The following is a 56,226-nucleotide window of genomic DNA, read 5'->3' as shown; positions in this document are numbered from 1 at the left end:
GTGACTTGCGACGCTTCGGTGCCCGGCGGGCAGGACGTCACCGACCCCCCGCAGCAGCTGCACAGAAAACCGTCGATCGAGCAGTAGCGCCAGTAGTCGCAACTGTTCGGATCACCCGGGTCACCGGCCTTCGGGTTGTCCGCGGCCAGGGCTTTGCTGGTGCGGTCCAGCGGCAACAGCAGGGGCAGCGCGGCGCCCGCGACCATCAGGGAACCCATGCGCGCCAGCAGTTTGCGACGCGAGGTGGTGTCGGCCACTCGACGGGTCGAGCGCTCGAATAACAGATCCAGCAGTTTCATAAAAGTCTCCCTGCCTTAATCAGTGGCTATGGCCGTGGCTGTGATCGTGAGCGTGCGGCTGGCTGTTCAGGTATTCCTGCAGCGTGGCGCTTTTCAGGTGTTCGACTTCGAACAGGCTGTCCAGGTGCTCGCGGGAGTTGACCAGGCCTTTGGCGCGCAAGGTGCCGGTCTTGTCGATCAGGGCGGCGTACGGCAGCTTGCCGATCTGATAGGTCATGCCGACTTCCGGCCCGACCACATAAGTGGCGTCTTCCAGTTTGTGTTCGCGGATCAGCGCTTGCTGGGCGTCCATGTCACCGTCGCTGATGAACACCACGTCGAGGCGATTCGCCTGTTCCCTGGCAATCGACTTGATCGCCGGCAGCAGGGATTTGCAGATCGGGCAGGTCGGCGAAAGGAAAAACAGCAGTTGGGATTTTTCACCGGCATAGCCGAAGTTGACCGGGCGACCGTGACGGTCGGAAGCCGTGACTTGCGGCGCGGCTTCGTTGACCGCCACGCCTTTGTCGACCATCAGCGCACCGGCCGGGGCCAGACGCCCGTGCAGCACACCAATCTGCCGGACCAGGCCCATGACGACAAACGCCACGGCCACCAGCAGTACCCAGAGCAGAACGTTGGAAACGATTAAGCCTTCCATTGATCACCTACCAATCAGTTTGAGCAGAAGAGGGGAGTTCGCCAGCAAGCCGTCGGCTGCGGCGTAAATCAGCAGCGCGACGGCGCTGGCGGCGACAGTGACGAAGCCGTCGAAAAAACCAAGGTCACGGGCGACCGGCGACACGCTGGCCAGCAGCGCCAGGACCACCAGCGCGCTGTTGCGCAACAGCAGAACCGGACGCAATGGCTGCGCCTGGTCCGGGCCGGCACAACCGCAGTCGATGTCGCCGCGACCGCGCCACAGGTTGATGCCGATGGCCGCGGCGTAGAGCGCGATCAGGCTGGCAGCACTGAGCGCCGCCCACGAACGGCAGGCCGGCACCAGCAGCGCAAAGGCAATCGCCAGTTCAATCACTGGAATGACTCGGGCGACAGGGCGCACGATCGCGTCAGGCAGCAGTTGGTAGTCGCCCAGTTGCCTGGCAAAACGTGCCGGTGCACGTAACTTGTGCGTCGCGGCACTGGCCAGCAACACCGCAATCGCGAGCGCGCTGGCAATGATGAAGATCGGATCGATATACATGGCCGAACCTCGTTTAGTAGCTCATGACCTGAGTCGCGGTTTTGGCGACTTTCGGCATGCTGCCAGTGAGCGTGTTGGTCTTGAGGTCGAAAATCTGCAAACCGCCTTCAACGTCCGTGCCGAGCAGCAGCGGCTTGTCGTCGCCGGTGGCCTGCATGCTCCAGACCGGTACCGGTGCTTCCAGCGTCGCCACCTTCTTGTGGGTTTTCAGATCAAACGCCCAGATCAGCGGGCTCGGGTCTTCCCACTTCATCGGTTCGTGAGCGTCGTGCATCAGCACGTACAAACGGTTCAGCTTTGGCGCGACGGCCATCAGCTGCCAGCCACCGGGCGCCCATCCGGCTTTCTTTTCCTCGTCGCTGGTCAGTGACCACGCCGGCAGGATTTTCGGTGCATCGGCAGAGAAATCCACCGGGCGCACCGTGCCCGTCGTGGTGGTGAAGTAATAGGTGTCGCCGATGTTCACCGCGCGCTCATTGAGCTTCTCAGCATTGGGGTCGAAGAACGGCGTGCGGCTGCGCGCGGTTTCCTGGCCCTGATCGTTGAGCGTGATCACCTGCAGGCTGCCATCGCCGCACAGCGAGGCGAAGCGGCGGTTGCCGATCGGGTAGTTGAGTACGCAACCCGGAATCGCCAGTTCAGCGGCGACGGACTTGGCCTGGGTGTCGACCACGGTCACTGAAGTCGACGGCGTGAAGTTGTAGACGTAGACGAAGCGGTCATCGCCGCTGGTCTTCAAGCCGTAGCGCTGGGTCAGCGACTCGGCGCGCTTGGTCGGAATCAACAGCTCCCAGGCCGGCGACAGGGTCGAGCTGTCCCATGCGGTCAACACATCCGTGCGTGTGCCACGGGTGCCGCGTGAGTAAAAGATGTCGGCGCTGTAGAGGGTTTTCTGATCGTGGCTGAGCGTCGAAGGCGCTGCAAAACCGGTGGGTACCATGCCGAGGACGCGTTTTTTGTCGGGGTCGACCACGGTGACGCGGCCGGCCACGAAGCTTTCGAATTCGACGTCGACGATGAACGCGCGATGGACTTCCGGTGGAAATGCCAGAACGGTCTGGCCGATCGTGTCAGCGGGCAGATCCGCGCTGGCATTGTTCAAACCCAGTACCAGCAGGCTGAGACTCAGCGCTGACTGTACGGTGATCCTGGTGGCTCGCATTAGGGGGAACTCCCTGAATTATTGTTCACGCAAATCGCGGATGCATTGGCAGATTTTTGCAGTTCGATTCTGCCTCGCCGGCCGAGGGGGTGAATTGCTGTGGCTGCCAAGTGTTTGTGTGTCTGTGCCAGTCTCAAGAAGCACATTTCGAAATCGCAGAAACTGCCGATCAACTGGGCGCGGGAGTCGGGTGAAAAACCTGTGGCAAGGGGGGTAAACCCCTCGCCACAGGTTTTCTGCTTGTCTCAGGTTTTGGTCGTAGCGAGTCTTCGAGTGTCAGGCGGGAGTGGCGAGGGGAAGGGAGAAGGTGAACACGGCGCCGCAGGGCTCAAGGTTTTGCGCCCAGATATCGCCACGGTGGCGGCCGATGATGTTTTTGCACAGCGCCAGGCCGATGCCGTTGCCGCTGACCTTGGAGGAGAAGAAGCCGTCGAAGAGCTTCTCTTGCGCCTGGGCCTGAATGCCGCGACCGCAGTCTTCGATGCGCACCAGCGCCAGGTGGTTCTCGGCGCTGGCCTGAATCCGCAACACCCGTCGTTCGACCGGCAAGTCGTTCATCTCTTCAATCGCGTTGAACGCCAGATTGAGAATGACCTGACCGATCAGCACTTTTTCGCAGCTCACCATCAGCGGCGTCGGGCTGGCGACAATGTCGACGCGGACCTGACTCGGGTCGGCGCGCAGGCTGATGAAGTAACGGGTTTCGCGCAGCAACGCATTGAGGTCGATCAGCTCTTCGCTTTGCTCCAGCTTGACCACGTAATCGCGCACGCTCTTGATGATCAGCGACGCATGCTCGATTTGCCGCACGGCGTTTTGCAAGCCCCAGGCGACGCCCTGATCGGTGGCTTGCTCTTTGTTCAGGCGAATCATCGCGCCTTCGATGAAGTTGCGGGTGGCGGCCAGCGGCTGGCTCAGCTCATGGGCAATCGCCACGGCCATTTCGCCCATGGCGTTGTAGCGGGCCAGGTACTCGAGTTTTTGCTCGCTGACGCGCCGCGCTTCTTCGGCGCGCACTTGCTCGGTGACGTCGCGAAACAACAGCAGATGGCCAACCAGATCGTCTTCGATTTCGATAAAACGACAGGTCGCCTCATGCCAGCGCCACTCACCGTCGCGGCGCTGCACGTGGTAATGCACGCTGAACGGTGCGTGTTCCGGTGTTTCGCTGGCCAACTGTTGCAACAGGCGCTGGCGTGACTCCTCGTCGCACCAGGACAGGAAATTTTCGCCGATCAGCGCGTGCTCTTCGCTGTTGAGCAAATGGGCGCCGGAGTCGCTGATAAAACGGATATCTCCCTCAGGACCAAGCACCGCAACACCTTCGGCCAGGTCCTGCATGAACGCCTTGAGCCGACTCTCGAAACGCTTGAGGTCGCGCTTGACCTTGTCTTCCCTGGAAATGTCGCGGAACTGCACCATCAACACATCGCGCCCTTCCAGATGCACCAGTGTGGCGACCGCCTCGGACAGAATTTCAACCCCCTGCTTGGAGCGATAACACCACTCGATGGCGCGCTGGCCCGTGCGCGCGGCGCCTTCGAGCCAGCGCAAACCCACCGAGCGCCGGTACTTTGGCGCATCGCGGGTCATGTCCGGGGCTTTGAGCGGCGTCAGTTCTTCCAGGGTGAAACCGAGCGCGCTCAGGGCGGCGGCGTTGGCCCAGAGAATCTCCTTGCTCTGTGCGTCGTGAAGAATGATGCACAACGGCATGGCTTCGATGAGGGTGAAAAAGTCGTGCGGTTTTGGCAGGTACATCGCGCAGCCCAGAGGAACCGGTGAAAGGGAAGTATGGCGTTTTATACCGTCTTGCGCGTGGGGATGCGCTCAGAAGTAACCGGGGGCGGGCTAGGGGATTTCTTTAGCCAAGTGGCTACACGCACCAATAGTGGCGACCCGATGCGGTTTTTACACTGAGCCCATCAACGGTCGCCACGCCGCCAGGCAGGCTCCGACCAATAACAATTAAACGGAGAGAAGCCCATGCTGCGTTCAGCTGTCGCGGAGAAAGACCCTCTGCCAGGCGTCGACGAGAACACCGTCCACAGCCAGGCCTTTGAGCAGGTGCTGGAGGAAGTGCGCCAGCGTCGTGAGGAATTCGACACCGGCTCCCACGTGCCGAGGGACATGATCGAACGCTTCAAACAGGTGGGCATCTACCGTGCCGCCACGCCGAAATGCTTTGGCGGTGACGCCCTGGCGCCGGCGCTGTTCCTGCGAATGATCGAACGCATTTCCGAAGCCGACGGCTCGGCCGGCTGGGTGGCCAGCTTCGGCAGTGCGGGTGTTTATCTCGCCGCATTGCCGCCAGAAACCCTCGCTGAAATTTACTCGAAAAGTCCTGACCTGGTGTTCGCTGGCGGCTTGTTTCCGCTGCAACCCGCCGAAACCGTCGAGGGCGGCTGGCAGGTCAGCGGCACCTGGAAATTCGCCAGCGGCTGCAAGGGCGCCGATCTGCTCGGCGTGGGTATTGGCGCTGCCGGCGGCAAACCACGCACCGCGGTCTTGCGCGCCGATCAAGTCGACATCGTCGAAAACTGGGACGTGGTCGGCCTCAAAGGCACTGGCAGCCACGATTTGCGCGTCACCGACCAACGCGTTGATGAACGCTGGACCTTCATCCGTGGCGGCGCTTCGACCATCGACGAGCCGCTGTTCCGCTACCCCTCGATTGCCTACGCCGCGCAAGTGCTGGCCGTGGTCAACCTCGGTCTGGCCCGCGCCGCGCTCGATGAAGTCAGCCGCATGGCGGCCGGCAGCGGCATCACCGGCGCGCCGAAAATGGCCGACCGTGCCTACGTGCGCATCGAGATCGCCAAGGCCGAAGCGCGTTTGGCCGCCGCGCGCGGTTTCTTCTACGGCGCCACCGAGCAGGTGTGGCATTCGATCCTTGCCGGCAACCCGGTTACCGCCGAACAAACCAGCCTGTTGCGCCTCAGTGCGATCCACGTTTCCCAGGCCGGAGCGGCCGTGGTGCAGAGCGCTTACAGCCTCGCCGGCACCACCGCGATTTACCTGCGCCATCCGCTGCAGCGCTACCTGCGCGATTCGATGGTGGTCACCCAGCACGCGTTCCTCAGCGAAGGCCTGTACGACGGCGCCGGCTCGGTGTTCCTCGGCGTGCCGCCATTCCCTGGCTACATCTGAACCCATTATTCAAAGGATCAACCCCCATGTCCCAGACCACCCAAGAACCTCTGCGCGTCGTCTTTTGCATCGGTATCACCCAGAATTTTTTTGACCTGCCCACCGGCGAAGGCCTGAGCGTGTGGAAGGGTTTCAGCCAGATGATGGGCTCCCTCGGCGCCATGCCCGGGATTACCGTTCTCGGCGCGATGGACGATGACCGGCTGATGGTCGGCCCGTCCACCACCTCACCGTGGACCGTCTACATCATGGCCGACGTCGACTGCCACCAGTCGGTGATCGACGCCTGCAACCTGTTTCGCACCACACCGGTGAACGAATACAGCCTGTGGCGTTACGCCAAGGTAGAAGCGCGCATCGGTCGCCCGCTGACCATTCCAGATGCGGCCAGGGTGTAAGCCATGAACGAGGCCTTGCTGCAGCGTCTCGCGACGCTCGAAGGGGAGAGTCAGGTGCGTCGCTTGATGGCGCGTTATATGGACTTGTGCGATGTGCCGAGGGCGGTGACTCAAGTCAGCGAGTTGGCGGCGTTGTTCTGCATCGATGCGATCTGGGAAGGCATCGGCAGCGTCACCGCGCAGACCTTCGGCCAGCACCGTGGGCGTGATGCGGTGGCGGCGTTCGTCGGCAGTTACTTGCCGCCTTCGGAGCACTTTCGCCTGAACCTGCATTACCTCACCAGCGAGTCGATCACGGTCGACGGCAACACGGCCCGAGGGCAGTGGATCATGCAGCAGATATCCACTTACACCGATGGCCGCAGTGAGCTGTTCGGCACACGGTTGAATATCGATTTCCGCTGTGTCGACGGCTCCTGGCTGATCGCGCATTTGCGTACGCAACGCTTGTTCAACACGGACCTCTTCACCTCGGAGCCGGGCGCATGAGTACGTTTATCAGCGAATTTCGACTCGGTGGTGGCGGCAAACGGGTCGCGATCAAAGACTCGATCGACATTGCCGGCCATCCGACGCGTTCGGGCAGTCGTGCATTTGCCGATGCCAAACCGGCGGTGCGCAACGCCGACGTGGTGGACGCGATCCTCGATGCAGGCTGGCAAATCGTCGGCAAAACCAACCTGCACGAGTTGGCCTTCGGCGTCACCGGCATCAACGACTGGACCGGCACCCCGATCAATCCGCAGGCGCCGGACCGGGTGCCGGGCGGTTCCTCCAGCGGTTCGGCCGCAGCCGTCGCCGCCGGTCTGGCGGACATCGCCATTGGCACCGACACGGGCGGTTCGGTTCGCGTACCGGCGGCGTGTTGCGGCATTGCCGGGTTGAAGCCGACATACGGGCGGGTCAGCCGGGTCGGCGCCCATCCGGCGGTTTCCAGTCTTGATTGCGTCGGGCCGTTTGCTGCCGACATGGCGGATTTGATTGCTGCGATGCAGGTGATTTGCCCTGGCTTTCAGGTTCAGGGTTTGCCAACGAGTAGCGCGTCAGTCGGTTTCCTTGAAGTCGATTGCGACCCGCTATTGCAAGCCTGCCTCGACACCGCCGTCGACCGTGCCGGCTGGCGTCGCAGCCTCCTGCGCCTGAGCGAATTCGAGGCCGCGTTTGCCGCCGGCCTGACCGTCATCAACGTCGAAAACTGGGCCGCGTTCGGTCACCTCACCGGTAAAGGCCTGATCGGCGCGGATGTCGAGCAACGTCTGTTGGCCGCCAGCCGTACCAACGCCGCCGAGCTGGCGCAGGCTGAAAAAGTTCGCGCACGTTTCACTCAGCAAGTGGACGCCGCCCTGGAGGAGTTTGCGGTGCTGTTGTTACCGACGATGCCAAGCCTGCCACCGACGCTGATTGAAGCGCGCAGCGCGAGCAAAGCCGTGGCCGGCATGACGCCACTGGTTCGGCCTTTCAACCTCAGCGGCCATCCGGCACTGACGGTGCCGGTGGAACTGGAGTGCGGCGGGCTGAAAGTCGGCCTGCAGATTGTGGGCCGTAAAGGCCAGGACGAGCTTGTCTGCGCCTTCGGTGCGCAGCTGCAACAGAGCATGGCCCTTGAGCGGCCAACCCCTGAAAATAAGTCATAAGAAAAGCCATGAGGAGAACCGCATGAGCACTCATGAATACCGGCTGATCGCATCATCGAAAAGCCCGGACGAACTGGTCAGCCACGACCGGGTCGACGTTTCGCTGTACAACGACCCGGCACTGTTCGAAGCCGAGCTGGAAAAGATTTTCTACCGCACCTGGGTCTGGGTTGCCCACGAAAGCGAAGTGCGCAACAGCGGCGACTTCAAGACCGCGACCATCGGCCGTCGCCCGGTGATTGTGGTACGCGACAAGAAGGGCCAGATCAACGTCCTGGAAAACCGCTGCCGGCACCGTGGCGCCACGGTGTGTGAAAAGCACAAGGGCAACGCCACCGGTTTCACCTGTCCGTATCACAGCTGGTCGTATGGCCTCGACGGCAAACTGCGTGCGCTGCCTTATCCGGATGGCTACGAAGGCATTCTGGAAAAGTCCGAACTGCCGCTCACCCGCCTGCGCGTGGAGAGTTATGCCGGCATGGTCTTCGCCAGTTACAACGACGAGATCGAGCCGTTGGTGGATTTCCTTGGCGGTGCAAAACACTGGATGGACCTGTTCATGAAGCAGGGCGCCGGTTACCCGATCAAGACTCAGGGCGAACACAGGTTCAGCTTCAAGGGCAACTGGAAGATCCAGCTGGAAAACACCACGGACGGCTATCACTTCCCGATCGTACACAAGTCGTTCATGTCGTCGGTGGACGAAGAAACCTCGGAAATGCTCTCGTTCATGACCGACGAGCAAGCCGTCACCCATTCGCTGGGCAATGGCCACAGCGTGATGGTGATGGTCCCGGAGCACGTCGATCTGGATCACGACGACGGCACCGAACAATTGCAGGAACGCTTCGCTCACGTCACCGAAGAACTGTCGAAAACCATGGAGCCTGCGCAAGTACGCCGCATCGTCCGTTCGCTGCACGGCGCCGGTTTCAACCTGAACCTGTTCCCGAACGTCGCGATGTCGATGTCGTTCTTCCGCGTGCTGCGTCCGGTCTCGGTGACTGAGACGGAGATCCGTCACGTCGCGCTTGGCATGGATGGCGGTCCGGAAATCGCCAACCGCGAACGCTTGCGTATTCACGAGCATTTCCAGGGTCCGTTCGGTTTCGGCAGTCCGGACGATGCCGAGGCCTGGGACCGAGTGCAGCGCGGTTCGTACGCCGGCGTCAATGCGCCGATTCTGGTCAACCGCGGCCTCAATCGCGAAATCATTGCTGAAAACGGTGACAAGGTTAGCCACGCCACCGATGAGGGCGGCATGCGCGGTGCCTATGACATGTGGAAAAGGATGATGAGCCAATGAGCAATCACGACACCCTGAACGGTTTTTCCGGCCCGTTGGCCCAGGCCATCGAGTTCATCTGGCGCGAAGCCGAACTGCTCGATCACAAGCGCTACGCCGAATGGGCAACATTGTGGAGCGACAACGGCCGCTACATCGTGCCGATCGACCCGGACACCGAAGACTTCGAGGCCAGCCTCAACTACGCCTATGACGATGCACGCATGCGTGACTTGCGCATCGAACGCTTGACTGCCGGCTACTCGCCGTCGGCGGTGGACGCGGCGAAAACCGTGCGCAGCGTTTCGCGCTTTCGTCTGGTGGAAGCGGCGGGGGACGTGGTTGACGTGAATTCCGCGCAGTTGCTGTACGCCTACAAACGCGGCGTGCACACGCCGTTCGTGGCTGACCTGAACCATCGCATTCGCTTCACCGACGGTGTCGCGAAGCTGGAGCGCAAGGTCGTGCGCCTGATCAATTCCACGGACAGCCTGAGCGCGCTCGGTTTCCTGCTGTGAGGGTCAACACCATGAACCGAGTAGCCTTGGTCACCGGCGCGTCGCGCGGTCTTGGCGAATGCATCGCCCGTCGTTTGCACGCGGCGGGGTATCGCGTGGGTCTGGCGGATGTGCGCCTCGACGGCGTGCAACGTCTGGCGGCGCAGCTGGATGGCAGCGGCGCGAGTGCCGTCGCCATCGAACTGGACGTGCGCAATAAAGCCGATTTTGTCCGTGCCCGCGACGTGCTCGCCGAGCGGTGGGGCGGCACCGACATTCTGGTGAACAACGCCGGTGTGTCGAAAGTGGCGGCACTGATGGACATCACGCCGGAAGAGTTCGATGAGTCGCTGGCGATCAACCTGCGCGGCACGTTTGTCGCGTGCCAGGTGTTCGGCGCGCACTTTGCCGAGCGCGGGTTCGGCCGCATCGTCAACATCGCCTCGCTTGCCGGGCAAAACGGCGGCACCGCCACGGGCGCACATTACGCGGCGGCCAAGGGGGGGGTGGCGACGCTGACCAAAGTCTTCGCCCGTGAACTGGCGCCGCAAGGGGTGACGGTCAACAGTCTCTCGCCGGGGCCGCTGGACTTGCCGGTGGTGCGTGAAACGGTGGCGCCGGAGCGTCTGGAACAGATCCTGAAAATGATCCCGACGGGCACCCTCGGCGATCCCGGGTTCATCGCCGACACGGTCCTGCTGCTGATCGCCGATCATGCGGCCTCGGTAACCGGCGCGTGTTGGGACATTAACGGCGGGTTGTTCATGCGCTGATTTTTCGGTGCGACGCGGCCCGTTGTGGCGAGGGAGCTTGCTCCCGCTCGACTGCGCAGCAGTCGCAAAAACTGCGAGATTCGGGGCCACTTCGCAGCCCAGCGGGAGCAAGCTCCCTCGCCACAGAGGCTCCCAGACCACAGGTCCGTGTTCGACTTGAAGGCTCCTTAATAAAAACAACCGTATTTCAGGTGACGCAATGATGAAGGTGAAGATCGAAAGGATCGTCGACGAAGCGCTGGATATCCGCTCCTTTCGCCTCGTGCGCAGTGACGGTCAGCCGCTCGACGCCTATGAACCCGGTGCCCATGTCGACCTGACCGGGCCGACCGGGGTCACTCGCCAGTATTCGCTGTGCAGTCCGCCCCAGGACCGTCGTGCGTATCTGGTCGCGGTGAAGAAAGAAGCGCAGTCCCGGGGCGGCTCGGCGGCGCTGCACGAGGTGGAAGAGGGCATGGAGCTGGAAATGGGCGCGCCGCGCAACCTGTTCCGCCTCGACCCGACGGCCACCGAGCACGTGTTGTGCGCAGCCGGTATCGGCGTCACGCCGCTGCTGAGCATGGCCTATCGGCTGGCGGAAACGGGCCAGCCGTGGCGCTTGCATTATTTTGCTCGTTCGCCGCAGTACGCGGCGTTTGCCGAGCTGTTGGCGAGCACGTTCGCCGGGCATGTGCAGTTCCACTACGGACTCGAGCCGGGTGATATGGATGCCGCGTTGAGTGAATGCCTGAACCAGGCGGGCAGTGCCGCACATGTCTACACCTGCGGCCCTGCGCCGTTCATGAACACAGTGGTGGACGTCGCGGCGCGCAGTCGGTCTGACGACGCTATCCACCTCGAACACTTCCAGGCCGACCCGTCGGCCAATGCCGGTCCGAGCGGCGGATTCGAAGTGGAGCTCGCCAGTTCCGGCGTGGTGCTCCAGGTCCCGGCCAACGCCAGTCTGATCGATGTGTTGCAGGCCCATGGTTGCGACATCGACACCGAATGCCGCGAAGGCATCTGCGGCACGTGCATCGTCGAGGTACTGGACGGCGTACCGGAACACCGTGACAACTGTCTCTCGAACAAGGAGAAGGCGTCCAACAAGCAGATTTGCGCCTGCGTTTCCCGGGCCGTTTCCGCTCGTCTGGTATTGGACATCTAACGCAAGGGAAGGCTGGCAAGCCAGCGCCGGAGCCTGTTGAATAGCGCTCTGGCGGCCGTCAACGGAGGAGACTGCCAGGTACGTAATATTTGCCGAACCGCTCGACGAAGCGGTCGAAAAATAACAATAAAACAGGCGTGAGGCTTTGCAGTGATGATGACTTCTTCGGCGGTTCGCAATGAGGCGTTCGAAAACTGGTTGAGCCAGGTCAACCAGGCCTGTGGGCGTTTCGATGCCAGGGCCCTGGATACGGATTTCTACGGTGAGCTCGCGGAATACCGCAGCGGTGCCATCAACCTCAGTGTGGTCGACATGGCGCACGTGCACCTGTATCGCACCAGCAAAGACGTCAGCGTCAGCCGCGACGGCCACTATTACGCGGTGTTCCAGATGCGCGGCAGTTCACAGCTGGAGCAGGGTGAAAATCGCGCTCGACTGGGGGCGGGCGACATCGCCCTGATCGATGCCTGCCGCCCAAGTGACATGACCTATAACGAGGACTCCCGACAGCTGTCGCTGATCCTGCCGCGTCAGGTGGTCGAGCGCGGTTCGCATTTCAATGCGGTCAACTGCGCCACCCGAATCGCGGCCAGCACGCCACTGGCAGCGATGGCCAACAAACTGGTCATGGACACCCGGCAGCAGGAAGGCCTGGACATGCAAGAGAGCGAAGCGGTGCTCGATGCCCTGGTCAGCCTGCTGTTGCCGGGGATCAGCACCCGCGACAGCGGCGGCGATGCCCACGAGCGGCAGTTTCGCAAGATCATCGCCTACATCGACGAACACATCAGCGCCGAAGAGCTATGCCCCGAGCTGATCGCCCGGGAGGTGGGGATTTCAGTGCGGGGGTTGTACCGGATGTTCTCCAAGCGCGGCCTGGTGGTGGCGCAATACATCAAGCACCGGCGCCTGGATTTCTGCGCAGAGAACCTGCGCCGCTCCAACGTTGAACAGAAGCTTTCGGCGCTGTGTTATGCCTGGGGATTCTCTGATTCCAGTTACTTCTCGTCAGCGTTCAAGTCGCGTTTTGGCGTGTCGCCGGGGGTGTACCGCAAGCGTTATAGCCAGAACTGATTGCGTGATGGCGCTCTGACAGTCCCCGAAGCGCCTCAATGCCGCGCCGGCTCTTCCGCTGGCAAATGCAGCACTTCACGCACCAGCATGGCAATGCTGGTCACGCCCATTTTTTCCTTGATCTTGGTCCGGTGCACATCAACGGTTTTCACGCTGATGTTCAGCTCCCGGGCGATGACCTTGCTCGCCTTGCCATCGATCACCAGCATCAACACTTCTCGCTCACGACTGGTCAGCAAGGCCAGTTTGCTTTGCAGGTGCTGGCGTTGCTCCTGATCGGCCTGGGCATGCACGGCTGCCTTCAGCGCCGCCTGAATGCGGTCAATCATTTGCTGCGGGTTGTAGGGCTTCTCAACGAAATCCAGCGCACCGTTCTTCATCGCCGTCACCGACATCGGAATGTCGCCATGCGCGGAGACGAAGATGGTCGGCAGGGTGCTGCCGCGCTGGTTGAGGATTTCCTGCAGCTGAAAGCCACTGGTTTCCGGCATGCGCACATCCAGCACCAGGCACGCCGGTTGCCTGGGGTCGTACTGACTCAGGAACTCTTCAGCGCCGGCAAAGCACTGCGCCTGCACGCTGACCGACTCCAGCAACCAGGCCAGCGACGTGCGCAAATCCTTGTCGTCATCAACGATATAAACAATCGGTTTGCGGGTTTCCATCAGGGACTGCCACGAGAATTTCTAATTATTGTTTTCGCACGCGTGCACGCTGCGGCGGACATCGGCGCCTGTGTTGACGCCCATCAGCAGAATACCCATTGCGGCAGGCCCTGACGATAAAGAAACCACCTAGTCGACTAGCGGAAAGCCCACCTCGCCATGGGATTCGTCAGAATGGTTGCGCGCCGCGCCGGGCTTTAGTCTTGTTCCATCACCTACGGGCCGCGAACGCGCGGTCCTCAAGAAGGAAGGGGCATCGACATGGCCGACCTGAGCCAGCAGCAAATCGACTTTCGCAACGCCATGGCGCAGTTGCCGGCGGCGGTGAACATCATCACCACCAACGGCCCCGGAGGGCGCTGCGGCATCACCGCCAGCGCCGTGTGCTCGGTGACGGACTCGCCGCCGACCGTACTGGTGTGCGTCAACCGCAACAGCGCCACCCACGATGTGTTTCGCACCAACGGCCGGCTGTGCGTGAACGTGCTGTGCGGCGAACAGGAAGAGCTGGCCCGGCACTTCGCCGGGATGACCAAGGTGTCGATGGAAGAGCGTTTCGCCTGGGATCTGTGGGACGGCGGCGACACGGGCGTGCCGGTGCTGCGGGATGCGCTGGTGCAGCTGGAAGGGCGCATCAGCGAGTGCAAGGAGGTGGGGTCGCATTCGGTGATGTTTGTGGAGTTGTCGAAGGTCGGGGTGCGTGGAGAGGGGGATAGCCTGGTGTATTTCAACCGGCTGTTCCATCGGCTGGAGCATGCCGGAGCGCATTGCTGAGAGACCGCGTTATCGTTCATCGCGGGCAAGCCAGGCTCCCACAGGGCTTGCCCGCGATGGCGGAAGATCAGGCAACGCTCATTTCAGATCCGAAAACTCCCCACCAACTGATTCAACCGCCCAACCTCCCGCTCCAGTTCGGTACAGGCCTGCAACGTCGATTGCAGGTTCTCTACCCCTTGTTGGTTCAGTGTGTTGATCTCGGTGATGTCCACGTTCAACGCCTCGACCACCGACGTCTGTTCCTCAGTCGCCGCAGCGACCGACTGGTTCACATTGTCGATCTCGCCAATACGCTGGGTCACGCTGCCCAGCCGCTTGCCGGCGAGGTTGGCGATGTTGACGCTTTCCTCGCTGTGTTGCTGGCTCTCGGTCATGGTCGTCACCGATTCACGCGCACCGATTTGCAGCGCTTCGATCATCTGTTGAATCTCCGCTGCCGAGGTCTGCGTGCGCCCGGCCAGGCTGCGCACTTCATCGGCAACCACCGCAAAGCCACGGCCTGCTTCACCGGCCCGCGCCGCTTCGATCGCTGCGTTGAGCGCCAGCAGGTTGGTCTGCTGAGAGATGCCCTTGATCACTTCGAGGATCTGCCCGATGTTCACAGTTTTACTGTTCAGCACTTCGATGTTGACGCACGACGCACTGATTTTTCCGGACAGTTCGTTCATCACCTGAATCGTGCGCTCGACCACCTGACGCCCGTCTTCGGCTTGTTGGCGCGCGGCGGAGGCTTGCTGTGAGGCGTCGGAGGCGTTGGTCGCAATTTCCTGGGCGGCGGCGCCCAGTTCGTTGATGGCCGCCGCCACGCTGTTGGTTCGGATCGATTGTTCGTCGAAGTTGCTCATCGATGAATGGGTTGCCAGCAGCACGCGTTTGGCACCTTCATTGACGCCGGTCGCCGCTGAAGACACTTCGCGGATCGAGTGATGAATGCGCTCGACAAACCGGTTGAACGCGGTTGCCAGTTGGCCGATTTCATCCCGTGATTGCACCGCCAGCCGTCGGGTCAGATCGCCTTCGCCCAAGGAAATGTCCTCCATGACCCGCGTCAGTAATTGCAGTGGCCGGGTGATGCGATAGGCCGCGTACCAGATCAACACCAGCCCGAGCAGGGCCGAACCGCCGCCCAGCAACAACTCCAGCGCCGTGCTTTGCACGCCTTGCGCGTCCAGTGCCTTTTGCAGCGTGGTGACAGGCGCAAGCAGCACATCCTGAGGCACGCCGACCAGGACGCCCCAAGGCACTGCACCGGCAATTGGCGCCAGCGGTTCGAGGACGTTGATCTGTTGCCGGTCGACGAACACCTTCGGCTGGCCCTGACGCAAGGTGTCCATGACCTCGGCATTCTCCAGCGGCTGGCCGAGGCGACTGACGTCCTGGCTGTTGGCGGAGATCACGCCACGGGGGCTGACGATGCTGATCTGCCCGTTACCATCGAACAGTTGGAGCGCACTGGCTTCGCTGTTCTGTTGCAGGGCGGCGAGGTTGATGTCGAGGCCGACCACGGCGATGACTTTGCCATTGTCGATCAGCGGAAACGCAATGCTGGTCACCAGTTTGCGGCTGCCGGACGCCTCGTCGAAATACGGCTCCAGTACGCAGGCTTTGCGGCTGTCGCGGGCGCAGGTGTAGAAGGCGTTGTACGGCGCGCCGCTGGGACCGGGCGAGGTGTTGGCGAGCAGCGCTTCGTCACCGATCACCGCTTGCAGTTCGCCGGGTTTGCTTTGCACCCAGTACAGGGAAAAGCGCCCGGTTTCGTTGCTGCCCATGACGGCCTGATCGACAAAGCTGGCGTCGGCACCGTCCAGGGCATCGGGTTCGAAAATAACATAAAGCCCGAGCAGGTCGGGCTTGTCGATCAGGGCCTGATGCAACTGGGTGCTCAGCGCCTGGCGCAGTTGTGGGCGGGTCAGGTTGCCCTGGTGTTGCAGCTGCCTGAGGTAAAGCAGATAGCGCGACAACCCTTGGCCATATTCGTGAGTCTGCATGAAGGTGCGTTGCACTTGCATCGCCTGCACTTTGCCCAGTGCCTGCATGTGTTCCCTGGCGGCATTGGCGAGCATTTCGCTGCTGGCCCGGGCCACTTGCTGGCTGCTTTGATGGGTCTGGTACAGAGACAAACCCATCAGCAAACCCACCACCAACAACAGGCAGAGGCCGGCGAGGAGGGCGATCTTGCTCTGAATCGTCAGGAATTTCTTGTGCATTGGAAAGGCCTTTTTCCATCGGGGCAGCGGATGCGCCACCGCCCCGGTCTGGCTTAGAAAGTGGTGGCGAAAATCACCTGGCTGTAGAGGTTCCTGTCGTTGTTGCCCAACTGCGTGCCGCCCTGATCGGCGCTCTTGTCCGGCTGGAACAGACCGATCAGCGGCATCACGCTCAGGTGCTCGTTGACGTGCCACTCGGCGTACAGATCAACCTCGTGGCCATCGGTATTGCCGAGGTTGCGGTCGATGGTGTCGAAGTTGAAGTACAGGGCGCCAACCGTCAGGTTCTCCAGTGGCGAGACAGAGAACTTGACGTTCTGGATCCGCGAGTTGGCGTTGAACGGACCGGCGTAGTTGCCCGCCACTTCGCCCTGGAACCAGGTGCCGAAACCACGGCTGAAACCGTAGAACAGCGTGTCGTAGCCTTCCGAGAAACGGCTGTAGCGGTAGCTGACATACGGCGACCAGACCACGTCGGAAAAGGTCCAGCCGGCTTCCAGGTACCAGGCGTCTTCGGTCGAGGTGTGAGGCTTGTCCTGTTTGGCGTATTCGCCGGAAAGGAACAGGTCCTTGACCCCGGCATTGCCGGTAGCGCGCAGGCTGTAGGTTTTCATGCCGTCGCGTTCGAGTTGAATCGGCGAGGCGTACTGTTCGTCGATATCGGTGGTGTCGATGTAAGTCAAACCGACGGTGCCGACATCGGACACGTGTTCCAGGGTGCCGACATACATCTCGGTCATGGCTTGGGCACGGTTGTCCGATTTCAGCCACATCAGGTCGCCACGCCAACCTTCCTTGCCTCCAATGCGCAACACGGCCGTCTCGTCGAACGCCTTGCGCGCCGCCAGCCAGTAAGCGCCTCCGCGGTTGAATTCGCCGTCGGCCAGGCCGTTGCCCAGGTTGAGCGCGTCACCATTAATCAGGAAGCCATCACCGACCACGATGTTCTGACGGCCGAAGGACAGGTCGACGCCATCCTCACCCAACACGTCGAACAGCTTGCCCGAACGCCAACCGAGGTAGGCGTCTTCGAATTTGGTGGTGCGTTCCGAACCGTCGGTGAAACCCGCGGCATCGCCGTCGCCCCAGGTGCCGGAGCTGAGCATATTGGCCGCGCCGTACGCGGTGCCCACACCGGCCAGGCCCTTGTCGAAGCTCAGGCCATATTTGACGTAGCCTTCGCGCCACGAAGAAGAACCCTGATCGAGACGGCCGGACAGCGCGTAGTTTTCCTGACTGTGGAAAATACCGAATACCGCTTCCAGCGTGGCGTTCAGGTGACTGTCGTCATCGGCGTAGAGTTCATACGCGCTGGCATGGCCAGCACTGATCATCAGAGCAAGCGTAGAGAGACGAAGCAAGGGGGACTTGAGCATGGTGTGGCATCCGTTCTTGTTCTTGAGCGCAGGTTTGCGGTCTTTTTCGATACTAAGGCGCGGAACTTTTCCGGCCTTTTGTGTGGTTGCCAATTAGTTGGTTGTGCATGCCAGATTTTAGGAAGGGGGCACCTGACAGGCTGTTTCACGTTTGTTTACACCCTCGAGTGGAGTTGCCAAAGGTATCCACACAGAGCGTGAGCCATGACCTCCGACTTAAGTGGCGAGCCCAAAATTGCGCGGCGAACCACGCATCACAACCACCCGGCTATCAATAATAACTACTCTGGTTATCGCTACCGTTTGTCGCTTTTTTTTTGAAAAAAACTCGAGTAATCAGCAGATGTTTTGAAAGATGCGGAATCTTCTTACGACGCTCCTACAGATACCCGAGTCGAACATTACTCCGTTTTCGCCAATATCTATGATGGGTAAATCGAGGGTTTTTAATAGCTTATAAAGTGGTGTTATAAATTCGTTTGAACTTAAACATTAGTTGAATCGAATTGGCTTCTCTATTTTTTGCGAGAACTTTCCTAGGGGCTCGTGAGAAGTGTCCTACATGCAAAAAAATCTCTCCTTGCTGCCTGGCCAAAAAATGAATAAATATAAAGCGCCGCCAGCATCTGGAGGCACTTCCTAAAATAGCGAGTGAAAAATAATGAAAATCTTGTTAAGTCAGGGAGTTGGCTGTGTTAGATATATCGGATTGCGACTATCCGGGCTCATGTTTGTTAACAGTTTACGGTCAGGCTGATGAAAGCCGGAATGTGCATTATTGTGCTGGAATGGCATACGCAGGGTCATTAGCGTCGGCATTAGAGAAATCAATATATGAGCTTTGGCAAACATATAGGTTCTTGGATTTGTTCGCTGCTACGGAGGGTGATGTTGAGGAGGTTGAAGACTCGTATTTACGATATTTTATTGGTTGTAATAAGTATGAGACGTTTCAAGAGATAACGTCGATAAATATCAGTGGTCGCGCCCCAAGGAAGCCAACATTTTATTTTAGTTTGGACGGGCTTTTGACTGTGCTGAGCGCTCAAGAAATCGACGGTTATCTTTACACTGAAACTATCAGCATGGAAAACTCCCAGTATCATTTCTGCAAATTTTTTTCTCCAGATTTTTTTCTTCATATGAACAACTCAAAGAATATAAATATCAAAAATAGATATTCCCGCAGGTTTTTCGATTCGATATTGGCTGGTCGAAAAAGAGTAATGGTTCCATTTCCTTAGGAGATTAAAGATGTCATCTTCTATAATAAAAAGATCTGTAATGTTGATGCTTTTATTTGTAAAAGAACAATTGAAGGAGCCTGTTGCGCTTTTTTGGATGATTGTTTCTCCAGCAACGACATATTATTTGCTGGCCTATTTGCGAGGAGGTGTTGTTGATTCAGGGGTGGGTTACTGGGAACGTACTTCCTGGTTTTATGCGTATATTTCTTCGAGTGTAGCTCTGTTTGGTTTTTCTTTTTACATAGTTGGGAGGAGGGAAAGTGGTTTTATCAGGTCTTTCATATATACATTTGAAGCAAAACTAGTTTTTATGCTGGCGCAATTTTTATCTTATTCCTTGATCGCTATCATTTATTGTAGTGTCTTTTATGCGTTGGTTTATTTTTCTATCGGTTCTTCTGATGTTCCTGGACTTTTGTCAATTGTTTTTCGTTTTTTCTTGTGCTACGTGCTGTTTAGCGTGCTCGGAATTCTATTGAGTTTATTGCCTATAAATTTCCAGAATGCTGGTACTGTCTTTTCGATTGCTTCGTTTGTAATGCTTGTTTTGGGTGTGGTTAGTATTCGTAGTACACACCCGATTGTTGAAGCTCTTAATGTTGTAAATCCACTATTTATCGCTAACAAAATTATGACTGAAGGGGTTGAGTGTCACTTGATGTTTGTGTGTTGTCTGTTGGTGGCATTTGTGTTGGCTTTTTTGCTCTCGCTGCATTGTTTGAGGATTAATCCAGTATGGAGTCGTTATTAATGAACGCTCTGGAAGCGAAATTACTGTGTTTTAGTTATTCTGATAAAGTGATATTCAAGGATGCTTCTATGAATGTTTTGCCGGGGGTGATTACCGGCTTGCTGGGTCCAAATGGATCTGGGAAAACCACTTTTTTTGATATTGTTTGTGGTCTGAAGAAGGTAGATAAGAGTGAATTTAATAATGGCTTCTCCAGTCAACTTTATCTTTCGCAAACAGTAGTTACTCCACCTGTGCTGCGGATGTTTGATATTTTCAAGATGACAGCGTTACTCAGTTCTGCCAGGCCTGTGTCGCAAGAGCAAGCGCTAGGAAAGCTAGCTTCTTGGAGTCCCGAAATAGTGGAGCGTTTTAAAGAGATTTGGAATAAAAAATCTGCTGTATGTAGTTACGGTGAGAAACGGTGGTTCTTTACTCTTTCACTGTTGGCCGTGGAAGCGGATCTTGTTGTATTGGATGAGCCAACCGCTGGCGTGGATCCGGAGTTCAGGCATTATATTTGGAAGTGTCTACGTGGGGCTGCAAGTGAAGGGGCGGCGATTTTAATGTCGTCGCATAATATCGAAGAGGTTGCGAGTCACTGTGACAGTTTTTACATGATCAGTCAGAAACAATTTAAACCATTCTGTTCAGGTGAGGATTTCATGAGTCGTTATAACGCAACTTCGTTGGACCAAGCCTTTATCCACGCAGCAGCTGAATCCGTCTAAAGATCAGCCGATTTATCCCTTTCCAGCATTCCAGCATTCCAGCATTCCAGCATTCCAGCGAGACTTTAAAGCGATTTGGCAGAACAGCCAAAACATCTGGCACGCAGGGCAATACCTGCGTGACGCCGACCATAGACAATCTTTTCAACCAACCGGGATGTTCCTGTCCCGGTTTTTAGTGTTGGCGTTCGTATTTGGCGAATGCGCAGATTTTTCAAGGTCGTTTTCCTATGTTTACCTCCCTGCGACTACCTCTTATCGGTCTGCTCTCTATCGTCCTGGCTGACACCACGTATGCCGCCGACTGCGCCCCGGATCAGGGCCATGGCGCCCAGGTCTTCGCCAATGAGTGTGCGGTCTGCCACTCAGTGGCCAAGGGCATGACAGGCATGATGGGACCGAACCTGGCGGGTGTGGTCGGGCGCAAGTCCGGCTCGCTGGAAGGCTTCAACTATTCCCAGGCCATGCGCAACAAGGACATCGACTGGCAGGCCGAGAACATCGCGCAACTCATCACCCAACCCCAGGCATTCGTGCCGGGGACCTACATGCCTTACATGGGCCTGGCATCGGCGGACGATCGCCAGGCGGTCGTGTGCTTCCTCAAAGAACAACAGTAATCAGCCCGTTATCCGGCTGAACAATGCGTCTGAACCAAAGGTGATTTATGAGCAACGTTGAAATCCTGCCGCAGGTTGCTGCATTTCTTGACCGCCGCCATGGCTGCTTCATTGACGGCCAATGGGTGTTTGCCGAAGGGCCGAGCATTGCCGTGGTCAACCCGGCCACCGGCAAAACCCTGTGCGAAACCCTGGACGCGCCGCTGGAAGTGGTCGAGCAAGCCGTGCAGTCGTCCCATAAAGCCTTCAAATCCGGCGTGTGGTCGGGGCTGCGTCCGGCAGACCGTGAACGCATTCTGCTGAACTTCACCGCACTGGTTGAGGCGCATGCCGAAGAACTGGCGCAGCTGGAAACCCTGAGCCAGGGCAAATCGATCAACATGGCGCGCGCGCTGGATCTGAACGCCACCGTGGAGTTCATGCGCTACATGTCCGGCTGGGCGACCAAGATCGAAGGGCAGACCTTTGACGTGTCGATTCCGCTGCCGCCAGGGGCGAAATTCACCGCGTTCACCAAGCGTGAGCCGGTGGGTGTGGTGGTCGGGATTGTGCCGTGGAACTTCCCGTTGTTGATTGCGGCCTGGAAGTTGATGCCCGCGCTGGCTACCGGTTGCACGGTGATCATCAAACCGGCGATGGAAACCCCGCTGACCGCCATGCGCCTGGCCGAACTGGCGCTGGAGGCCGGCATTCCGGCGGGCGTGTTCAACGTTGTCACCGGCGGTGGCGCTAATGTCGGCGGCGTGCTGACGGCGCATCCGTTGGTGAGCAAGGTGTCGTTCACTGGCTCGACCGCTGTCGGAAAAAGTGTCGGCGTGGCGTGCATGGCAAACATGACGCGTTTCTCGCTGGAGCTCGGCGGTAAAAACCCGATGATCGTGCTGGCCGATGCCGATATCGACAAAGCCATTCAGGGCGCGATCCTCGGCGGTCTGCTGAACAACGGCCAGGTCTGTGCGGCAGCTTCGCGCTTTTATGTGCATCGCTCGATCCACGACAGATTCGTCGAAGGGCTCGCGGCAGCGGTCTCGGCCATGCCAATCGGTGCGGGCATGAACTGCGAAGCGGCGATCAACCCGCTGGTGTCGCGCAAGCAGCAACAAGGCGTACTCAAACACATCGAACTGGCTCGCCGGGAAGGTGCGCGCGTGGTGTCCGGTGGCGAGTTGCTGGAAGGCGAGGGCTTCTATGTGCAGCCGACGATACTGGCGGACATCGACCACAGCATGACGGTCGCCCGCGAAGAAGTGTTCGGTCCGGTGTTGGGGGTGATGCCGTTTGACGATGAAGACGCCGTGATCGCCCTGGCCAACGATAACCGCTACGGCCTGGCGGCCAGCCTGTGGACCAATGACCTCGGCAAAGCCATGAACCTGGTGCCGCGCATCGAAGCCGGCACTGTCTGGGTCAATGCCCACGTGTTGCTCGACCCGGCGATGCCGTTCGGTGGCGTCAAGCAATCCGGCATGGGCCGCGAGTTCGGGCGTGCAGTGATCGAAGCGTACACCGAGCTGAAATCAGTGTGCATTGCCCACTGATTCACACCGCGGGTGCCGGCTTCGCCAGTTCGATGCCCGCGGCACCCAGGCGCTTGAGAATCTCGAACAGCAGGTCGCTCTTGGTCACGCCGACAATGCGCGGGCTGCCGACATAGCCGGTGACGGTCAGGGTGATGCCTTCGGGCGTCAGTTTGCTGAAACGCACCATCGGTGCCGGTTTGTCGAGAATGGTTTCGTGCTCGCAGTAGGTGTTGTAGAGCAGGTCTTTCACCTGTTCGGGGTCGATGTCCAGGGGGAAGGTGAGTTCCAGTGTCGCCACCCCTTGGGCGCTACCGCCCAGGGTTACGTTGCGCAGGTTTTGCGAGATCAGCTGCGAATTGGGCACGATTACAATCGAGCGGTCACTGAGCTGGATTTCGGTGGCCCGCACGTTGATCCGGCGGATGTCGCCTTCGACCCCGCTGATGCTGATCAGGTCGCCGACCTTCACCGGGCGTTCGGTCAGCAGGATCAGGCCGGACACGAAATTCTTGACGATCTCCTGCAAGCCAAAGCCAATCCCCACCGACAACGCGCTGACGATCCAGGCCAGGTTGGTCCACTGCACACCCAATGATGACAGCGCCATCAGGATCACCAACGCATAGCCGATATTGGCGAACAGTGTGGTGATCGAAGCGCGCATGCCCGGGTCCATTTCGGTCTTTGGCAGAAACTCCTTGTCCAGCCATCGGCCCAGCGTGCGTATCAGGTAAATGCCGATCAACAAGGCCAGTGCAGCATTAAGCAAGTGCCCCGGGATGATGTTCAGCTTGCGCAATCCGGCCCCGCCAAGGATGGAAAAGACGTTGTCGAGCAATTGCCCCAGGGTCGTGCCGACCCCCCCTACAAACAGGATGACGATCGCCAGCAGCAACAGACCGGCGCGGCCGACCCCTGACAGGATGGTCGAAATCTGTTCCAGGCGCCGATCTTCAATGCCCAGCAGTTGTTTCAGCGACTTGCCGCTGGAACTTTTGACCGAGAACAGGTATTCGCATGCATCCTTGAAGCATTGCATCAGCACATAAAAGCCGCAGAGCACGAGGAAGCCCCAGACCAGTTCATACGTGATGAACCGGGCCAGGGACACATACCCTGTCAACAGAGATAACAGTGTTATCCCCATCGAGAGGCTGGCGATTGTGTAAAGCACGCCAGCCACCGTCCTGCCTGCCTCAGGGGCTTCTCCCGCGAGCACGACGGCCCTTCGGACCTTGCCGGTGCGCAACAACATGTCCAGCAGTACAAAACAAATCACCAGCGCGATGATGCCTCGACCGGCGATCACCACTTCGCTGCTCATCCCGGTTGCGTTGATGATCTGGTTCATTGTCATCAGCACCAACAGCACCACGGCCAGCGCTCGGGGATAAGGTTCCAGTGACAGCGCCACCGGGTCGGCGAGCGCCGGAAGTCGCCAGGACGGGTGCTTCGTGGATAACAGGGCGCGACTCAGCGAGGTGATCAGGACGCAGGTGTAGGCGACTTTTTCGAACTCCTGGGAAAATGTGGTCAGCATCGGCGTCAGCGGAGTCTGGCGTGTGAAGGTATAAAACAGCAGTTGCAGGGCGACCCCGACGGTCAATACGGTGGCCAGTACAGAGGCCAGCGCGAGGGAACTTCGGCGCAGGCGTCCTTCCGGCATCCGGTGAATGCACAGCCAGGTCAGCCCGCGTTCGGCGAGCCGGCGACCCAGCGTCCAGATGAGCAGGGCCAGCAACAGCAGCGCGCTGGTTGTGAGGCGCAGGCCCGGTTGCCACGCGGCTCGGGTGACCGCTGTCGCCTGGTCGAAGAACGTTTTGGCGCGCAGTCGATCGTCCAGCGAAGGGGCCAGGACCGGCGACCAGAAGTCGGGGTTAAGGATGCTGCGGGTGCTCAGGGTCAGTTCGCTTTCCAGCATGTTGCGACGGATGCCGGCGATCTGGGTAATGAGGTCGGAGGCACTGGTTTTCAGAGTGGCCAGGGTTTTCAGGGTGGCGTCGACTTTGTTTTTTTGTTCGGTGAGCGCTGTTCGCTGCGCGGTGATATCGGATTGTTCGGCCGCACCCTCGTCGAGGGGGACAGGCCCCAACACGCCCAGTTGTGTACGCAGTTGGGTTTGTAGCGGAAGCAGTGAGGCGGTGAGGCGATCGACATCCAGCATGAACATCTGGACCAGGTCTTGCGGGCCTTCCAGCTGGTTGAAGTTATCGACCAGCGAGATCTGCTGTTTGAGGTTGTCGAGCCGAACCTGCAGGGTCTGGAGATCGCTTGGGGAAACGGTGAGGGTCGCAGCGCCCGCCCTGGGCATTGAAATCTCGGGTTGGTCCGCCGCCGACAGCATTCCGGGTCCCGCCCCGAAAAGCGTGAAAGCAACGAAAATCATGGCTTTCAGTGCATGACGCATAGGAGTGCCTGACTCTATTGTTAGTCATTCAGCCTATGAGGTTAGGTCATCAGGTAAACCTTCGAGGAATAGTTTGGTTGCCTGCCACCCGCTGGGCGAGGGGCAGGGGACGTGTCAGACGCGTTCGAACAACACGGCGATGCCCTGGCCGCCGCCGATGCACATGGTCGCCAGGGCATAACGGCCCTGGACCCGGTGCAGTTCGTGAATGGCTTTGGTGGCGATAATCGCGCCGGTGGCGCCCACCGGGTGGCCCAGCGAGATGCCCGAACCGTTGGGGTTGACCTTCTCCGGGTCGAAACCCAGTTCCTGGGCCACGGCGCAGGCTTGCGCGGCAAAGGCTTCATTCGACTCGATGACGTCCAGGTCGGCCACGGTCAGGCCAGCTTTTTTCAGCACCAGACGGGTAGCGGGAATCGGACCGAGTCCCATCAGTTCAGGCTCGACCCCGGCATGGGCGTAACCCACCAGCCGGGCCATCGGCTTGAGGCCTTGGGCGCGCACCATTTCACCGGTGGCCATGATCAACGCACCCGCGCCGTCATTCAGGCCGGAGGCGTTGCCGGCGGTGACGCTGCCGTCTTTTTTGAAGGCGGGCTTCATCTTGGCCAATTGTTCGGCATTGACCTCGGCGCGCACGTGTTCGTCGGTCGCGAAGGTCACGGTGCCTTTGCGCGAAGCCACTTCGATCGGCACGATCTGACCGTCGAAGCGGCCTTCGGCGATTGCCCGTGCGGCGCGCTGCTGGCTGAGCATGGCCAGTTCATCCTGAGCCTGGCGGGTGATGCCGTAGCGCTCGGCGATGTTCTCCGCGGTGATGCCCATGTGGAAACCGGCAAACGGATCTTGCAGCACGCCGAGCATGTAGTCGATGGCCTGCATGTCGCCCATGCGCGCGCCCCAACGCGCTTGCGGCAACAGGTAAGCACCACGGCTCATGGACTCGACGCCACCGGCCAGCGCCGCGCCCGCATCACCGAGCATCAGGCTTTGCGCGGCACTGACAATCGCCTGCAGACCGGAACCGCACAGGCGGTTGACGTTGAAGGCCGGCGTCTCTTTCGGCAGGCCTGCATTCATCGCCACCGCCCGGGAGATGTAGGCGTCACGCGCTTCGGTCGGAATCACATGGCCCATCACCGCATGGCCAATGTGCTCAGGCGCCAGCCCCGAACGCTCGATGGCGGCGCGGCACACGTCGGTCGCCAGTTGAGTCGGCGGCACATCCTTGAGCGAGCCGCCGAAGCTGCCGATGGCGGAACGGACGGCACTGATTACGAAAATGTCGGATGGGTTCATGAGGGTTTCCCTGGTTCAGTCGGGGGCGCGTTTGGCGCTTTTATTGGGGGAAAGAGTCTAGGGGCGGCAGTGTGGTTGGCCTATGTCGAAAGTGCTCAAGGGGGGTGGTGTTTTTTGCCATTTCAGAGGAAGGGTGTTTTAGATCGGCTTATAGGGAGTGGGCGATGTTTCGGATTCTTTGGGTTGTTGACCGGGGACAGATCCGTTGCTGCGGTCCTGCTCCGTGGGCCTGCCGCCTGAAGGTCATCGCGGTGAACACCAACGACATGCCCGCCATCAATCCCCTGTGGGAGCTGGCCTGCCAGCGATGAACGCCCAGACACCGCGATCCTTCAGACAGCACGCGTCATCGTTGACGACCATCGCTGGCAGGCCAGCCCCACAGGGGAATGCGTACACATGGCCGGTAGGCCGCCGCGGTTGCATTGGCGGCAGTCGCCCCCTCAAGCCCCGAGCCTGTCCGTCAACCTGTGATGACCTCCATCGGTGCCTCTACCAACGTCTCACTCACCCACCCGCCGTTCCGGAAAAAACAACTCAAAACACGTCACCCCCTCACTGCTGCTGACGCTGTACCTACCGTGATGCAATTGCATGATCGTCGCCACAATCGACAACCCCAAGCCATTGGAATGCGCCGAACGCTCGCGGGATTCGTCGACCCGGTAAAAGCGTTCAAACAACCGGGGCAAGTGTTCGGCAGCAATGGTCGGCCCCTGGTTGCGCACGATCAACCGGATACCGTCAGCCGCAGGCGTGGCGCGAATGAACAGCTCGGAATGCGGCGCCCCATATTTGATGGCGTTCGCGCAAAGGTTGGCCAGCGCACGGCGCAGCAGCATCGGTTCTGCCCAAATCACGCCGCTGCCCTGGGCGTCGATGCTGATCCCGACGTCTGCCGCCGGCCCTTCGAAGTAGTCGGCCATGCGTTCCATTTCGTCGGCGGCGTCCAGTTCCTGGCGTTGGCTCAAGGCACTGGCCGGGTCAGTGCGCGCCAGAAACAGCATGTTGTCGAGCATCCGCGCCAGGCGCTCAAGCTCTTCGACGTTGGAGGCGAGCAGTTGTTGATAGGCTTCGACGCTGCGGTTCTGCTGCAGCGCGACCTGGGTTTCGCCGAGCAGATTGTTGATCGGCGTGCGCAGCTCATGAGCCATATCGGTCGACACCTGACCCAGTTGCACAAAGCCCTTGCCCAAACGGTCGAGCATGGCATTGAGCGCCTCGATCATCGGCAGCAGTTCCCGCGGCGCGCCCTGGCCATCGAGGCGTTCGGTGAGGTTGCCGACGCCGATACCGTGGGCGTGCCGAGCCAGGCGCCGCACGGGCAGCAGGCCGCGATGCACCAGCAAGTAACCGGACAGCGCCAGCAGAATCGCTGCCACGCTGGCGAAGAGGTACACATTGAGCCGGTAGCGGGCGAGCACGGCGGTGCGCTCGGTCATCAGGCGCCCGGTGACCACTTGCAAGCTGCCCATGTCGCCGGAATCGATGGTCGCCGCCAACGCCGCGAAAGGCACGCCATCCACGCCGGGGTAGTGCTGCACGTCGGCCAGGCTCAGCGGATGGTCCATCGCCACCGGCGCCAGCGACGGCATGGCCAGGTTGCCGGGGTTGACCACCAGCAAGGGTTTTTGTCCCGGCGCGCCGATGCTCAACAGGGCTTCGCGATTACCCAGCATGTTCTGGAACAACGCCGGTTTGGTCCTGATGAGCTCCAGCGTATTGCTGTCGTTGAGGAAGGTGCGCAACTGATCGATGCGGTTCACCAGGGCGGCGTCGTCGCGACGGATCAGCTCGTGCTCCAGGTCGCGGTAAAGCGCCACGCCCAACAGGGTCAGCGAGACAAACGCCAGCAAGGCAAACACCAGCGCCAGGCGCAATGTCAGGGAATGGCGAAGGCGGCTCATGGCTGTGTATCGAAGCGGTAGCCGATGCCGCGCACGCTGTGGATCAGCTTGAGCTGGAACGGGTCATCGATTTTCAGGCGCAAGCGGCGCACGGCGACGTCGACGACGTTGGTGTCGCTGTCGAAATTCATGTCCCAGACCCGTGACGCGATCATCGAGCGCGACAGGACCTGGCCCTGGTGCGTGGCGAACAGGTGCAGCAGGGCGAATTCCTTGTTGGTCAGGGTGATCTTCACACCCGCGCGAGTGATGCGGCGCTTGAGTACGTCGATTTGCAGGTCATCCACGTGCAACTGTTCTTCTTCGCGGGTGGGACCACGGCGAGTCAGGGTGCGCAGGCGCGCCACCAGTTCGGCGAAGGAAAAAGGCTTGATCAGGTAATCGTCGGCGCCCAGTTCCAGGCCCTTGATGCGGTCGGCGATGTCATCCCGGGCGGTGAGAAACAGTACCGGCGTGTCGGCTTCCTTGCGCAAGCGGCGCAGGACTTCCCAGCCATCCATTTTCGGCATCATCACGTCCAGCACAATGACGTCGAAGTCGTGCTCCAGGGCCAGGTGCAAACCGTCGGCGCCGTTCCTCGCCAGGCTGACGGAGTAACCGAGCTCCTGCAGGCCGTTGAGCAGGTAATTACCCGCTTTGGGTTCGTCTTCGACTACGAGGATGTTCATGGGCGTGTGCCTCAGACAATTGGCGCCAGTGTAGCCGGATCAATGATCATTGGTGCAGCCGCTGCCGTTGACCTGGTAATCCAGCACATGCTCGCGACCCTGGTGGTCCAGGTAGTCGAGCCGCGCCGGAATCAGGCCGCACTGCTGCGAAATGTCGGTGCTGGACAGGACTTTATCAACGTCCATGTGCACGAAGAAACCGGTCTTGTCATGGATCACTGGCGCCGTGGTTGTTTGCGTATCGGCAAACGCCGAGCCGGTGGCGAGGAGGGCGGCGAAACCGAGGATAAACATTTTCATGATAAGTCTCTCTATTCGGGGTTTTGGCTGTCGGCGGGTGGCCTGGCAGTGAGTTCAGGTTAACCAGGCGATCCGGACAGCCGACCAACAGTTCAATAACAAAGTTGTAATGAAACGGCCTCGGCGTTAAGGCTGGCGGCCCGAGGCTTCGAGGATCAGGTCGGCGATCTCTTTGGAGTGGGAGACCAGCGACAAGTGGCTCGACGGCAGCTCGATGGTGGTCGCGCCCATGCGCTTGGCGAGGAAGCGTTCGAGGTCCGGATTGATGGTCTGGTCGAGGCTGGAGACCGCGTACCACGACGGTTTGCTGTGCCAGGCGGCTGCGGTGGTGCGATCGGTGAACAGGGTCTTGGCGATCGGTTGCTGCACGGCGAACAGTTGCATCGCCTTGTCGTGGGGCACGTCGCTGGCAAAGTACTTGAGGAAGGCGTCCTGCTTCAGGCTGACGAAACCGTCGTGTTCTTCGGTGCCGGCGCGCACGGGCATGGTCGGGTATTTACCTGATAACGCGACGAAATCTTCCCCGGCGTCCGGCGCGCGGGCGGCGACGTATACCAGCGAACTGACCTTGGGATTGACCCCGGCTTCACTGACCACGGTGCCGGCGTAGGAGTGGCCGACCAGCACCGTCGGGCCGTCTTGCTGATTGAGTACGCGCTGGGTCGCGGCGACGTCGTCGGCCACCGAGGTCAGCGGGTTTTGTACGGCGGTGACGTGCAGTCCGGCAGCCTGCAACCGCGAGATCACGTCCGCCCAGCTCGAGCCATCGGCCCAGGAGCCGTGCACCAGCACGACGTTGTTGGCCTTGACCGGCGCGATGTCGCTGGCCATGGCGGATCCGGTGCCGAGCATCAACAGGCTGGCGGCGATCAGGCAGAGTTTGCTCAATGGTTTCATGGTATCGACCCTTGTCATCTTCAGTGGGAGGCGTCACCCGTGTGGGTGACTGACGACGTCACTGTAGGAAGCGAGGGTGCCGGCTACGCTGACAAGTCGATGACAAGTTTGTAATGCAAAGGCTGCCGTATGTCGGGAGCCCGGAACGGTCACCCGCTCGAACACTTCCAAACGAAGACAATTCTTGGGAGTTAGACCATGACCGATGATCTGAGACGAGATGCCCTGGCGGCCTGGTACAAACTCCTCGCACAACCCGAAATTCGCATGGATGTGGAGGAGCAGTACGACGAGTTGCTCAAGGCCGCCGATGAGATGGAGCGCCAAGGGCTGATCAGCAGCGCGGAATGGCGAACCCTGGTGCGCGAGGCCGGAGTGGCTTTTTCCAGTGCGACAGAAGGGGTGGGCAGAGGCACGTAGGGTTCAATCAACGCGCAATGGCCTGTTTTCGGCCTGCTGTGCGAACCATTGCAGAACCAGCGCGCAGGCCGGATCTTCAGGTGTAGGCCAGCAACCGACCGCACAACACCACGGTGAACCACAACGCGATCGATAGCAGCGCCTGGCATTTAGCAATGCCGGGCGCGGCGACGGCGGTGTTCCATTGATGGACTGACCGATAGACGCCGACGTGGAACAGCGCAGCATTGAGGCCGGCCGTCGCAATCAGGCAAAGCTTGAGGATAAAGATGCTGTTGGAGGCGAAATCATGTGGGTGGGCTGAAAACATCATCAGCCCCGCAGGCACGATCAACAGCAGTGCAGCGACTGACCAGGTCAACAGGTGCCGAGCAAGGTCAGTCACGGCAATGTTTTTCGACAACCCGAGTACCCTCAGATCAAACATCACGACCGAGCCGACCAACACGGCGAACCCGATGATGTGAACCACCTCCACCATCGGATACAGCCACAGGTCGCCGCGCATGGCGGCGCCCAGTTGTGAGTCACCCACCCAGTCCAGCCAGCTGTCCGCATTCGCTTCCACGCCGGTGTTGAGGGTTTGCATCAGCGTAACTCTGTGGTTTTGCCGCCGACCGTGATGCGTTCGGCGCGCAGTTCATCCGGTTTGTTGCGATTCTGGTAGCCGACCACGCTGACCGTGCTGCCGACGCTTAGCATCTCCCGGGAAAGACCACGGTTTTCCATGCGCGAGGGCGGCGCCAATACCACGTTCCAGGTCTTGTCCGGTGTTTTGAGGCGCACGAATCCATGGGGATGGGAGTAACCCGATTCTTCGATCGTGCCGTTCAACTGCAAGGGATTGTCGGAGTCGTATTCACTCCAGCCGTGATGAGCGAACGCTGCGGTTGCCACCAGTATCAGTGACAAACCAATGCCGCCGAGCATGCTTTTCATGACCTGTCTCCTGATGCACGCCATCAATAAACTCAAGTCGCGAAGTCCAGCTGGTTTTTAGAATAGCTCGCCCGTTTTCAGTGATGGATCGTGGGCTCGGGGATTAGTGTTTCTGAAAAAGTAACTGCGCGAAAATCAACCGGTTATTCCCCTGTTTTTGATTACCCGGCGCTCAACAGCCAACCCGCCACCCCGCAGCCAAGCACCACCAGCCACGGCGGCAGCTTCCAGAACATCAACGCAACAAGGGCGACCAGCGCCAGAGCGAAGTCTTGCGCGGTGAAAATCGCACTCGTCCAGACCGGTTGATAAAGCGCGGCCAGCAACAAGCCGACCACGGCAGCATTCACCCCGATCAACGCGGCTTGCGCGCCGACGTTGCGACGCAACCGCTCCCAAAACGGCAGAGCGCCCATGATCAACAGGAACGATGGCGCGAAGATCGCCAGCAGGCAGATCAACCCGCCGAGCCAGCCCGACGGCGCAAGGTTCATGGATGCACCGAGGAAAGCGGCGAACGTGAACAGCGGACCCGGTACGGCCTGCGTGGCGCCATACCCGGCGAGAAACGCTTCATTGCTGACCCAGCCCGAAGGCACCACCTCGGCTTGCAGCAGCGGCAGCACGACGTGGCCGCCACCGAAAACCAGTGAACCGGCCCGGTAGAAGGCATCCACCAAGGCCAGGGTTTGGCTTGGAAAAAGTTGATTCAAGATCGGCAGGCCGATCAGCAGTGCCACGAACAGCGACAACCAGATCGCCCCGGCGCGCCGGCTGAAGGAGATAGGCAAAGGATCGTGCCCATCACGCTGTGCGGGTTTGAACAACAGCAGGCCGGCGACACCGGCGGCGATTATCACCCCGACCTGCGCCCAGGCAGACGGTTCAAACAGGACAACGCCGGCTGAAATCATCATGAAGGTGACGCGCAGCCCATCCGTGCACAGGTTTCGCCCCATGCCCCATACGGCTTGCGCAACCACCGCGACAGCCACCACCTTGAGCCCGTGCAGCGCGCCAGGCGACAGGAGTGCACCGTACCGGGAAAGCCCCAGTGCAAACAGGATCAGGGCAACGGCTGACGGCAACGTAAAACCGGCCCACGCCGCGAGCGCCCCGCGATATCCCGCCCGAGACAGGCCCAGTGCAATGCCGACCTGGCTGCTGGCCGGCCCTGGCAGGAATTGGCACAGCGCTACCAAATCGGCATAACTGTGTTCCGACAGCCAGCGACGCCGTGTGACGAACTCATCCCGGAAATAGCCCAGATGCGCAATGGGGCCGCCGAAAGAGGTCAGCCCTAGGCGCAGGAAAATGATGAACACCGACCATGGGCTACTGCGGCTATCGGCACGGGGATCGTCCATGTACGCGTCTTCCTGAAATGAAGTGATTCAGTGTTGTATGCCGCCATTCTAACCATGGCCTACGCTTATCCTGAGATGGATGTTCATTGATCGGGATATTTGCCCTGATCGACGTTCAACCGGTGCCCCATAAAAACAAAAGTCTCGGGAGAAAACGCATGTTTGCATTGTTACGTCGATCCACCCTTTTGCTCGCGGCTGTCGTCAGCACCACTGTGCTTGCAACGCCTGCATTTGCGCTGGATACCGTCAAGTTCATGGCTCCCGGTTCGGTGGGCGGCGGTTATGACCAGACCGCACGCGTCTTGGGCAAAGCCTTGATTGAAGCCAACGCCGCCAAATCCGCCACCTTCGAAAACAAGGGGGGGGCAGGGGGGACGCTGGGGCTGGCGCAGTTTGCCAACAGCACCAAAGGCGATCCGAATGCGCTGCTGGTGGTCGGTGCGATCATGGTGACTGGCATCGAGCAGAACAAACCGCAGATTACCTTGAAAGATGTGACGCCAATTGCACGGCTGTTTACCGAATACAACGTGATTGCGGTGCGCAAGGAGTCCGAATTCAAAACCCTGGAGGACCTGCTGAAAGCCTTCAAGGACAAACCAACCAGTATTTCCTGGGGCGGGGGTTCCAAGGGGTCGATCGATCACATCGGCATTGCCGAACTGGCCGCTAAAATGGGCGTTCCGGTCAACAAGGTCAATTACGTTGCCTTCGCGGGCGGAGGGGAAGTGGTTGCCCAGGCATTGGGAGGGCAGATCAAAGTCATCACCGGCGGTTATGCCGAGCTGGGCCAGTACGTCAGGAGTGGTCAGTTCCGTGTGCTCGCCATCGGTGCACCGGAGCGCGTGGCAGGCATCGATGCTCCAACGCTTAAAGAAAGCGGGTATGACGTGATCATCGGCAACTGGCGTGGTGTTTACGGTGCTGCGAATCTCACACCCGGGCAGCGCAAGGAAGTGACCGACGCCGTGGTCGCCGCCGCCAACAGCAAAGTCTGGAAAGACAATATTGAAACCAACAAATGGTCGCCCAACATCCTCACCGGTGACGAGTTCGGTAAATTCGTCGACGCCGAGCACGTGCGGCTGCGGGCGATGCTGGTCGAGGTGGGGCTGGTCAAACCATGAGCCATTCGCGCGCAATCGTGCCAGTGCAACTGGCGATTGGCGTCGGTGTGATCGCCATCAGCGCCGTGCTGGCCTACGGCGCTTTTCTTTTCCCTGACGAGATGGGGTTCGTCATTCTTGGCGCGTACGTCTATCCCTATGCCGTGGCGGTATTCCTCGCGGGCGTAGGCGTGGTACTGAGCTATCAGGCCCTTACCGGCGGTTTTCGCGAACTGGCGGACCACGAAGACGAATCCGCCAAAGTGTTGCCTGGCGGCAAGGCCGGTGTGGCGTGGGTGACGGGGGGGTTGTTGGGGGTGGCCGTGCTGATCAATCTGATCGGATTCGTCCTGGCGGCCGCGCTGTTGTTCGCCTGCTCGGCGAGGGGCTTTGGCAGTCGCCATCCGCTGCGTGATCTCGCCATCGGCATAGCCCTGACGCTACCGATTTACTGGCTGTTCAATGCCGGGCTGGGGGTTTCCCTTCCGCCGCTTGTCAACGCCTGGATCTGATTCGGGCCGCAGGAGATCAACAGGGTGGACATTCTTGCAAGCCTGGCAATGGGTTTTTCCTCGGCCCTGACGCCGATCAATCTGATGTGGGGGTTCATTGGCTGCCTGCTCGGCACCGCCATCGGCGTCTTGCCGGGCATAGGCCCGGCGCTGACCGTGGCGCTGCTGCTGCCGATCACCGCGAAGGTCGATCCCACCGGCGCGCTGATCATGTTCGCCGGCATTTACTATGGCGCGCAGTTCGGCGGTTCCACGACGTCCATTTTGCTTAATACACCCGGGGAATCCTCGTCCATGGTCACGGCCCTGGAAGGCAACCTCATGGCCCGCAATGGTCGAGCGGGACCAGCCTTGGCCACGGCGGCCATCGGCTCTTTTGTGGCGGGTACTATCGCCACGGTTCTGCTGACTTTGTTTGCGCCCATCGTGGCAAAACTGGCACTGAAGTTTGGGCCTGCGGAGTATTTCGCGATTCTGGTGCTGTCGTTCACAACGGTGTCTGCGGTGCTCGGGGCGTCCATGTTGCGCGGCTTTGCATCCCTGGGGATTGGCTTGACCGTCGGATTGATCGGGCTGGACTCGACCTCCGGTATCGCTCGCTACACCTTGGGCGTTCCAGAGCTGGTCGATGGCATCGAAGTCGTGCTGGTGGCGGTCGGGTTGTTTGCGGTGGGCGAAGCGCTGTACAGCCTGCTGTATCAGAAGGAAGAGGCAACCGGTCGACACCGCATGTCCTCCTTGTGGATGACGCGCGCCGACTGGAAGCGCTCGGTTCCGGCGTGGCTGCGGGGAACGTTGATCGGTTTTCCCTTCGGGTCGATCCCGGCCGGTGGCGCGGAGATCCCGACGTTCCTGTCCTATTCCACCGAGCGCAAGCTCAGCAAATACCCGAAAGAATTTGCTGCCAGCAAAGGCGAGGGCGCCATCGAGGGCGTTGCGGGCCCTGAAGCGGCGAACAACGCAAGCGCCACCGGCTCGCTGGTGCCGTTGCTGACCCTCGGTATCCCGACATCGGCCACCGCAGCCATCCTGTTGGCCGCCTTCCAGAACTACAACCTGCAACCGGGGCCGCTGCTGTTTGAAACCTCGGGTGAACTGGTCTGGACCCTGGTGGCCTCGCTGTACATCGGCAACGTCATCCTGCTGGTGCTGAACCTGCCGTTGGTGGGGCTGTGGGTCAAACTTCTGCAAATCCCGAGGCCGTACCTGAACGCCGGGATCCTGGTGTTCGCCACCATCGGCGTGTACGGCATGCGTCACTCATCTTTCGACCTGTTGCTGATGCTGGCGATCGGGTGGGGCGGGGTGTTGATGCGCCGATTCGACTTCCCCGTCGCTCCGGTGATCGTGGGCATGCTGCTGGGGCCGATGGCGGAAAAACAACTGCGTAACGCGTTATCGATCAGCGAGGGCGACTGGACGGTGTTTCTGACGCAACCGATTTCCGCTGCGTTTCTGGCGTTGACGTTGCTGGTGCTGCTGGTCCCGCATCTGCTGCACGCCAGGGGCATCAAGTTGCATGAAGATGATTGAGCACGTCAGAGAGGCTAACGAATTCATGTGCGAATCCGGCGAACCCCGATCGGTCCTGGTCGATGGAGGGGAACGCCGCTGAAAGTGCGTTCCTGGTAGTTCGAAGCTTGCGAAATCAGACGCGCGATGCTGGTCGGCTTCAACTTGCTGCATTCAGCGCTGGTTATGTCCTTTTGCCGATATCTACTGGCTTGTTAGCGTTAGTCGGCAATCCGCTGGCGCGTTAGAGTCGGGGCACCGTTCCTCGCCACCGCTGGATGCCACCGATGACTCGCCCCCGTTTTTTGCCCGACAACTTCACCCTGACCCTCATCGGCGTGGTCGTTCTCGCCAGCCTGCTGCCTGCCAGCGGCCAGGTCGCGGTCGGTTTTGGCTGGCTGACCAACCTCGCCATTGCCCTGTTGTTTTTCCTGCATGGCGCCAAACTGTCGCGTGAATCGATCATTGCCGGTGCCGGCCACTGGCGCCTGCATTTGCTGGTGTTCAGCCTGACGTTCATCCTGTTTCCGCTGATCGGCCTGGCGCTCAAACCCTTGCTCTCGCCGCTGATCGGCGACGAGCTGTACATGGGCATGCTCTACCTCTGCGCGCTGCCCGCCACAGTGCAGTCGGCGATTGCTTTCACGTCCCTGGCCCGCGGGAATATCCCGGCAGCCATTTGCAGCGCGGCGGCCTCCAGCCTGTTCGGGATTCTCCTGACGCCGTTGCTGGTGACGTTGCTGCTGAATGTGCACGGCGAGGGCGGTTCGACGCTCGATGCGATTCTGAAGATCAGCGTGCAACTGTTGCTGCCGTTCATTGCCGGGCAGATCGCCCGACGCTGGATCGGCGCCTGGGTGGCGCGCAACAAGAGCTGGCTCAAGTTCGTCGATCAAGGCTCGATCCTGTTGGTGGTCTACGGTGCATTCAGTGAGGCGGTGATCGAAGGCATTTGGCACCAGATTCCGCTCTGGGAGCTGGCCGGGTTGGTGGTGGTCTGCTGCATCGTGCTGGGCCTGGTATTACTGGCGTCCACCGTGCTGAGCAAAGCCTTCGGCTTCAATCAGGAAGACCGCATCACCATCCTGTTCTGCGGTTCGAAAAAGAGCCTGGCCACCGGCGTGCCGATGGCCCAGGTGTTGTTCGCCGGCAGCACCATAGGCGTGTTGATCCTGCCGTTGATGCTGTTCCATCAGATTCAGTTGATGGTCTGCGCGGTGCTGGCGCAGCGTTATGCCAATCGCCCGGAAACGGTTCCTGAACTCATGGCCCAGGTCGATCCTTGATTTCCGGGCTGGATTGCAAGCTATTGCCCGTCGATGAGGCGAGGCAGCTTAAGCGGGTTGAAATCACGCAGTGCCTCAGGCAACAGCGCATCCGGAAAACCCTGGTAAGCCACCGGGCGCAAGAAGCGTTCGATCGACGTCATGCCCACCGAGGTGAAGCGGCTGTCCGAAGTGGCCGGGAACGGGCCGCCGTGGACGGTGGCGTACGTCACCTCCTGGGGATGGGCAAACGCGTTGACAACGATGCGCCCGGTGCGACGTTCCAGCACCGGCAGCAGGCGCCGGGCCAGTGGCAAGTCATTTTCTTCCAGGTGCAGCGCGGCGCTGAGCTGGCCTTCGAGCGAGCGAGCAATGGCGAACAGTTCAGCTTCATCCTCGACGGTCACCAGCAGCGCGGATGGACCGAAAACTTCCTGCGAAAGTACCGCTTCGCTCAGGAAGCGTTGGCCGTCGACCTCCAGCAGCGCCGACTGGCCGTCAAAGTCTGCGCTGGGGGCCGAACCTTCGGCGACGCGGCGCGCACCGGCGTCCTCCATTGCGGCCAGACCGTTGAGGTAGGACGCATGGATCCCCGGCGTCAGCATTGTGCGCGCCGAGGCCTCGGCCACGCGTTTCACCATGGCGTCGCGCAGTGCTTCAAGACCGGCACCTTTGATCGCGATCAGCAGGGCGGGCCTGAGGCAGGCTTGCCCGACATTGACCAGCATGCGCTCGATAAAGCCGTCACCGATCTGCGCACCGCGCTCGGCCAGTGCGGCGGGCAGGATGAACGTGGGATTGATGCTGGTCATCTCGGTGAACACCGGAATGGGGTCGGGCCGTAGTTGCGCGCGGCGATACAATGCCATGCCGCCCTGTTCCGAACCGGTAAACGTCATGGCCTTGACCAGCGGATGATCGACCAGGGCTTCGCCGATCGTGTTGCCCATGCCGCGCACCATCGAGAAAACGCCCTCGTGCAACCCGTGGTCCTGCACCGCCTTCTGGATAGCCCGCGCCTGGATTTCCGAAGCGCCCGGATGGGCGTTGTGCGCCTTCAGAATGACGGTCGCGCCAGCGGCCAATGCCGACGCGGTATCGCCACCGGCCACTGAATAGGCGATCGGAAAGTTGCTCGCCCCGAAAATCGCCACCGGGCCGATGGCGATTTTTTGCAACCGATGGTCCATGCGGGGGCGAGGTTGACGATCAGGCTGCGCCGGATCGATGGCCAGTTGCAGGAAGCGGCCTTTGCGCACGACCTCCGCGAACTGGCGAAACTGTGTGGCGGCCCTTGTGGCCTCACCTTCCAGTTGCGCTTGCGGCAAGCCCGTTTCAAGCGCGGCACGGGCCGCTAACTCTGCGCGGACTGCTTCAAGATTGTCGGCAATGCTTTCGAGAAACGCCGCGCGCGCAGCGAGCGAGGTGTGGCTGTAACTGTCGAATGCCTCGTCGGCGAGTGTTGCCGCCCGGTGGACTTGCGCCACGCCACCCAGCGCAAAATCCGGTTCGATCAACGTGTTGGTGGCGGGGTTGAGCGCTTTCATCGTCCCTTCAGTGGCAGGGACATCGTGGGCGCCGATCAGCAGGTTTCCTGTCAGTTTCATCAGCGGTTACTCCTGCTGTGCCAGCGTGGCGACGAGTTCTTCCGTGGTCACAATGGCGTGAGCAAAGGTAGGGCCATTCAGCTCGTGGGCAGCGTGCATCATCTCCGGGCGGAAGGCAGCAGTCGCATCACGCACCAGCGTGACGTGGTAACCCAGTTCCGATGCATAGCGGGCAGTCGCTTCGATGCAGGTGTTGGCCAGCAGGCCGACGATGATCACGTGAGTGATGCCTTTCTGCTTCAGGCGAAAATCGAGATCGGTATTGGCAAAGCCGCTGGAGCCCCAATGCTCCTGGACGACGATGTCACCGTCCTTTGGCGCGAAATCCGGATGCCATTCGCCGCCCCATTCCCCGCGAGCGAAGTGGTGCATGTGCATGATCTTGCACTGGGTCGGTGTCGGATGGTCCCAGCCTTCGTAGTCGCCGTGTTCCCAGCGATGGTGCGGTACGATGACCACCGGAATGTCGCGGGCGCGCACCGCGCGGTCGAGGGCGCGCAGGTTGTCGAGCAGGCCGACTTGCTCGGCGATCGGCTTGATCAAGGGGAAGACCTTGCCGTTTTCCGACAGGAAATCGTTGTACGGATCGACCAGCAGGTAAGCGGTCCTGTTGAGCGGATACGGGGCGTTCGACATGACGATGTTCTCCACGAAAAGTTGAGTGACCGGTGCCGGGGACTTGCCTGGGCATCTTATTGATATGATAATCATAGTAACTGTGAAAGAGGCAAGTCCTATGTCGATAAATACCAGTGTTCCCGACACCCTTTGCCCGATTTCCCGGGCCGAGGCGATCGTGGGCGATCGCTGGACCGTGCTGGTACTGCGTGAGTTGATTATGGGGAGTCATCGATACGACGAGATCCAGGCGCAGACCGGCGGCACCCCGCAAATGGTCGCTGCACGCTTGAAGAGTCTGGAGGCTGACGGCCTGGTCGAGCGTCGTCTCTACAACGAACGCCCGCCACGCTACGAGTACCACCTGACCGAAAAAGGGCAGGCCTTTTACTCGGTGATACTGGCGCTGCGTGCCTGGGGGGAAACCTGGTGCAAGTCGCCGGAGGAAGGCTTGGCGGTGGTGTACACCCACAAGACCTGTGGCGAGCCCGCAGGGTTAGGACCGCTTTGCGAACATTGCGGTGAGTTGTTGCGTCGGGATGAGCTGATCAGTGAGCAGAGCGAAGCCTACGCCGCAGAACGACATACGCGGCGTGAGGCTTTCAAAGGGAGTCGGGGCCAAGCGTAAGGAGGCTGTAACCGCCCTCCCTGCGCTTGCGAACGAGGAGGGCGTTGTGCAAATGATCAGCGGTGTCAGAACTCCGGCGTGTATTTCACACTGAACATCACGTTGCGCGGATCACCGTAGTTATTGTTGCCATTGATCTGGTTGTACGCCGCCGCAAAGTAGGTCTTGTCAAACAGGTTGTTGGCGTTCATCGCCAGCTCGATTTCCGGCGTGAGCTGGTAACCGACACGGGCGTTCCACACGGTGTAACCCGGTACGTTGACGGAGTGGTCGTAACCAATAGTGTGGGTTTGAGAAACGAAGCCCAGGCCAGTGCTGACACGGCTCCAGTCGCCACTCAACTGGTAGTTGCCCCAGACGCGCAGCATGTGTTTCGGCGTCCACCAGTTGAAGACCTTGCCTTCGTTGTCCGGGTCCTTGAGGTACTTGGTGGTGTTGTAGGTATAACCGGCAAACAGTTGCAGGCCGTCCAGCACTTCGCCGCTGATTTCAGCGTCGAGACCCTGGCTGCGTACTTTGCCGGAAGCCTTCGAGCAGTACCAACCGTCGCAGATTTGCCCGCCATCGGTATCGAGCGTTGCACGGTTTTCCTGGTCGTAACGGAACAGGGCCAGGGACGTATTGACCCGTCCCTCCATCAACTCGCCCTTGAGACCCACTTCGTAGTTCGTACCGATAATCGGTTCAACGACCGAGCCGCCGGTATCGCGTTCGGTTTGCGGTGTGAACACGTCGGTGTAGCTGGCATAGACCGCCCATTCGCGGCTCAGGTCATAGACGATGCCAGCGAAAGGGGTCACTTCGCCGTTTTCGTTGCTGGTGCTTTCAGGATCGGCGGTGATGCTGGTCGCGTCCTGGCGCCACGATTTGTAGCTGTAGTCGTACCAACTGACCCGCGAGCCGAGCACCAGGGTCAGCGGATCAATCGGCTTGACCCGCCAGCTGCCGTACAGGCCCTTTTGGCGGATGTCATATTTGCTCGGTGTCCCACGGCCTCCGGGGCTGTTGAGCAGACCGTCGTAGCTGATTTCCGGACGATCGTGATCAATGTCGAAGAGAGTGTCGGTACTGTTATTGAAGGTCCGAGCGAATTTGTCATCCGAGGTGTACTTGGAGAAGTTGCCGCCCACCATGATTTCCTGCTGCATGGACAAGGCTTCGAACTTGCCGTTGAGGTTCATGTCCAGCGCGACTTTGGTGGAGTCCAAGTCAGTTACGAAGTCAGCGTATTGCACGCCGCTGCCATCGGCATTGATGCCATTGCCACTGGATTGCACCCGTTGGTTCTTCGCCTTGTTGGTTTCAGTCATGCGCACAGCGCCAACCTTGAAAGCCCAATCGTCATTGAAACGGTGCTCCAGGTCGGTGTAGAGCGTGGTGACATCGATGTCCGAATGGTTCCACTTCGCCCCGGTGTAAGTTTTGCGCGGCAGGTCGACGGGTTTGCCGTCGGCGTAGCGCGGGAAGCCGCGGACATTCGAGCGCGATTCACCGTCGGACTGGCTGACCGCAAAACCCAGGGTCGTGTCCTCGCTCAGATCGAAGTCCAGCGCGCCGTACAGTGAGGTGGTCTCATACCATTCGGAATCGACGAACGAGTGGCTGTTGTCCTGGTCGGCCACCAGGCGGCCGCGCACGGTGCCGGCCTGGTTCAGCGGCCCGCCGGCGTCCAGTTGCAGACCGTAGTGATCCCAGGAGCCGGCCTTGCCGGTGAGGGTGACGGTCGGTGCGTTCTGGCCGCGTTTGCGCACCAGGTTGACGGCGCCACCAGGGCTGCCGGTGCCTTGCAGCAAACCGGACGCGCCACGCAGCACTTCCATGCGATCGAAGAAGATCAGGTCCTGCGTGGCCCAGTTGCCCAGCGCGTAGGTGTTGCGCGGGATCGGCACGCCGTCGTATTGCCAGTCATCGATCTGGAAACCGCGCGAACTGAGGATCAAGCCTCTGCCGACACCTTGAGCACCGACCAGGCCGGTGGTCTTGTTGGCCGCGTCCTTGAGATCGACGATATCCTGATCGTCCATTTGCTTGCGGGTCATCACCGTGACCGACTGCGGGATTTCCTTGAGGGTGTGGGTGCCCTTGCCGATGGTCACTGCTCGCGCGGCGTAAGAGCCTGAGCCTTCGGTGGTGGCGTCGGTGCTGCGTTCGACGATGTTGGTCACGCCCAGTTGCAACGCTGCGCCGCTGTCGGCGGCGGGCTCGAAGCTGAAGTTACCTTGTCCGGTCACTCGCAATTGCAGGCCGCTGCCCGCCAACGCCTTTTGCATCGCTTGTTCCACGGGCATCTGGCCGATCACCGCCGGTGCCTGTTTGCCCCGCACCAGCGAAGGCTCCAATGAAACGATATGGCCGCTCTGGCTGGCGATGGCATTCAGCGTGCTGGCGAGGGGGCCGGCCGGCAGGTTGAACGTCAGGTCTTGGGCCTGTGACAGGGCAGGGCTCGCCAGGGTTGCCAGGGCGATAGCGGCGGAAAGGGCATGGGGCCATGGGTTGAACACAGCGTTCTCCTGAAAATGTGAAAGTGTCAGGAGATAGGTGGGACGAGAAATGAAAACCGGACACGAATGAGAGCGATTTGCAAAAAAAAAGTGGTTCAGCCAGGTTATTTCGGACGAATCAGCGTCAGCCACGGGCTGTAGCGATCCACGCGAATCGGCAGTGTTTCTGCCAGCGCCGTGAACACCCGATCGGGATCGTTCAACGGGAATACGCCCTGGACGCGTAAACCGCGAACCTCGGGCGCCACTCGGACGAAACCCCTGCTGTAAGGACGTAGCGCGTCGACCACTTGCTCCAGAGGTTCGTCCAGCACATTCAATCGGCCGCTGAGCCAATCGGCGCGATGACGCTGATCGCCAGCCACCGGGGCAATTTTCCCTTCATACAACAAGGCCGATTGGCCTTCCTGCAGGTCAAGCGTCGCACCGTCGAACAGACGGGCTTCGACCGAATGCTGCAGCACCACGACGCGAGTCGCGTCTTGTTCCTGAGCCACCAGGAATCGGGTGCCCAGCGCACGTATTTCACCCTGGGCAGTGCGCACGCGCAGCGGACGCGTGGGGTCGGCTGTGACCTGAATCACCAGTTCGCCGTGGCGCAGAATCACCAGCCTTTGCTGGTCATCGAAGCGCAGATCCACCGCACTGTCGGCATTCAGGCTCAGGCGGCTGCCGTCGGTCAGCGTGAAGTCCTGGCGCTGGCCGCGGACGGTGTGCAGGTCCGCCAGCAGCGAGTCACCCAGCGGGCTGCGAACACCCAGCCATGCGCCGCCGCCCAGCAGGCCCAGGCCGACGATCACGCGCAGCGCATCGCGGCGTGAACCGTGGGGTTGCAGCAGCAGTTGCCGCGCTTCGTCGGCCTGACCGGGCAGGCGCCGATCCAGCGCACGAATGGTGTTGAAGGAAGCCCCGAGGCGTTCTTGCAATGTCGCCCAGGCCCGGGCGTGGGCGGGATCCATCGCCAGCCATGCGTTGAACCGTTCTTGCAGTGCCGCATCGGGCTTGCCGGCACGAAGGCTCACCATCCAGTCGATGGCCTGCTCGCTGACCGGATCGAGACGCGGCGTGCTCATGGCGCCAACTCGCTCAGGTAGCACTGACTCAATGCCTGTTTCATGTAACGGCTGACCGTGCGCTCCGACAGCTCCAGTTTTTGTGCAATCGCCACGTAGCTCAAACCGTCCAGCTGGCTGTAGAGGAACGTGGCTTTGACGACTATTGGCAAGCCGTCGAGCGCCCGGTCGATGGCAACCAGGGCTTCGATCAACTGCAACTGTTCTTCAGGGGAAGGGGCGAACGCTTCGGGCAGCGTGGACAGGCGTTCGAGGTAGGCCAGTTCCAGCTTGCGCCGGCGATGACGATCAAAGATCAGGCGTCGGGCAATGGTCGAGAGGTAAGCGCGAGGTTGTTCGATGCTGTCCGGGTCGACCCGGGCAGTCAGCATCTGGCAAAACGTATCGGCGGCGGTGTCCTCAGCGTCCGCGTGATTGCGCAGTCGCCGCTGGATATGCTGCAGCAGCCAGCGATGATGGTCGCTGAAAAAGAAGCCCAGCTTGCTGGTCGGAGGAGGTTGCACCGGTTGGTTTTCCAGATGTTAGTGTGAATCGTTCTCAATACTACCTTTGAGATGATGGCCACTGCAATCTCTGACTTCGCCAACGGAGCGGGCACTTCTTTGGTTCAACGATCCGCCAGTTCTTCCAGCAGGTCTGCTGAAGGAACGAAAAACAGGCCTCCGGTGACCGCCGTGCTGAAATCGAGCAGACGGTCGTAATTGCCCGTCGGTCTGCCGACAAACATGTTCTCGAGCATCAGCTCAAGCGGGGCTGGCGAGCGCGCATAGCCGATGAAATACGTGCCGAATTCACCGGCGCCGGGGCGCCCAAAGGGCATGTTGTCGCGCAGGATTTTCACTTCCTGCCCGTCCTGGGTAATCGTCGTCAGGGCGCTGTGCGAGGAGGTCGGCTTGACTGAATCATCGAGTTCGATATCGGACAATTTGGTGCGCCCGATAACCCGTTCCTGAGCCTCGACGGACAACGCGTTCCAGGCCGTCATGTTGTGCAGGTACTTTTGCACCAGCACATAACTGCCTGCGGTGAACGACGGATCTTCGTTGCCCACGAGCGTGAAGTCGACCGCCTTGCGACCGACCGGGTTTTCGGTGCCATCCACGAAACCGATGATGCTGCGCATATCGAAATAGCGGAAACCCTGGACTTCATCGACGACCGAAACCGCCTCTCCAAGCGATGACAGTAACTGCGTCGCCAGTTCGAAGCAGAGGTCCATCTGGTCGGCACGGATGTGCAGCAAAATGTCGCCCGGCGTTGCCACGGCGCGGCGTCCCTCTACGCCAAATTCGCGAAAGGCGTGCAGTGAGGCCGGGCGCGGATTGCCGAACAAAGCGTCCCACGCCGTGGACCCAAAACCGCAGACACACGACAGGTTGCCGGAGGGGACGCGTTTGCCAACCGATCGTGTCAGGGACGCGACATCGGCGCACCAGGCCCGGACTTTCCCGGCAGCGTCACTGCCAGGCGCCAGGGTTGCCACGATAAAAATCGCGCTGCTGGTAATGGGGTTGCAGATGGCTTGGGGCTCAGGCGTTTGGTTATCCATTGGCATCCACGCTGTCCGGGTGAGTTGCCACACTCTAGCGTTCTCGCGAGTGGAGTGAAATACATGCGTTCGGCCTGTCACCGGGCGCTTTTAATGTATCGTCTGCTCCAAAGGATTTAGGCCCACGTACGGAGACAGCATGACCCTGACCGCCGAAACACTGATCGAAATCGCGATGACCAACCCGGCCAACGCCGAGATTGCCAGGCGCTTGCCTGCGCTCGGGCTGAGCCAGTGCATGCTGACGGCGGGCTGCCTGTTTCAAGCGGTATGGAATCATCAGTCCGGCCGGCCTGCCGCGTGGGGCATTAAGGATTACGACGTTTTTTACTTTGATGAAGACGAATCGTGGGACGCCGAAAACGAAGTCATCCTGGCGGCGCGAGCGCTTTTTCACGACCTCGACGCGACGATCGAAATCAAGAATCAGGCGGACAGGGCTCGAATACCCCATCCCCGTCATCACATAACAATCAGAACTTGAACGCCTGGCGTCCAACCAGCAGCCAGCGGCCTTTCTGTTTCTGCCAGATCTGGAAGTTTTCGATCTCGGTTGGAATCACTTCAGTGCCTTTCAATGCCTGTGCCGAGAAATGGTTGCGAACCAGGGCGACGTCACCGGACAGGGTGATGGTCTGGTTTTGCATCTCCAGGGTTTTGAAGGCGCTTCGCCCGGTTTCGATGTCGGCGATGTATTCCTGTTTGTTCTGGATCTTCCCGCTGGAATGCCCGTAGGTCAGGTTCTCGGCGGTCAGTGCGTTCAGTTCGGGAATGTTCTTTTTCAGCATGGCTTGGGTCAGGTGGTCGACGGCCTGCGCCACGTCTTTCTCAGCGGAGGACGGAGTCGCTGCGACGTAGCCACTGAACAGGCACAGAAAACCAATCAGCAATTTCATTTTTTTCATGGGTGTTTCCTTGTTGTTGTGGGTGAACGAGTGATGGACTTTAAACGGCATTCATCAGTCGTCGTACAACCTAGCATGCACTAATGAAAAAACGAACTTGCGGACCGGGGTTTTCTCGAAGTTATGGAGATGTTCATGCGCGAAGCCGCCGGGGTGCTCTGTTGAACGAGCTGAATCAGACCTATATTGGTTGCGCCGGGTGGAGCCTGCCTCGTGACTGCTGGCCATCGTTTGCTGTCGATGGCACGCACTTGCAGCGGTATGCGTCGCAACTGACGGCCGTTGAAATCAACAGCTCGTTTTATCGCCCGCATCGGCCGCAGACCTATCTACGCTGGGCGCAGTCGGTCCCGGCCGCCTTTCGCTTTTCGGTGAAGATGCCCAAGCTCATCATCCATGTGCAGCGCCTGCAGGGCTGTGAGCTGTTGCTGGACGAATTTCTGGCCCAGTGCACCGCGCTGGGTGAGTCTTTAGGTTGCATTCTGGTGCAGTTACCGCCATCGCTGGCTTACGAGGAGGGCGTCGCTTCGGCGTTTTTCGCGGCGTTGCGCCTGCGTTATGCCGGGCCGGTGGTGCTTGAACCCCGGCATGAAAGCTGGCGGGACGCGGAAGAATTGTTGAACGAGCAGAAAGTCGGCCGGGTGGCTGCCGATCCGTCGCCCCTTGCCGGTGGCGAGAGGCCGGGTGGCTGGCCGGGCATTCAATACTGGCGCTGGCACGGTTCGCCGCGCATCTATCACAGTAATTACGACCCGAGCCGACTGGAGGCGCTGGCGCAGCAGGTGCGGAACGCGGAGCCGGCGGGTGCCGTCAGCTGGTGCATCTTTGATAACACCGCCAGTGGTTTTGCGCTGGGCAATGCGTTGACCCTGCAAGCGCTTCTGGGCTGCAAGGCTCAAGCGGTATCCAACCTGTGAGTCACTCAAATCATGCAGGCAAACCCACATCCCCCGATACGAACTGGCGCTGCTGATCCTGCTGGTATTGATCGTCGTGGCGTTCGGCCTCTCTCCCCGCAGTCGAGTTGTTACGGGTTACTGCTGGTTTCCCTTCGCGGCAAAACGCAAAAGGCGCCGATGACGACCGCATGTCGTAAAAGCGCGAGCGCATCGAAATAGCCTTCAATTCCCCTCTGCCGCAGTCGATAGCCTGTTCAGAAGCCATTTGCGAATGGCTGTAGCCAACTGACAGGGGACTCACAGAGTGTCGATAAAACTACGTTTGATCCTGCTGATAGGCACCGGTCTGCTCACGGCTTTGATCATGAGCCTGGTCAGTTACCTGGGAAACTCGCAAATGGCGACCGCGGTGAACGACAACGAGGTCAGCATGGCCGCGCTGCGCAATCACCTCGAAGCGGACATGATGCACGACGCGTTACGCGCCGACGTGCTGTCGGCGATGCTGGTCGGCCTGGGCAAAAGCACCAGCACCCCTGCCGAAGTGCGCAGTTCCATCGAGGAGCACGCGTCGCACTTTCGTGAAGTGCTGGGTGAAAACCTCAAACTGCCGGTCAACGACACCATCAAGACCGGCTTGAACAAGATCAAACCCAGCCTTGATACCTACATCAGCGCCGCCGAGCGCATTGTCGGGCTGGCCCTGCAAAATCCGGATGCGGCACAAAAAGAGCTGGGCAACTTCAACACCGCCTTCAGCCAGCTGGAAGACCAGATGGCGGCCCTCAGCGAGCTGATCGAAACCAACACCCAGCAAACCAGCGCAGGCACTCAGCAGGCCATCAGTGACGCCAACCTCACGCTCGGTATTGTGCTTGTCGCCAGTCTGTTGCTGTTGCTCGTCCAGGGACGCTGGGTGATTTTGAGCATCATGGGGCCGTTGCAAACCGCCAGCCGCATTGCCGAGAGCATCGCCCACGGCAACCTGAGCGAACCGATTGCCGAGCCCACCCGCAAGGACGAAGCCAGCGCACTGATCCGCAGCCTGGCGACCATGCAGCGCGATCTGCGCGGCATGATCGAAGTGGTGCGCAGCAACGCCCATGGCGTCAGTGGTATGAGCGCGCAGTTGAGCAATGGTTGCCACGAAGTCGCCGACAGCAGCCAGCAGCAAAGCGCCGCCGCCACTACCATGGCCGCCGCCGCGAGTGAAATGACTGCGAGCATCGAGGACATCACTCGCCACGCCGAGCGTGCGCTGAACATGGCCAACCAGGCCGAGGCACTGGCCAAGAATGGCGGTCGGGTGATCCATCAGGTGGTTAACGACATGGACGGGATTGCGCGATCAGCCCAGCAGTCCGCTCAGGTCATCCGCACGCTGGACAAGGAATCCGAGGGCATTTTCAGCATCATTCAGGTGATCAAGGGCATCGCCGATCAAACCAACCTGCTGGCGTTGAATGCCGCCATCGAGGCCGCGCGGGCCGGGGAGCAGGGGCGCGGGTTTGCCGTGGTGGCCGACGAAGTCCGCAGCCTGGCGGGGCGCACCAGCGCTTCCACCCAGGAAATCGCCACGATGGTTGCGCGCATCCAGCAAAGCACCCGCGAGGCGGTCACCAGCATGGAGGCGGGCGTGGCCCAGGTCGACAAAGGCATGGCCGTGACTGCCGACGTCGAACGGGCCATCCGCGAAATCCTCGAAGCCACGCTGAACACCACGCAACTGGTGAACGACATCTCCCGCACGATCGGCGAGCAGAGCCTGGCCAGCAATGAAATCGCGCATCAGGTGGAGGTAATTGCGGGCATGTCGGAAGGCAACAGCAAGGTCATTGGCCAGACGGCTTCGACCACGGATGATTTGTCGGCGCTGGCGGGTAAGCTTTCGCAGTCGGTGGATCGGTTTCGGTTGTGAAGCCCATTCAACATTGATGTCGCCTGACCGGGCGCCATCGCGAGCAGGCTCGCTCCCACATTTTTATCGTTGTAGTACACGGTATTAATGTGCACAGGAGATCCAATGTGGGAGCGAGCCTGCTCGCGATGGCGTCAGATCAGTCAAAGCTGAACTACGGCTTAAAGATACTTATCCGTCACAGCCCCCTCCGAAGCACTCGACACCGTCTTCGCATACTTCGCCAACACCCCGCGTTTGTACTTCGATTCCGGCCGCACCCAGCGCGTCTTGCGCTCGGCCATTTCAGCATCGGAAACGTCCACTGTGATCTGCCGGCTTTCGGCATCGATGGTGATTTTGTCGCCGTCTTCGATCAACGCAATCGGCCCGCCATCAAAGGCTTCCGGCGTGATGTGCCCCACCACGAATCCGTGCGAACCACCGGAGAAACGGCCGTCGGTGATCAGCGCAACGTCCTTGCCCAGGCCTTTGCCCATGACCGCCGACGTCGGCGAGAGCATTTCGCGCATGCCGGGGCCGCCCTTGGGCCCTTCGTAACGGATCACGATCACGTCACCGGCTTTCACTTCACTGTTCAGAATGCCGGCCAGCGCACCTTCCTCACCGTGATAGACCCGCGCCGTGCCTTCAAAACGCAGGCCTTCCTTACCGGTGATCTTGGCCACCGCGCCAGTCGGCGAAAGGTTGCCGCGCAGCACGACCAGGTGGGAATCCTTTTTGACCGGCTGGTCGAAGGGCAGAATCACATCCTGACCTTCAGGGTAATCCGCCACGTTTTCGAGGTTCTCCGCGAGGGTCTTGCCGGTCACGGTCATGGCATCGCCATGCAACATGCCCGCCGCGAGCATGCGCTTCATCAGTGGTTGAATACCGCCGATGGCGACCAGTTCGCTCATCATGTATTGGCCGCTGGGGCGCAGATCGGCCACCACCGGCGACACCTTGCCCAGCTCGACAAAATCATCCAGCGTCAGCTCGACATCCACCGCGTGCGCCATGGCCAGCAGATGCAGCACCGCATTGGTCGAGCCGGCGAGGGCGATCACCACCCGAATCGCATTTTCGAAGGCTTTGCGGGTCATGATGTCCCGGGGTTTGAGGTCCAGCTTCAGCAGCTCCATGACCTGCTGGCCAGCGCGGAAACTGTCCGAGGCCTTGTCGCTGCCGACGGCGTCCTGGGAGCTGGAACCGGGCAGGCTCATGCCCAATGCTTCAATGGCCGAAGCCATGGTGTTGGCCGTGTACATCCCGCCGCAGGAACCGGCGCCGGGTATCGCCACTTCCTCGATCTGCTTGACCTGGATTTCGTTGATGTCACCGCGCGCATTCTGGCCCACGGCTTCGAACACGGAAATGATGTCGGTGTGGCCGGCGCCCGGGCGGATCGTACCGCCATAGACGAAGATGGAAGGGCGATTCAGCCGCGCCATGCCGATCAGGCAGCCCGGCATGTTCTTGTCGCAACCGCCCACCGTCACCAGTCCGTCAAATCCTTCACAACCGGCCACCACTTCGATTGAGTCGGCAATGACCTCCCGTGACACCAGCGAATACTTCATGCCCTCCGTGCCGTTGGCGATGCCGTCGGAAATGGTGATGGTGTTGAAAATCACGCCCTTGGCCCCGGCGGCATTCGCGCCTTTTTCAGCCTCGATCGCCAGTTTGTCGATGTGCATGTTGCACGGCGTCACCATCGCCCAGGTCGAGGCGATGCCGATCTGCGGCTTCTTGAAGTCCTCGTCCGTGAAACCCACGGCGCGCAACATCGAGCGGCCGGGCGCGCGCTCCACGCCGTCGACCACTTGAGAGGAATATTTGCGCAGGTTGTCTTTATCGCTCATGACTGCTCCTCACCGGCTCGCCGAGAAAATCACGATGAGTATAGTGGCCTCGGCGTCTATGCTCGGACTATCAGGTCGGGAACAGACGCGCGGGTTTGCGATGTCGTGATATTCTTCGCCCCAACTTGGTTTGACCTATTCAGTTTGCGCGTCCACAGACGCGCCAACAGAATCACTGTCGCTCAAGTAGCTGAAGCCAATAAAGATAAAAAGTCAGTTCAGAAGGGACATATAAACTGAGGTCGATGGAACACGTCGGCCTTGTGTGCCCACCCTCCAGTCTTCATGTGCGAGTACCCACGACATCCTGCCTGAATGCCGTAAAACAAGGGCTTGTGAGTGAAGATGGAAGGGCGGATGGCGTTTATCAAAGGTGCTACAGATGTTTAAGAAAATGAACACGGCCCTGCTGGGGCTGGCTTTGTCGATGGGGATCACGTCCGTTCACGCGGAAGAGGCAAAGAAAGTCGATGTATTGCTCATCGGCGGCGGCATCATGAGCGCGACCCTCGGTGTCTGGCTCAACGAGCTGGAACCTGGCACTTCGATGGAAATGATCGAGCGCCTCGACGGCGTCGCCCTGGAAAGCTCCAACGGCTGGAACAATGCCGGTACCGGTCACTCTGCCCTGGCCGAGTTGAACTACACACCGGAAGACGACAAAGGCAACGTCTCGATCCCGAAAGCCGTTGAAATCAACGAAGCGTTCCAGATTTCCCGTCAGTTCTGGGCCTGGCAGGTTCAGCAAGGCGTGCTGAAGAACCCGCGTTCGTTCATCAACTCCACACCGCACATGAGCTTTGTGTGGGGCGATGACAACATCAAGTTCCTGAAAAAGCGCTACGAAGCCCTGCAAACGAGCCCGCTGTTCGCCGGCATGCAGTATTCGGAAGACCCGGCGGTGATCAAGAAGTGGGTTCCGCTGATGATGGAAGGGCGCGACCCGAACCAGAAAATCGCGGCCACCTGGTCCCCGATCGGCACCGACGTGAACTTTGGCGAGATCACCCGCCAGTTCGTTGCGCACCTGCAAACGACCCCGAAATTCGACTTGAAACTGTCTAGCGAAGTGCAAGACATCACCAAGAACGAAGACGGCACCTGGCGCGTCAGCTACAAGAACCTGAAAGACGGCACTAAATCCGAAACCGACGCCAAGTTCGTGTTCATCGGCGCGGGTGGCGGTGCCTTGCACCTGCTGCAGAAGTCCGGCATTCCTGAAGCCAAGGAATACGCAGGCTTCCCGGTCGGCGGCTCGTTCCTCGTGACCGAGAACCCGACCATCGCCGAGCAACATCTGGCCAAGGCGTACGGCAAGGCCTCCGTTGGCGCTCCGCCAATGTCGGTTCCGCACCTGGACACCCGTGTCCTGGACGGCAAGCGCGTCATCCTGTTTGGCCCATTCGCGACCTTCAGCACCAAGTTCCTCAAGGAAGGCTCGTACCTGGACCTGCTGACCACGACCACCACGCACAACGTGTGGCCAATGACCAAGGTCGGCATCAAGGAATACCCGCTGGTCGAGTACCTCGCCGGCCAACTGATGCTGTCGGATGAAGACCGCCTCAACGCCCTGAAAGAATACTTCCCGAACGCCAAGGCTGAAGACTGGCGCCTGTGGCAAGCCGGCCAGCGCGTGCAAATCATCAAGCGTGATGAAGCGGCCGGTGGCGTGCTGAAACTGGGCACCGAAATCGTGGCTTCCGCTGACGGCTCCATCGCCGGTCTGCTGGGCGCTTCGCCGGGTGCCTCGACTGCTGCGCCGATCATGCTGACCGTGCTGCAGAAAGTGTTCAAGGACAAGGTGGCTTCGCCTGCCTGGCAGGAAAAGCTGCACCAGATCGTGCCGAGCTACGGCACTCAGCTGAATGGCAGCCCTGAAAAAGTGGCTGAAGAGTGGGCCTACACCGCCAAGGTGTTGCAGCTGACTCCACCGCCTGCAATCGGTCAGGTGGCGGCTCCGGCTGCTGCTCCGGCCGAGGCGCCAAAGGCACCGAAAGCCAACGCTGCGAGCGATATGGCTCTGTAACCAGAGGCGTAATCGAAAAGCCCACTGAACCGATGACGGTCAGTGGGCTTTTTTGTGAACGGGAGTTTCAAACGGAAAGACCGGCATGTCGCTTGCAAACCCTCTACCTTGATCTTTACTAGTACTGAATCTGCGAGCGTTGCCATACAAAATATGCCTTCAATATCAAGCTTTAATCACGCCTCTTGAAGTTCAGTCATGATCTTTTTCTGATCTGCACAGAAAACCCACAAGGATGACGAAGCAATGAAAGAGAACGTGGCGGCCGTTATCCGAAAACTCATCTCGCCTTCAATGCGGTATGAGATACGGAACGCTGCAAACTGGTGGCAAGACATCCTTGGACGGGCGTGTGTCTGGCGCTGGGAGGTCGCCAGGTTCAGGCTGCAGAAGGACAGCCCTTACGAGATTCTCTATATCGGAAGGAAACAGCAGCGGGAGATGGCCAAGCTGCTCATCGGCGGGAAAAATATCCCTGTGACTGACGGCGAGCCGGTAGCCGCCGCGTCGAATCATGTGGTGGTGGTCAGTGAAGTGCGGACCCCGGGGGCTTTGTCTGTTCCCTTGTACCTGAGTGCTGTCGTTCCGCTGGGGCGATCGATCGAAGACATCACCGCAAAGTACGACAGTGAGTTGCGCCGAAACATCCGCAAGAACCGACCGCTCTATCACATGAGGCCGGCGCTGCTGGATGAAGAAATTGCACAGGCCGACAGGGACATGCTGCGGCCTTATGCCCTGGCGAGGCAAGGCATCCACGCTGCGCAATTTCCGACCGAGGAAGTGTTCAGGATAGCCAGGACTGTCGGGCGGCTTGACCTTATCGAGCGGGAGGGCGAGGTGATTGGCTGTCACCTTGGCTGCGTCGTGACGCGTGGCGGAAAACGCTACTGGAGCACGCTGCGCTTCGGATACACCGAGGCGATTTTTTCAGATGCCAAACGGCTGGGCGAAGTCAACGCGATTACCACGTTCATGGCGCTTGAATCGGCGATCAATGAAGGCTTCGATTATTACGACATCGGTCTTTGCGTGGCCCGACCTGATGATGGACTGCTGAGATGGAAAAGAAGGCGCGGCGGTGACGTTGATTCCCTGGGTAACCACGCTTATATGTTTCTGCATCTGCCCAAGACCGGTGTCGCCAGATTCCTGTGGGACACGCCGCTTTTCGCTGCCGAAGGAAAGGAGTTGACCCTTCACCTTGGCTTGCCTGACGGGCCCAGCGATGAAGAAGCCGCCAGCCGCTATCATGAAATGGTATTCGGCGGGCTGCACAAGATTTATCTCTACTGCGCCCAGAATTCGGGCGAACAGTTCCTCGAAACCTTGCGCAGTCGCTACGCTAACTTGCAGACCCCACCCGTTATGGAAAGGATTCCATCCAGCTGAGTATTTTTCAGGACACTCTGTCCTGAAGGGAGGACTTTTCATGGAAAGCGATGTCTCGCCAATCACTGCTTCGCCCGCAGGCAATCGAAGGAAATGGACCCTTGCCGCCTACAGGCACATGGCGAGGAAAAGACTTGCGCGCAAGGCAGAGATCAACCTGAAAAGCCTGGCGGTCAAACGCTGGGACGTTGCGCCGGGTGGCGTATCGTATTCTCCACCCGCTTTCTTCCTGCCCGGTCAAATGGAACGGGTGACGGGATGGGAGGCAAAGCGCTTTTACCCGTTCGAGCATCCCGCGCGCACGATGGAAGGGCTGGGTGAAGTGGTCCAAGGCCCGACACGGGGTTACTTGCTTGAGAATGTCTGGCTGATCGATGGAGCGCTCTACAAGGACAACGCAAGTTTCTGGTTGTCTCTGAAACCTGGCAGGTTTCCGCGCATTGTCGTGGAGAACGAGATCGACCGCGGGGCCGTCTTCTGCACGCAAAATGGAAACACCTGGTTTGGCACGCGGTTGATGGAAGACTTCCCGACCTATCCATTGGCCTGCGACGAGGGCATCCCGGTGACCACCGCGCCCTCCGCGCGGTTTCCTCTGTCTGCCCAGACCCTCGCGTACGAAGACTGGCTGGGCATGAAGCCCATCCGCTTGAACGGCGCGTTTTTTCATGAGCTCGTGCTGTTCGACGATTTCAGCAACAACCAAAGCAGGCACCTGCGTTACCGGGCCATGGGTGAAAAGCTGCTGTCGCACGTGAGCCACGAGGATCACCCTGGTGTGTTCATTCTTCGCGGTAGCGCCGGTGACTTGCGCCTTTTGCGCAACGAACTCGAGATCGCCGAACATCTGCGCAAGACTCGAGGGTTTCGCGTACTCGATCCTTTGAAAACCGACGTCCCGACCATCGTGGCCACCTGCGCCGGAGCGCGGACCGTGATCGGGGTCGAAGGCAGTCAGCTGGTACATGGCGTCAATGTGCTGCAGAAGGGAGGTTCGTTGCTGGCGCTGCAGCCACCGAACCGCTTCGTCAGTTATTTCAAATACCTGACGGATCGTGACCAGCAGAACTTTGGTTTTGTGGTCGGAACGCCTGAGGGCGATGGCTTCAAAATCGATATTGAAGAGGTGGAGCGCACACTCGACCTGTTTCCTTCATGACGGCTGCCATGGCCTGCTGATCCGTATTTTTTTACCCGATCTGCCACTTTCGTAACGATGGGAGCAGATCTACATTCGAGGACGCCTCTTCAGGGAACCTCTGGTCATGTACAGCCTGCTTGCTCGCCCGGGCACCGCTCGCCACTTCCACGACCGTGTCTACGCCGGCGACATCCTGCTTGCCGCGGATTTACCGGCAATGAACGCGCTGGTCGGGTTCACCCGTGCATTCGTCGAAGACGCGCTGCATCCCTGGCTGCCACAACATATCCATCGCCACTTGAACCACGAACAGCAGACAGTTCTGTTCGCCAAATGCCAGAACGAATTCGCTCGCTCGGCCGAGATCCAGCGTCTATGGCACGCCGTCATCGAACAGCTCGGGTTGACCCCGGATTCTCTGGCGTGTGATCGATTGCACCTGCGTTTCCAGCCCCATCTGGAACCCGAGCAGCTCACCCCACGCGCCCGCACCACGGCCACCATCGCCTTCCACCGCGACACATGGGGCTCGAACCTGTATGCGCAGACCAACTGGTGGGCGCCGGTTTATCCGGTCACGGCCGGGCGGACGTTCGCGTTATACCCCGGCCTGTGGCAACGGCCGCTGCTCAACTCGAGTGTCACCTTCGATATGCGTGCCATTCTGCAGCGCTCCCATCAGGATGGGCGCAATGCGGTGGACGCCGACGAGGCCATCCCGCACCTGCTGGAGGCGATTGATTCGGAGGAGGGGATTGCCGTCGAGATCGAGCCGGGCAGCCTCATCGCCTTTTCCGGGGCTCATGCCCATGCCGGCGTCGGCAACAGCACCGGCCTGACGCGGATCTCGTTCGAGACGCGCTCGGTCCTGATCGCCGATGTGATGGCCGGGTTGGGCGCCCCCAACATCGACGGTTACGCGCCGTGGCAGACGCCGGGGTTGTTTCGCCGGATGAGCGATGGGAAACGCCTGAGCGAAACTCTTGGCTGCGGGGTGATCGAGCGCTATTCGCGGCCAGCTTGAAAAAGCGTTGCGAATGGGGCTAGA

The 56,226-nt window shown here is 59.9% G+C and carries 50 protein-coding genes and 4 pseudogenes (1 of these 54 only partly in view); 28 read left to right on the top strand and 26 right to left on the bottom strand.

From position 1 onward, the window contains the following. The 5 genes from ACM6I5_RS12805 to ACM6I5_RS12785 form a co-directional block, all read right to left on the bottom strand. Positions 1 to 299, bottom strand: the 5' portion of a protein-coding gene (locus ACM6I5_RS12805; RefSeq protein WP_008079640.1) for a methylamine dehydrogenase light chain. It extends 223 nt beyond the left edge of the window; the window shows 299 of its 522 coding nt (coding positions 1-299); the start codon lies at positions 297 to 299; its stop codon lies beyond the left edge, outside the window. Positions 300 to 318: 19 nt separating this feature from the next. Then, positions 319 to 939, bottom strand: a complete 621-nt coding sequence (gene mauD, locus ACM6I5_RS12800) for a methylamine dehydrogenase accessory protein MauD (RefSeq protein ID WP_017338073.1) — start codon at positions 937 to 939, stop codon at positions 319 to 321. Positions 940 to 942: 3 nt separating this feature from the next. Continuing rightward, positions 943 to 1,482 carry a MauE/DoxX family redox-associated membrane protein gene (locus tag ACM6I5_RS12795; RefSeq protein WP_414883993.1) on the bottom strand — a complete coding sequence of 180 codons (540 nt, stop codon included), beginning with the start codon at positions 1,480 to 1,482 and terminating at the stop codon, positions 943 to 945. A 13-nt stretch (positions 1,483 to 1,495) separates the two neighbouring features. After that, a complete protein-coding gene (locus ACM6I5_RS12790) occupies positions 1,496 to 2,644 on the bottom strand; it encodes an amine dehydrogenase large subunit (protein ID WP_017338075.1) in 1,149 nt (382 codons plus the stop codon). 276 nt (positions 2,645 to 2,920) lie between these two features. Next, positions 2,921 to 4,402, bottom strand: coding sequence for a PAS domain S-box protein (locus tag ACM6I5_RS12785; RefSeq protein ID WP_414883992.1), 1,482 nt, complete (start codon positions 4,400 to 4,402; stop codon positions 2,921 to 2,923). A 225-nt stretch (positions 4,403 to 4,627) separates the two neighbouring features. Between ACM6I5_RS12785 and ACM6I5_RS12780 the strand changes: the two genes are divergently transcribed. The 9 genes from ACM6I5_RS12780 (at position 4,628) to feaR (ending at position 12,599) form a co-directional block, all read left to right on the top strand. After that, the gene (locus tag ACM6I5_RS12780) at positions 4,628 to 5,791 is read left to right on the top strand and encodes an acyl-CoA dehydrogenase family protein (RefSeq protein ID WP_017338077.1); all 1,164 of its coding nucleotides are present in this window, start codon (positions 4,628 to 4,630) and stop codon (positions 5,789 to 5,791) included. A 26-nt stretch (positions 5,792 to 5,817) separates the two neighbouring features. Next, positions 5,818 to 6,189: a hypothetical protein gene (locus tag ACM6I5_RS12775; RefSeq protein WP_008033901.1), complete on the top strand. Its 372-nt coding sequence runs from the start codon at positions 5,818 to 5,820 to the stop codon at positions 6,187 to 6,189. 3 nt (positions 6,190 to 6,192) lie between these two features. Beyond that, a complete protein-coding gene (locus ACM6I5_RS12770) occupies positions 6,193 to 6,678 on the top strand; it encodes a nuclear transport factor 2 family protein (RefSeq protein WP_017338078.1) in 486 nt (161 codons plus the stop codon). Beyond that, positions 6,675 to 7,823: an amidase gene (locus ACM6I5_RS12765; RefSeq protein ID WP_414883991.1), complete on the top strand. Its 1,149-nt coding sequence runs from the start codon at positions 6,675 to 6,677 to the stop codon at positions 7,821 to 7,823. Before ACM6I5_RS12770 ends, ACM6I5_RS12765 begins: the two co-directional genes overlap by 4 nt. A gap of 22 nt (positions 7,824 to 7,845) precedes the next feature. After that, complete coding sequence (locus ACM6I5_RS12760) at positions 7,846 to 9,129, top strand: aromatic ring-hydroxylating oxygenase subunit alpha (RefSeq protein ID WP_414883990.1); 1,284 nt, start codon at positions 7,846 to 7,848, stop codon at positions 9,127 to 9,129. After that, the gene (locus ACM6I5_RS12755) at positions 9,126 to 9,626 is read left to right on the top strand and encodes an aromatic-ring-hydroxylating dioxygenase subunit beta (protein WP_017338081.1); all 501 of its coding nucleotides are present in this window, start codon (positions 9,126 to 9,128) and stop codon (positions 9,624 to 9,626) included. The genes ACM6I5_RS12760 and ACM6I5_RS12755 overlap by 4 nt, the downstream gene beginning before the upstream one ends. 11 nt (positions 9,627 to 9,637) lie before the next feature. Next, positions 9,638 to 10,378: an SDR family NAD(P)-dependent oxidoreductase gene (locus ACM6I5_RS12750; RefSeq protein ID WP_017338082.1), complete on the top strand. Its 741-nt coding sequence runs from the start codon at positions 9,638 to 9,640 to the stop codon at positions 10,376 to 10,378. Between the two features lie 199 nt (positions 10,379 to 10,577). After that, positions 10,578 to 11,525: a PDR/VanB family oxidoreductase gene (locus ACM6I5_RS12745; RefSeq protein ID WP_414883989.1), complete on the top strand. Its 948-nt coding sequence runs from the start codon at positions 10,578 to 10,580 to the stop codon at positions 11,523 to 11,525. Positions 11,526 to 11,678: 153 nt separating this feature from the next. Continuing rightward, positions 11,679 to 12,599 (top strand): transcriptional regulator FeaR, encoded by a 921-nt coding sequence (gene feaR, locus ACM6I5_RS12740; RefSeq protein WP_017338084.1) that lies wholly within the window; start codon positions 11,679 to 11,681, stop codon positions 12,597 to 12,599. A gap of 35 nt (positions 12,600 to 12,634) precedes the next feature. On the opposite strand, the gene ACM6I5_RS12735 is transcribed toward feaR, so the two are convergent. Continuing rightward, complete coding sequence (locus tag ACM6I5_RS12735) at positions 12,635 to 13,264, bottom strand: response regulator transcription factor (RefSeq protein ID WP_414883988.1); 630 nt, start codon at positions 13,262 to 13,264, stop codon at positions 12,635 to 12,637. A gap of 261 nt (positions 13,265 to 13,525) precedes the next feature. On the opposite strand from ACM6I5_RS12735, the gene hpaC reads away from it, so the two are divergent. Beyond that, positions 13,526 to 14,038: a 4-hydroxyphenylacetate 3-monooxygenase, reductase component gene (gene hpaC, locus ACM6I5_RS12730; protein WP_414878938.1), complete on the top strand. Its 513-nt coding sequence runs from the start codon at positions 13,526 to 13,528 to the stop codon at positions 14,036 to 14,038. A gap of 83 nt (positions 14,039 to 14,121) precedes the next feature. On the opposite strand, the pseudogene ACM6I5_RS12725 reads toward hpaC, so the two are convergent. From ACM6I5_RS12725 to ACM6I5_RS12715, 3 genes and pseudogenes are all read right to left on the bottom strand, one after another. Next, positions 14,122 to 14,718, bottom strand: a pseudogene (locus ACM6I5_RS12725) (methyl-accepting chemotaxis protein); the annotation flags it as partial. Between the two features lie 261 nt (positions 14,719 to 14,979). Beyond that, positions 14,980 to 16,029 (bottom strand): annotated as a pseudogene (locus ACM6I5_RS12720) (HAMP domain-containing protein); the annotation flags it as partial. A 272-nt stretch (positions 16,030 to 16,301) separates the two neighbouring features. Further along, the gene (locus tag ACM6I5_RS12715) at positions 16,302 to 17,624 is read right to left on the bottom strand and encodes a hypothetical protein (RefSeq protein ID WP_414883987.1); all 1,323 of its coding nucleotides are present in this window, start codon (positions 17,622 to 17,624) and stop codon (positions 16,302 to 16,304) included. 1,254 nt (positions 17,625 to 18,878) lie between these two features. Between ACM6I5_RS12715 and ACM6I5_RS12710 the strand changes: the two genes are divergently transcribed. The 4 genes from ACM6I5_RS12710 (at position 18,879) to ACM6I5_RS12695 (ending at position 22,490) form a co-directional block, all read left to right on the top strand. Beyond that, entirely contained in the window at positions 18,879 to 19,622 is a 744-nt protein-coding gene (locus tag ACM6I5_RS12710; protein WP_031318746.1) for a hypothetical protein, read from the top strand. After that, on the top strand, positions 19,622 to 20,332 hold the full coding sequence (locus tag ACM6I5_RS12705; protein WP_414883986.1) for an AAA family ATPase: 711 nt from the start codon (positions 19,622 to 19,624) through the stop codon (positions 20,330 to 20,332). The genes ACM6I5_RS12710 and ACM6I5_RS12705 overlap by 1 nt, the downstream gene beginning before the upstream one ends. 230 nt (positions 20,333 to 20,562) lie before the next feature. Further along, positions 20,563 to 20,952 carry a c-type cytochrome gene (locus ACM6I5_RS12700; protein WP_017338091.1) on the top strand — a complete coding sequence of 130 codons (390 nt, stop codon included), beginning with the start codon at positions 20,563 to 20,565 and terminating at the stop codon, positions 20,950 to 20,952. Positions 20,953 to 20,999: 47 nt separating this feature from the next. Further along, the gene (locus ACM6I5_RS12695; RefSeq protein ID WP_017338092.1) at positions 21,000 to 22,490 is read left to right on the top strand and encodes an aldehyde dehydrogenase family protein; all 1,491 of its coding nucleotides are present in this window, start codon (positions 21,000 to 21,002) and stop codon (positions 22,488 to 22,490) included. Position 22,491: 1 nt separating this feature from the next. Here ACM6I5_RS12695 and ACM6I5_RS12690 read toward each other — a convergent pair whose 3' ends face one another. From ACM6I5_RS12690 to ACM6I5_RS12665, 6 genes are all read right to left on the bottom strand, one after another. After that, positions 22,492 to 24,879, bottom strand: a complete 2,388-nt coding sequence (locus ACM6I5_RS12690; RefSeq protein WP_414878944.1) for a DUF3772 domain-containing protein — start codon at positions 24,877 to 24,879, stop codon at positions 22,492 to 22,494. A gap of 114 nt (positions 24,880 to 24,993) precedes the next feature. Beyond that, the gene (locus ACM6I5_RS12685; protein WP_414883985.1) at positions 24,994 to 26,178 is read right to left on the bottom strand and encodes an acetyl-CoA C-acyltransferase family protein; all 1,185 of its coding nucleotides are present in this window, start codon (positions 26,176 to 26,178) and stop codon (positions 24,994 to 24,996) included. Positions 26,179 to 26,681: 503 nt separating this feature from the next. After that, positions 26,682 to 28,085, bottom strand: coding sequence for a heavy metal sensor histidine kinase (locus ACM6I5_RS12680; protein WP_414878946.1), 1,404 nt, complete (start codon positions 28,083 to 28,085; stop codon positions 26,682 to 26,684). Continuing rightward, positions 28,082 to 28,753: a heavy metal response regulator transcription factor gene (locus ACM6I5_RS12675; RefSeq protein WP_414883984.1), complete on the bottom strand. Its 672-nt coding sequence runs from the start codon at positions 28,751 to 28,753 to the stop codon at positions 28,082 to 28,084. The genes ACM6I5_RS12680 and ACM6I5_RS12675 overlap by 4 nt, the downstream gene beginning before the upstream one ends. A gap of 39 nt (positions 28,754 to 28,792) precedes the next feature. Further along, complete coding sequence (locus tag ACM6I5_RS12670) at positions 28,793 to 29,053, bottom strand: DUF2790 domain-containing protein (protein ID WP_017338098.1); 261 nt, start codon at positions 29,051 to 29,053, stop codon at positions 28,793 to 28,795. Positions 29,054 to 29,179: 126 nt separating this feature from the next. Beyond that, the gene (locus ACM6I5_RS12665) at positions 29,180 to 29,950 is read right to left on the bottom strand and encodes an alpha/beta hydrolase (RefSeq protein WP_017338099.1); all 771 of its coding nucleotides are present in this window, start codon (positions 29,948 to 29,950) and stop codon (positions 29,180 to 29,182) included. Between the two features lie 198 nt (positions 29,951 to 30,148). On the opposite strand from ACM6I5_RS12665, the gene ACM6I5_RS12660 reads away from it, so the two are divergent. Continuing rightward, entirely contained in the window at positions 30,149 to 30,370 is a 222-nt protein-coding gene (locus tag ACM6I5_RS12660; RefSeq protein ID WP_017338100.1) for a hypothetical protein, read from the top strand. Positions 30,371 to 30,446: 76 nt separating this feature from the next. On the opposite strand, the gene ACM6I5_RS12655 is transcribed toward ACM6I5_RS12660, so the two are convergent. The 3 genes from ACM6I5_RS12655 to chrA form a co-directional block, all read right to left on the bottom strand. After that, positions 30,447 to 30,959: a DUF6644 family protein gene (locus ACM6I5_RS12655; RefSeq protein ID WP_414883983.1), complete on the bottom strand. Its 513-nt coding sequence runs from the start codon at positions 30,957 to 30,959 to the stop codon at positions 30,447 to 30,449. Then, a complete protein-coding gene (locus tag ACM6I5_RS12650; protein ID WP_017338102.1) occupies positions 30,959 to 31,309 on the bottom strand; it encodes a DUF6152 family protein in 351 nt (116 codons plus the stop codon). Before ACM6I5_RS12650 ends, ACM6I5_RS12655 begins: the two co-directional genes overlap by 1 nt. Before the next feature lie 161 nt (positions 31,310 to 31,470). Then, positions 31,471 to 32,676, bottom strand: coding sequence for a chromate efflux transporter (gene chrA / locus ACM6I5_RS12645; protein WP_414878950.1), 1,206 nt, complete (start codon positions 32,674 to 32,676; stop codon positions 31,471 to 31,473). Between the two features lie 158 nt (positions 32,677 to 32,834). Here chrA and ACM6I5_RS12640 point away from each other — a divergent pair, with 158 nt between their 5' ends. The 4 genes from ACM6I5_RS12640 to ACM6I5_RS12625 all read left to right on the top strand — a co-directional run bounded on the left by ACM6I5_RS12640 (position 32,835) and on the right by ACM6I5_RS12625 (position 37,095). After that, entirely contained in the window at positions 32,835 to 33,806 is a 972-nt protein-coding gene (locus tag ACM6I5_RS12640; protein ID WP_414883982.1) for a Bug family tripartite tricarboxylate transporter substrate binding protein, read from the top strand. Beyond that, on the top strand, positions 33,803 to 34,297 hold the full coding sequence (locus tag ACM6I5_RS12635; protein ID WP_414878951.1) for a tripartite tricarboxylate transporter TctB family protein: 495 nt from the start codon (positions 33,803 to 33,805) through the stop codon (positions 34,295 to 34,297). The genes ACM6I5_RS12640 and ACM6I5_RS12635 overlap by 4 nt, the downstream gene beginning before the upstream one ends. Positions 34,298 to 34,321: 24 nt before the next feature. Next, positions 34,322 to 35,830, top strand: a complete 1,509-nt coding sequence (locus ACM6I5_RS12630; RefSeq protein WP_031318754.1) for a tripartite tricarboxylate transporter permease — start codon at positions 34,322 to 34,324, stop codon at positions 35,828 to 35,830. 266 nt (positions 35,831 to 36,096) lie between these two features. Next, positions 36,097 to 37,095, top strand: a complete 999-nt coding sequence (locus ACM6I5_RS12625; protein WP_017338107.1) for a bile acid:sodium symporter family protein — start codon at positions 36,097 to 36,099, stop codon at positions 37,093 to 37,095. 20 nt (positions 37,096 to 37,115) lie between these two features. Here ACM6I5_RS12625 and ACM6I5_RS12620 read toward each other — a convergent pair whose 3' ends face one another. Next, positions 37,116 to 38,681, bottom strand: coding sequence for an aldehyde dehydrogenase (NADP(+)) (locus ACM6I5_RS12620; RefSeq protein WP_414883981.1), 1,566 nt, complete (start codon positions 38,679 to 38,681; stop codon positions 37,116 to 37,118). A gap of 6 nt (positions 38,682 to 38,687) precedes the next feature. After that, complete coding sequence (locus ACM6I5_RS12615; RefSeq protein WP_017338109.1) at positions 38,688 to 39,317, bottom strand: isochorismatase family cysteine hydrolase; 630 nt, start codon at positions 39,315 to 39,317, stop codon at positions 38,688 to 38,690. Positions 39,318 to 39,417: 100 nt separating this feature from the next. Between ACM6I5_RS12615 and ACM6I5_RS12610 the strand changes: the two genes are divergently transcribed. Further along, on the top strand, positions 39,418 to 39,927 hold the full coding sequence (locus tag ACM6I5_RS12610) for a winged helix-turn-helix transcriptional regulator (protein WP_017338110.1): 510 nt from the start codon (positions 39,418 to 39,420) through the stop codon (positions 39,925 to 39,927). 65 nt (positions 39,928 to 39,992) lie between these two features. On the opposite strand, the gene ACM6I5_RS12605 is transcribed toward ACM6I5_RS12610, so the two are convergent. From ACM6I5_RS12605 to ACM6I5_RS12590, 4 genes are all read right to left on the bottom strand, one after another. Continuing rightward, positions 39,993 to 42,428, bottom strand: coding sequence for a TonB-dependent siderophore receptor (locus ACM6I5_RS12605; RefSeq protein WP_414883980.1), 2,436 nt, complete (start codon positions 42,426 to 42,428; stop codon positions 39,993 to 39,995). A gap of 104 nt (positions 42,429 to 42,532) precedes the next feature. After that, the gene (locus ACM6I5_RS12600) at positions 42,533 to 43,501 is read right to left on the bottom strand and encodes a FecR domain-containing protein (RefSeq protein WP_414878955.1); all 969 of its coding nucleotides are present in this window, start codon (positions 43,499 to 43,501) and stop codon (positions 42,533 to 42,535) included. Further along, complete coding sequence (locus ACM6I5_RS12595) at positions 43,498 to 44,004, bottom strand: sigma-70 family RNA polymerase sigma factor (RefSeq protein WP_017338113.1); 507 nt, start codon at positions 44,002 to 44,004, stop codon at positions 43,498 to 43,500. The genes ACM6I5_RS12600 and ACM6I5_RS12595 overlap by 4 nt, the downstream gene beginning before the upstream one ends. A gap of 104 nt (positions 44,005 to 44,108) precedes the next feature. Next, a complete protein-coding gene (locus tag ACM6I5_RS12590; RefSeq protein ID WP_414883979.1) occupies positions 44,109 to 45,050 on the bottom strand; it encodes a Dyp-type peroxidase in 942 nt (313 codons plus the stop codon). Positions 45,051 to 45,189: 139 nt separating this feature from the next. On the opposite strand from ACM6I5_RS12590, the pseudogene ACM6I5_RS12585 reads away from it, so the two are divergent. Then, positions 45,190 to 45,483: pseudogene (locus ACM6I5_RS12585) on the top strand (nucleotidyltransferase family protein); the annotation flags it as partial. A 40-nt stretch (positions 45,484 to 45,523) separates the two neighbouring features. Here the strand turns inward: ACM6I5_RS12585 and ACM6I5_RS12580 are convergent. Next, entirely contained in the window at positions 45,524 to 45,955 is a 432-nt protein-coding gene (locus ACM6I5_RS12580; RefSeq protein ID WP_017338116.1) for a nuclear transport factor 2 family protein, read from the bottom strand. 161 nt (positions 45,956 to 46,116) lie between these two features. Between ACM6I5_RS12580 and ACM6I5_RS12575 the strand changes: the two genes are divergently transcribed. The 3 genes and pseudogenes from ACM6I5_RS12575 to ACM6I5_RS12565 all read left to right on the top strand — a co-directional run bounded on the left by ACM6I5_RS12575 (position 46,117) and on the right by ACM6I5_RS12565 (position 48,772). Continuing rightward, positions 46,117 to 46,872 carry a DUF72 domain-containing protein gene (locus tag ACM6I5_RS12575; RefSeq protein ID WP_414883978.1) on the top strand — a complete coding sequence of 252 codons (756 nt, stop codon included), beginning with the start codon at positions 46,117 to 46,119 and terminating at the stop codon, positions 46,870 to 46,872. Between the two features lie 286 nt (positions 46,873 to 47,158). After that, positions 47,159 to 47,914: pseudogene (locus ACM6I5_RS12570) on the top strand (MCP four helix bundle domain-containing protein); the annotation flags it as partial. After that, the gene (locus ACM6I5_RS12565; RefSeq protein WP_414879873.1) at positions 47,909 to 48,772 is read left to right on the top strand and encodes a methyl-accepting chemotaxis protein; all 864 of its coding nucleotides are present in this window, start codon (positions 47,909 to 47,911) and stop codon (positions 48,770 to 48,772) included. The pseudogene ACM6I5_RS12570 and the gene ACM6I5_RS12565, both read left to right, overlap by 6 nt. Before the next feature lie 161 nt (positions 48,773 to 48,933). Here the strand turns inward: ACM6I5_RS12565 and ilvD are convergent, their stop codons facing one another. Then, positions 48,934 to 50,616, bottom strand: coding sequence for a dihydroxy-acid dehydratase (ilvD, locus tag ACM6I5_RS12560; protein WP_414883977.1), 1,683 nt, complete (start codon positions 50,614 to 50,616; stop codon positions 48,934 to 48,936). Positions 50,617 to 50,998: 382 nt separating this feature from the next. Between ilvD and mqo the strand changes: the two genes are divergently transcribed. From mqo to ACM6I5_RS12540, 4 genes are all read left to right on the top strand, one after another. After that, positions 50,999 to 52,645 carry a malate dehydrogenase (quinone) gene (gene mqo, locus ACM6I5_RS12555; RefSeq protein WP_414883976.1) on the top strand — a complete coding sequence of 549 codons (1,647 nt, stop codon included), beginning with the start codon at positions 50,999 to 51,001 and terminating at the stop codon, positions 52,643 to 52,645. A gap of 246 nt (positions 52,646 to 52,891) precedes the next feature. Then, entirely contained in the window at positions 52,892 to 54,037 is a 1,146-nt protein-coding gene (locus ACM6I5_RS12550; RefSeq protein WP_017338121.1) for a hypothetical protein, read from the top strand. Between the two features lie 40 nt (positions 54,038 to 54,077). Continuing rightward, the gene (locus tag ACM6I5_RS12545; protein WP_414883975.1) at positions 54,078 to 55,196 is read left to right on the top strand and encodes a glycosyltransferase 61 family protein; all 1,119 of its coding nucleotides are present in this window, start codon (positions 54,078 to 54,080) and stop codon (positions 55,194 to 55,196) included. Positions 55,197 to 55,302: 106 nt separating this feature from the next. Beyond that, positions 55,303 to 56,202, top strand: coding sequence for a hypothetical protein (locus ACM6I5_RS12540; RefSeq protein WP_414883974.1), 900 nt, complete (start codon positions 55,303 to 55,305; stop codon positions 56,200 to 56,202). The last annotated feature ends 24 nt before the right edge of the window (positions 56,203 to 56,226 follow it).

Source organism: Pseudomonas sp. IT-P171 (assembly GCF_949767765.1).
In the GTDB taxonomy this organism is placed as follows: domain Bacteria; phylum Pseudomonadota; class Gammaproteobacteria; order Pseudomonadales; family Pseudomonadaceae; genus Aquipseudomonas; species Aquipseudomonas fluorescens_B.
The sequence above is the reverse complement of the archived record's forward strand: the minus strand, read 5'-3'. Positions and strand labels throughout refer to the sequence as shown.

Coding starts and splice junctions, on each gene's coding strand:
- ACM6I5_RS12600 (WP_414878955.1), bottom strand. CDS start 43,501: ATGAGCACGCCGCGTCTCGATCCGGTCAGCGAGCAGGCCATCGACTGG.
- ACM6I5_RS12750 (WP_017338082.1), top strand. CDS start 9,638: ATGAACCGAGTAGCCTTGGTCACCGGCGCGTCGCGCGGTCTTGGCGAA.
- ACM6I5_RS12635 (WP_414878951.1), top strand. CDS start 33,803: ATGAGCCATTCGCGCGCAATCGTGCCAGTGCAACTGGCGATTGGCGTC.
- ACM6I5_RS12620 (WP_414883981.1), bottom strand. CDS start 38,681: ATGAAACTGACAGGAAACCTGCTGATCGGCGCCCACGATGTCCCTGCC.
- ACM6I5_RS12700 (WP_017338091.1), top strand. CDS start 20,563: ATGTTTACCTCCCTGCGACTACCTCTTATCGGTCTGCTCTCTATCGTC.
- ilvD (WP_414883977.1), bottom strand. CDS start 50,616: ATGAGCGATAAAGACAACCTGCGCAAATATTCCTCTCAAGTGGTCGAC.
- ACM6I5_RS12680 (WP_414878946.1), bottom strand. CDS start 28,085: ATGAGCCGCCTTCGCCATTCCCTGACATTGCGCCTGGCGCTGGTGTTT.
- ACM6I5_RS12745 (WP_414883989.1), top strand. CDS start 10,578: ATGATGAAGGTGAAGATCGAAAGGATCGTCGACGAAGCGCTGGATATC.
- ACM6I5_RS12735 (WP_414883988.1), bottom strand. CDS start 13,264: ATGGAAACCCGCAAACCGATTGTTTATATCGTTGATGACGACAAGGAT.
- ACM6I5_RS12625 (WP_017338107.1), top strand. CDS start 36,097: ATGACTCGCCCCCGTTTTTTGCCCGACAACTTCACCCTGACCCTCATC.
- chrA (WP_414878950.1), bottom strand. CDS start 32,676: ATGGACGATCCCCGTGCCGATAGCCGCAGTAGCCCATGGTCGGTGTTC.
- ACM6I5_RS12665 (WP_017338099.1), bottom strand. CDS start 29,950: ATGAAACCATTGAGCAAACTCTGCCTGATCGCCGCCAGCCTGTTGATG.
- ACM6I5_RS12640 (WP_414883982.1), top strand. CDS start 32,835: ATGTTTGCATTGTTACGTCGATCCACCCTTTTGCTCGCGGCTGTCGTC.
- ACM6I5_RS12770 (WP_017338078.1), top strand. CDS start 6,193: ATGAACGAGGCCTTGCTGCAGCGTCTCGCGACGCTCGAAGGGGAGAGT.
- ACM6I5_RS12705 (WP_414883986.1), top strand. CDS start 19,622: ATGAACGCTCTGGAAGCGAAATTACTGTGTTTTAGTTATTCTGATAAA.
- ACM6I5_RS12685 (WP_414883985.1), bottom strand. CDS start 26,178: ATGAACCCATCCGACATTTTCGTAATCAGTGCCGTCCGTTCCGCCATC.
- ACM6I5_RS12790 (WP_017338075.1), bottom strand. CDS start 2,644: ATGCGAGCCACCAGGATCACCGTACAGTCAGCGCTGAGTCTCAGCCTG.
- ACM6I5_RS12715 (WP_414883987.1), bottom strand. CDS start 17,624: ATGCTCAAGTCCCCCTTGCTTCGTCTCTCTACGCTTGCTCTGATGATC.
- ACM6I5_RS12785 (WP_414883992.1), bottom strand. CDS start 4,402: ATGTACCTGCCAAAACCGCACGACTTTTTCACCCTCATCGAAGCCATG.
- ACM6I5_RS12675 (WP_414883984.1), bottom strand. CDS start 28,753: ATGAACATCCTCGTAGTCGAAGACGAACCCAAAGCGGGTAATTACCTG.
- feaR (WP_017338084.1), top strand. CDS start 11,679: ATGATGACTTCTTCGGCGGTTCGCAATGAGGCGTTCGAAAACTGGTTG.
- ACM6I5_RS12540 (WP_414883974.1), top strand. CDS start 55,303: ATGTACAGCCTGCTTGCTCGCCCGGGCACCGCTCGCCACTTCCACGAC.
- ACM6I5_RS12755 (WP_017338081.1), top strand. CDS start 9,126: ATGAGCAATCACGACACCCTGAACGGTTTTTCCGGCCCGTTGGCCCAG.
- ACM6I5_RS12610 (WP_017338110.1), top strand. CDS start 39,418: ATGTCGATAAATACCAGTGTTCCCGACACCCTTTGCCCGATTTCCCGG.
- ACM6I5_RS12655 (WP_414883983.1), bottom strand. CDS start 30,959: ATGCAAACCCTCAACACCGGCGTGGAAGCGAATGCGGACAGCTGGCTG.
- ACM6I5_RS12650 (WP_017338102.1), bottom strand. CDS start 31,309: ATGAAAAGCATGCTCGGCGGCATTGGTTTGTCACTGATACTGGTGGCA.
- ACM6I5_RS12565 (WP_414879873.1), top strand. CDS start 47,909: ATGCAGCGCGATCTGCGCGGCATGATCGAAGTGGTGCGCAGCAACGCC.
- ACM6I5_RS12690 (WP_414878944.1), bottom strand. CDS start 24,879: ATGCGTCATGCACTGAAAGCCATGATTTTCGTTGCTTTCACGCTTTTC.
- mqo (WP_414883976.1), top strand. CDS start 50,999: ATGTTTAAGAAAATGAACACGGCCCTGCTGGGGCTGGCTTTGTCGATG.
- ACM6I5_RS12550 (WP_017338121.1), top strand. CDS start 52,892: ATGAAAGAGAACGTGGCGGCCGTTATCCGAAAACTCATCTCGCCTTCA.
- ACM6I5_RS12590 (WP_414883979.1), bottom strand. CDS start 45,050: ATGGATAACCAAACGCCTGAGCCCCAAGCCATCTGCAACCCCATTACC.
- ACM6I5_RS12580 (WP_017338116.1), bottom strand. CDS start 45,955: ATGAAAAAAATGAAATTGCTGATTGGTTTTCTGTGCCTGTTCAGTGGC.
- ACM6I5_RS12795 (WP_414883993.1), bottom strand. CDS start 1,482: ATGTATATCGATCCGATCTTCATCATTGCCAGCGCGCTCGCGATTGCG.
- ACM6I5_RS12775 (WP_008033901.1), top strand. CDS start 5,818: ATGTCCCAGACCACCCAAGAACCTCTGCGCGTCGTCTTTTGCATCGGT.
- ACM6I5_RS12615 (WP_017338109.1), bottom strand. CDS start 39,317: ATGTCGAACGCCCCGTATCCGCTCAACAGGACCGCTTACCTGCTGGTC.
- hpaC (WP_414878938.1), top strand. CDS start 13,526: ATGGCCGACCTGAGCCAGCAGCAAATCGACTTTCGCAACGCCATGGCG.
- mauD (WP_017338073.1), bottom strand. CDS start 939: ATGGAAGGCTTAATCGTTTCCAACGTTCTGCTCTGGGTACTGCTGGTG.
- ACM6I5_RS12780 (WP_017338077.1), top strand. CDS start 4,628: ATGCTGCGTTCAGCTGTCGCGGAGAAAGACCCTCTGCCAGGCGTCGAC.
- ACM6I5_RS12710 (WP_031318746.1), top strand. CDS start 18,879: ATGTCATCTTCTATAATAAAAAGATCTGTAATGTTGATGCTTTTATTT.
- ACM6I5_RS12660 (WP_017338100.1), top strand. CDS start 30,149: ATGACCGATGATCTGAGACGAGATGCCCTGGCGGCCTGGTACAAACTC.
- ACM6I5_RS12760 (WP_414883990.1), top strand. CDS start 7,846: ATGAGCACTCATGAATACCGGCTGATCGCATCATCGAAAAGCCCGGAC.
- ACM6I5_RS12545 (WP_414883975.1), top strand. CDS start 54,078: ATGGAAAGCGATGTCTCGCCAATCACTGCTTCGCCCGCAGGCAATCGA.
- ACM6I5_RS12695 (WP_017338092.1), top strand. CDS start 21,000: ATGAGCAACGTTGAAATCCTGCCGCAGGTTGCTGCATTTCTTGACCGC.
- ACM6I5_RS12670 (WP_017338098.1), bottom strand. CDS start 29,053: ATGAAAATGTTTATCCTCGGTTTCGCCGCCCTCCTCGCCACCGGCTCG.
- ACM6I5_RS12765 (WP_414883991.1), top strand. CDS start 6,675: ATGAGTACGTTTATCAGCGAATTTCGACTCGGTGGTGGCGGCAAACGG.